The 54375-nt window shown below is 72.2% G+C and carries 54 protein-coding genes (2 of these 54 running past the window's edge); 27 read left to right on the top strand and 27 right to left on the bottom strand.

The window, feature by feature from the left end; translation table 11 throughout:
- A protein-coding gene (locus GT358_RS01055) for an FAD-dependent oxidoreductase (protein ID WP_166581055.1) crosses the window boundary here: on the top strand, positions 1-31 show its end. 1109 nt of this gene lie to the left of the window's left edge; only the last 31 of its 1140 coding nucleotides appear in the window; the start codon falls outside the window, past its left edge; its stop codon occupies positions 29-31.
- A gap of 4 nt (positions 32-35) precedes the next feature.
- Here GT358_RS01055 and GT358_RS01050 read toward each other — a convergent pair whose 3' ends face one another.
- The 3 genes from GT358_RS01050 to GT358_RS01040 all read right to left on the bottom strand — a co-directional run bounded on the left by GT358_RS01050 (position 36) and on the right by GT358_RS01040 (position 1639).
- On the bottom strand, positions 36-395 hold the full coding sequence (locus GT358_RS01050; RefSeq protein WP_166580715.1) for a hypothetical protein: 360 nt from the start codon (positions 393-395) through the stop codon (positions 36-38).
- Positions 396-497: 102 nt separating this feature from the next.
- Positions 498-1307, bottom strand: a complete 810-nt coding sequence (gene xth / locus GT358_RS01045; protein WP_166580714.1) for an exodeoxyribonuclease III — start codon at positions 1305-1307, stop codon at positions 498-500.
- A 5-nt stretch (positions 1308-1312) separates the two neighbouring features.
- Entirely contained in the window at positions 1313-1639 is a 327-nt protein-coding gene (locus GT358_RS01040) for an iron-sulfur cluster assembly accessory protein (RefSeq protein WP_166581054.1), read from the bottom strand.
- 135 nt (positions 1640-1774) lie between these two features.
- On the opposite strand from GT358_RS01040, the gene GT358_RS01035 reads away from it, so the two are divergent.
- From GT358_RS01035 to scpB, 6 genes are all read left to right on the top strand, one after another.
- Positions 1775-2953, top strand: coding sequence for a deoxyguanosinetriphosphate triphosphohydrolase (locus GT358_RS01035; RefSeq protein WP_166580713.1), 1179 nt, complete (start codon positions 1775-1777; stop codon positions 2951-2953).
- Between the two features lie 129 nt (positions 2954-3082).
- The gene (gene argS / locus GT358_RS01030) at positions 3083-4825 is read left to right on the top strand and encodes an arginine--tRNA ligase (RefSeq protein ID WP_166580712.1); all 1743 of its coding nucleotides are present in this window, start codon (positions 3083-3085) and stop codon (positions 4823-4825) included.
- 66 nt (positions 4826-4891) lie between these two features.
- A complete protein-coding gene (locus GT358_RS01025) occupies positions 4892-6151 on the top strand; it encodes an SPOR domain-containing protein (RefSeq protein ID WP_166580711.1) in 1260 nt (419 codons plus the stop codon).
- Complete coding sequence (locus GT358_RS01020) at positions 6148-7149, top strand: glycoside hydrolase family 3 protein (RefSeq protein ID WP_166580710.1); 1002 nt, start codon at positions 6148-6150, stop codon at positions 7147-7149. Before GT358_RS01025 ends, GT358_RS01020 begins: the two co-directional genes overlap by 4 nt.
- Complete coding sequence (locus GT358_RS01015) at positions 7149-7895, top strand: ScpA family protein (protein WP_166580709.1); 747 nt, start codon at positions 7149-7151, stop codon at positions 7893-7895. Before GT358_RS01020 ends, GT358_RS01015 begins: the two co-directional genes overlap by 1 nt.
- Positions 7896-7933: 38 nt before the next feature.
- Entirely contained in the window at positions 7934-8482 is a 549-nt protein-coding gene (gene scpB, locus GT358_RS01010; protein WP_166580708.1) for an SMC-Scp complex subunit ScpB, read from the top strand.
- Here scpB and GT358_RS01005 read toward each other — a convergent pair.
- The 3 genes from GT358_RS01005 to GT358_RS00995 are packed head-to-tail and all read right to left on the bottom strand — an operon-like array spanning position 8446 to position 11885.
- Positions 8446-9987 carry an FGGY-family carbohydrate kinase gene (locus GT358_RS01005; protein ID WP_166580707.1) on the bottom strand — a complete coding sequence of 514 codons (1542 nt, stop codon included), beginning with the start codon at positions 9985-9987 and terminating at the stop codon, positions 8446-8448. The genes scpB and GT358_RS01005 overlap by 37 nt on opposite strands.
- Complete coding sequence (locus GT358_RS01000) at positions 9984-11072, bottom strand: M20/M25/M40 family metallo-hydrolase (protein ID WP_166580706.1); 1089 nt, start codon at positions 11070-11072, stop codon at positions 9984-9986. Before GT358_RS01000 ends, GT358_RS01005 begins: the two co-directional genes overlap by 4 nt.
- A 6-nt stretch (positions 11073-11078) precedes the next feature.
- Positions 11079-11885, bottom strand: coding sequence for a BtpA/SgcQ family protein (locus GT358_RS00995; protein WP_166580705.1), 807 nt, complete (start codon positions 11883-11885; stop codon positions 11079-11081).
- A 69-nt stretch (positions 11886-11954) separates the two neighbouring features.
- Between GT358_RS00995 and GT358_RS00990 the strand changes: the two genes are divergently transcribed.
- Together GT358_RS00990 and recN are read left to right on the top strand one after the other, a co-directional pair.
- The gene (locus tag GT358_RS00990) at positions 11955-12953 is read left to right on the top strand and encodes an aldo/keto reductase (protein ID WP_166580704.1); all 999 of its coding nucleotides are present in this window, start codon (positions 11955-11957) and stop codon (positions 12951-12953) included.
- 55 nt (positions 12954-13008) lie between these two features.
- Positions 13009-14679, top strand: coding sequence for a DNA repair protein RecN (gene recN, locus GT358_RS00985; protein ID WP_166581053.1), 1671 nt, complete (start codon positions 13009-13011; stop codon positions 14677-14679).
- A 5-nt stretch (positions 14680-14684) separates the two neighbouring features.
- On the opposite strand, the gene GT358_RS00980 is transcribed toward recN, so the two are convergent.
- The 3 genes from GT358_RS00980 to cobT all read right to left on the bottom strand — a co-directional run bounded on the left by GT358_RS00980 (position 14685) and on the right by cobT (position 18783).
- Positions 14685-15026, bottom strand: coding sequence for a DUF427 domain-containing protein (locus GT358_RS00980; RefSeq protein WP_166580703.1), 342 nt, complete (start codon positions 15024-15026; stop codon positions 14685-14687).
- 86 nt (positions 15027-15112) lie between these two features.
- Positions 15113-16918, bottom strand: coding sequence for an aminopeptidase P family protein (locus tag GT358_RS00975; protein ID WP_166580702.1), 1806 nt, complete (start codon positions 16916-16918; stop codon positions 15113-15115).
- Complete coding sequence (gene cobT / locus GT358_RS00970; RefSeq protein WP_166580701.1) at positions 16915-18783, bottom strand: cobaltochelatase subunit CobT; 1869 nt, start codon at positions 18781-18783, stop codon at positions 16915-16917. The genes GT358_RS00975 and cobT overlap by 4 nt, the downstream gene beginning before the upstream one ends.
- Positions 18784-18885: 102 nt before the next feature.
- Here cobT and GT358_RS00965 point away from each other — a divergent pair, with 102 nt between their 5' ends.
- Together GT358_RS00965 and GT358_RS00960 are read left to right on the top strand one after the other, a co-directional pair.
- On the top strand, positions 18886-19200 hold the full coding sequence (locus tag GT358_RS00965; protein ID WP_166580700.1) for a hypothetical protein: 315 nt from the start codon (positions 18886-18888) through the stop codon (positions 19198-19200).
- A gap of 105 nt (positions 19201-19305) precedes the next feature.
- Positions 19306-19899: an NADPH-dependent FMN reductase gene (locus GT358_RS00960; protein WP_166580699.1), complete on the top strand. Its 594-nt coding sequence runs from the start codon at positions 19306-19308 to the stop codon at positions 19897-19899.
- 165 nt (positions 19900-20064) lie between these two features.
- Here GT358_RS00960 and GT358_RS00955 read toward each other — a convergent pair whose 3' ends face one another.
- The 3 genes from GT358_RS00955 to cobS form a co-directional block, all read right to left on the bottom strand.
- Complete coding sequence (locus tag GT358_RS00955) at positions 20065-20802, bottom strand: calcium-binding protein (protein WP_166580698.1); 738 nt, start codon at positions 20800-20802, stop codon at positions 20065-20067.
- A gap of 77 nt (positions 20803-20879) precedes the next feature.
- Positions 20880-21617: a calcium-binding protein gene (locus GT358_RS00950; RefSeq protein WP_166580697.1), complete on the bottom strand. Its 738-nt coding sequence runs from the start codon at positions 21615-21617 to the stop codon at positions 20880-20882.
- A gap of 168 nt (positions 21618-21785) precedes the next feature.
- Positions 21786-22766, bottom strand: a complete 981-nt coding sequence (gene cobS / locus GT358_RS00945; protein ID WP_166580696.1) for a cobaltochelatase subunit CobS — start codon at positions 22764-22766, stop codon at positions 21786-21788.
- A gap of 110 nt (positions 22767-22876) precedes the next feature.
- On the opposite strand from cobS, the gene GT358_RS00940 reads away from it, so the two are divergent.
- A complete protein-coding gene (locus tag GT358_RS00940; protein WP_166580695.1) occupies positions 22877-23422 on the top strand; it encodes a sigma-70 family RNA polymerase sigma factor in 546 nt (181 codons plus the stop codon).
- A 10-nt stretch (positions 23423-23432) separates the two neighbouring features.
- Positions 23433-24125 (top strand): anti-sigma factor domain-containing protein, encoded by a 693-nt coding sequence (locus GT358_RS00935; RefSeq protein WP_166580694.1) that lies wholly within the window; start codon positions 23433-23435, stop codon positions 24123-24125.
- A 10-nt stretch (positions 24126-24135) separates the two neighbouring features.
- Here GT358_RS00935 and GT358_RS00930 read toward each other — a convergent pair whose 3' ends face one another.
- Positions 24136-24768 (bottom strand): J domain-containing protein, encoded by a 633-nt coding sequence (locus GT358_RS00930; RefSeq protein WP_166580693.1) that lies wholly within the window; start codon positions 24766-24768, stop codon positions 24136-24138.
- Between the two features lie 104 nt (positions 24769-24872).
- Between GT358_RS00930 and GT358_RS00925 the strand changes: the two genes are divergently transcribed.
- Positions 24873-25112, top strand: a complete 240-nt coding sequence (locus GT358_RS00925; RefSeq protein ID WP_208103253.1) for a BolA family transcriptional regulator — start codon at positions 24873-24875, stop codon at positions 25110-25112.
- Here the strand turns inward: GT358_RS00925 and GT358_RS00920 are convergent.
- The gene (locus GT358_RS00920) at positions 25109-25633 is read right to left on the bottom strand and encodes a DUF4177 domain-containing protein (protein WP_208103252.1); all 525 of its coding nucleotides are present in this window, start codon (positions 25631-25633) and stop codon (positions 25109-25111) included. The two genes, GT358_RS00925 and GT358_RS00920, sit on opposite strands and share 4 nt — an antisense overlap.
- A gap of 67 nt (positions 25634-25700) precedes the next feature.
- Complete coding sequence (gene gatB, locus GT358_RS00915) at positions 25701-27209, bottom strand: Asp-tRNA(Asn)/Glu-tRNA(Gln) amidotransferase subunit GatB (RefSeq protein WP_166580691.1); 1509 nt, start codon at positions 27207-27209, stop codon at positions 25701-25703.
- 283 nt (positions 27210-27492) lie between these two features.
- Between gatB and GT358_RS00910 the strand changes: the two genes are divergently transcribed.
- Positions 27493-28029, top strand: coding sequence for a transglycosylase SLT domain-containing protein (locus GT358_RS00910; RefSeq protein WP_243730667.1), 537 nt, complete (start codon positions 27493-27495; stop codon positions 28027-28029).
- An 88-nt stretch (positions 28030-28117) separates the two neighbouring features.
- Complete coding sequence (locus tag GT358_RS00905; protein ID WP_305794518.1) at positions 28118-28981, top strand: transglycosylase SLT domain-containing protein; 864 nt, start codon at positions 28118-28120, stop codon at positions 28979-28981.
- 6 nt (positions 28982-28987) lie between these two features.
- On the opposite strand, the gene GT358_RS00900 is transcribed toward GT358_RS00905, so the two are convergent.
- Both GT358_RS00900 and pepN read right to left on the bottom strand, forming a co-directional pair.
- On the bottom strand, positions 28988-29848 hold the full coding sequence (locus GT358_RS00900; protein ID WP_166580689.1) for a lysophospholipid acyltransferase family protein: 861 nt from the start codon (positions 29846-29848) through the stop codon (positions 28988-28990).
- Between the two features lie 135 nt (positions 29849-29983).
- Positions 29984-32551, bottom strand: coding sequence for an aminopeptidase N (gene pepN, locus GT358_RS00895; RefSeq protein ID WP_166580688.1), 2568 nt, complete (start codon positions 32549-32551; stop codon positions 29984-29986).
- A gap of 96 nt (positions 32552-32647) precedes the next feature.
- On the opposite strand from pepN, the gene GT358_RS00890 reads away from it, so the two are divergent.
- Together GT358_RS00890 and GT358_RS16895 are read left to right on the top strand one after the other, a co-directional pair.
- Complete coding sequence (locus GT358_RS00890) at positions 32648-33112, top strand: hypothetical protein (RefSeq protein WP_166580525.1); 465 nt, start codon at positions 32648-32650, stop codon at positions 33110-33112.
- A 33-nt stretch (positions 33113-33145) separates the two neighbouring features.
- Positions 33146-33385: a DUF2256 domain-containing protein gene (locus GT358_RS16895; RefSeq protein ID WP_166580687.1), complete on the top strand. Its 240-nt coding sequence runs from the start codon at positions 33146-33148 to the stop codon at positions 33383-33385.
- Here the strand turns inward: GT358_RS16895 and GT358_RS00880 are convergent.
- Positions 33274-34191, bottom strand: a complete 918-nt coding sequence (locus GT358_RS00880; RefSeq protein ID WP_166580686.1) for an SRPBCC domain-containing protein — start codon at positions 34189-34191, stop codon at positions 33274-33276. The genes GT358_RS16895 and GT358_RS00880 overlap by 112 nt on opposite strands.
- A complete protein-coding gene (locus tag GT358_RS00875; RefSeq protein WP_166580685.1) occupies positions 34188-34529 on the bottom strand; it encodes a helix-turn-helix transcriptional regulator in 342 nt (113 codons plus the stop codon). The genes GT358_RS00880 and GT358_RS00875 overlap by 4 nt, the downstream gene beginning before the upstream one ends.
- A 137-nt stretch (positions 34530-34666) precedes the next feature.
- On the opposite strand from GT358_RS00875, the gene GT358_RS00870 reads away from it, so the two are divergent.
- A complete protein-coding gene (locus GT358_RS00870) occupies positions 34667-36832 on the top strand; it encodes a malate synthase G (protein WP_166580684.1) in 2166 nt (721 codons plus the stop codon).
- Between the two features lie 383 nt (positions 36833-37215).
- Positions 37216-38031: a gamma-glutamyl-gamma-aminobutyrate hydrolase family protein gene (locus GT358_RS00865; protein WP_166580683.1), complete on the top strand. Its 816-nt coding sequence runs from the start codon at positions 37216-37218 to the stop codon at positions 38029-38031.
- A gap of 25 nt (positions 38032-38056) precedes the next feature.
- Here GT358_RS00865 and GT358_RS00860 read toward each other — a convergent pair whose 3' ends face one another.
- Positions 38057-38566: a CAP domain-containing protein gene (locus GT358_RS00860; RefSeq protein WP_166580682.1), complete on the bottom strand. Its 510-nt coding sequence runs from the start codon at positions 38564-38566 to the stop codon at positions 38057-38059.
- A gap of 151 nt (positions 38567-38717) precedes the next feature.
- Between GT358_RS00860 and GT358_RS00855 the strand changes: the two genes are divergently transcribed.
- The gene (locus tag GT358_RS00855) at positions 38718-39404 is read left to right on the top strand and encodes a D-lyxose/D-mannose family sugar isomerase (RefSeq protein WP_166580681.1); all 687 of its coding nucleotides are present in this window, start codon (positions 38718-38720) and stop codon (positions 39402-39404) included.
- Here the strand turns inward: GT358_RS00855 and kynU are convergent.
- Complete coding sequence (kynU, locus tag GT358_RS00850) at positions 39401-40594, bottom strand: kynureninase (RefSeq protein WP_166580680.1); 1194 nt, start codon at positions 40592-40594, stop codon at positions 39401-39403. The two genes, GT358_RS00855 and kynU, sit on opposite strands and share 4 nt — an antisense overlap.
- 155 nt (positions 40595-40749) lie before the next feature.
- On the opposite strand from kynU, the gene GT358_RS00845 reads away from it, so the two are divergent.
- The 4 genes from GT358_RS00845 to GT358_RS00830 all read left to right on the top strand — a co-directional run bounded on the left by GT358_RS00845 (position 40750) and on the right by GT358_RS00830 (position 45670).
- Positions 40750-42081 (top strand): NAD(P)/FAD-dependent oxidoreductase, encoded by a 1332-nt coding sequence (locus GT358_RS00845; protein ID WP_166580679.1) that lies wholly within the window; start codon positions 40750-40752, stop codon positions 42079-42081.
- A gap of 10 nt (positions 42082-42091) precedes the next feature.
- Complete coding sequence (locus GT358_RS00840; protein ID WP_166580678.1) at positions 42092-42475, top strand: DUF5368 family protein; 384 nt, start codon at positions 42092-42094, stop codon at positions 42473-42475.
- Between the two features lie 140 nt (positions 42476-42615).
- Positions 42616-44187, top strand: a complete 1572-nt coding sequence (locus GT358_RS00835) for a Re/Si-specific NAD(P)(+) transhydrogenase subunit alpha (protein WP_166580677.1) — start codon at positions 42616-42618, stop codon at positions 44185-44187.
- Positions 44188-44203: 16 nt separating this feature from the next.
- Complete coding sequence (locus GT358_RS00830) at positions 44204-45670, top strand: NAD(P)(+) transhydrogenase (Re/Si-specific) subunit beta (RefSeq protein WP_208103277.1); 1467 nt, start codon at positions 44204-44206, stop codon at positions 45668-45670.
- Here GT358_RS00830 and GT358_RS00825 read toward each other — a convergent pair.
- Positions 45667-46242: a pseudouridine synthase gene (locus tag GT358_RS00825; RefSeq protein ID WP_166580675.1), complete on the bottom strand. Its 576-nt coding sequence runs from the start codon at positions 46240-46242 to the stop codon at positions 45667-45669. The two genes, GT358_RS00830 and GT358_RS00825, sit on opposite strands and share 4 nt — an antisense overlap.
- A 265-nt stretch (positions 46243-46507) precedes the next feature.
- On the opposite strand from GT358_RS00825, the gene GT358_RS00820 reads away from it, so the two are divergent.
- Together GT358_RS00820 and GT358_RS00815 are read left to right on the top strand one after the other, a co-directional pair.
- Positions 46508-47683 carry a type III PLP-dependent enzyme gene (locus tag GT358_RS00820; protein ID WP_166580674.1) on the top strand — a complete coding sequence of 392 codons (1176 nt, stop codon included), beginning with the start codon at positions 46508-46510 and terminating at the stop codon, positions 47681-47683.
- Between the two features lie 83 nt (positions 47684-47766).
- Complete coding sequence (locus GT358_RS00815) at positions 47767-49041, top strand: DUF3422 family protein (RefSeq protein ID WP_166580673.1); 1275 nt, start codon at positions 47767-47769, stop codon at positions 49039-49041.
- Between the two features lie 4 nt (positions 49042-49045).
- On the opposite strand, the gene GT358_RS00810 is transcribed toward GT358_RS00815, so the two are convergent.
- The 5 genes in view from GT358_RS00810 to GT358_RS00790 are tightly spaced (at most 59 nt apart) and all read right to left on the bottom strand, a layout consistent with a single transcriptional unit that may run on beyond the window.
- On the bottom strand, positions 49046-50089 hold the full coding sequence (locus GT358_RS00810; RefSeq protein ID WP_166580672.1) for an ABC transporter permease: 1044 nt from the start codon (positions 50087-50089) through the stop codon (positions 49046-49048).
- A complete protein-coding gene (locus GT358_RS00805; protein ID WP_166580671.1) occupies positions 50082-51089 on the bottom strand; it encodes an ABC transporter permease in 1008 nt (335 codons plus the stop codon). The genes GT358_RS00810 and GT358_RS00805 overlap by 8 nt, the downstream gene beginning before the upstream one ends.
- A 59-nt stretch (positions 51090-51148) precedes the next feature.
- The gene (locus GT358_RS00800) at positions 51149-52864 is read right to left on the bottom strand and encodes a peptide ABC transporter substrate-binding protein (protein WP_166580670.1); all 1716 of its coding nucleotides are present in this window, start codon (positions 52862-52864) and stop codon (positions 51149-51151) included.
- Positions 52861-53982, bottom strand: coding sequence for an ABC transporter ATP-binding protein (locus GT358_RS00795; protein WP_166580669.1), 1122 nt, complete (start codon positions 53980-53982; stop codon positions 52861-52863). The genes GT358_RS00800 and GT358_RS00795 overlap by 4 nt, the downstream gene beginning before the upstream one ends.
- Positions 53975-54375 carry the 3' end of an ABC transporter ATP-binding protein gene (locus tag GT358_RS00790; protein WP_166580668.1) on the bottom strand. The gene runs 628 nt beyond the window's last position, so only the last 401 of its 1029 coding nucleotides appear in the window; the start codon falls outside the window, past its right edge; it ends in the stop codon at positions 53975-53977. Before GT358_RS00790 ends, GT358_RS00795 begins: the two co-directional genes overlap by 8 nt.

The raw sequence follows: 54375 nt of genomic DNA, 5'->3' as shown, positions 1-54375 counted from the left end.
GCACGGCCACGACGTCACGGCCGCGGGCTGAGCGGTCAGAAGTTGGCCGCCACGCGGTCCGTCACCCGTTCCAGCACGGTATGGCTGCGCCAGTCCACGCGGAACGCATCCTGGCCCACGCGCATGTACACCCAGCCGTCCCGCACCGGGGGCAGGCCGTAATAATCGGCGTTCAGGATGATGTTGTAGCGCCCGCGGGGCAGAACCTCGCCCACATCCACGAGCGGCGTCGCCACGGAGGCCGAGCGCAGGACGGTCGGCTGGACCTCTGCCGCCGGCTGGGCGGCCACGGTGATGCAGCGCGCCCCCGTGTTGGCGGTGGAGCAGGCCAGGCCGAGCGTCGGCAACAGCGTCAGGGCCGCCGCCCCGAGGGCGGCGCGAAGCGGAAGAGGCATCGTGAAACCTCACGGTCCGAGGAGTTGCCCGTCCAACGGCAACAGCCCGCCACGGGTTCCAACCTGCCGGAGATTTCGCTTGACAGCCGCAGCGGACGCGACTCAGGCGTCCAGCTCGGCCCAGACCGGCACATGGTCCGAGGGCTTCTCCCCCGCCCGGGCCTCGCGCTCCACCCAGGCATCGCGCAACAGGTCCGCGGCCTGCGGCGACAGCAGGTGATGGTCGATGCGGATGCCGTCGTCGCGCTCCCACGCGCCGCGCTGATAGTCCCAGAAGGTGAACGGCCCCGCGGCGTCGAAGGGCCGCCGCAGGCGGATCGCGTCATAGAAGCCCATCGCCTCGACCCGCCGGAAGGCCGCCCGCGACTCCGGCAGAAACAGCGCGTCCCCGGCCCAGGCCTCGGGTCGGCGGGCGTCGCGCGGCTCGGGGATCACGTTCCAGTCGCCACCCAGCACGACCGGCTCCTCCGTCGCCAGCAGATCGGCCGCCCGCGCCCGCAGCCGGTCGAACCAGCGCAGCTTGTAGGCATATTTCGGCCCCGGCGCCGGGTTGCCGTTGGGCAGGTAGAGACAGCACAGCCGCACCGCCCCCTTCCCGCCCATCGCGGTCGCTTCCAGCCAGCGCGCCTGCGCGTCGTCCTCCCCGTCAGGTCCCGCCCCCTCCGCATCCGGCAGGCCGCGCACCACGTCCTCGAGCGCGAGCCGCGACAGGATGGCGACCCCGTTGAAGCTCTTCTGCCCGTGCGTCTCGACCCGATAGCCCAGCCGCTCGACCTCCTCGCGGGGGAAACCCTCGTCCGGGATTTTGATCTCCTGCAGGAGCGCCACGTCCGGCCCCCGCTCCTCCAGCCAAGCCAGCAGGACCGGCAGGCGCGCGCGCACGCCGTTGATGTTCCAGCTCGCGATCCGCACGCGCGTCAGACCGAGAAGGACGTGCCGCAGCCGCAGGACGCGGTCGCGTTGGGGTTGTCGATGGCGAACCGCGACCCGATCAGCTCCTCGGCAAAGTCGATCCGCGCTCCGGCAAGAAAGGGCAGGGAGACGGGGTCCACGACCACCGTTTCTGCCCCGTCCGTCAGCACCGTGTCGTCCGCCCGCACCTCGTCCAGAGCGATCTCGTACTGGAAGCCCGAGCAGCCGCCCCCCGCCACCGCCACGCGCAGCGCCTTGCCCTGCGCCGCCGCGCCGATCTCGCGCAGCCGCTCGAAGGCGCGGGGGGTAACGGTCGGCGGCACGACGGGCATCTGGAAGGACATGCGCGGGCTTCCTCGGGGGGTCCTCGGGCTGCCCCCCATATAGCCGCGCGGCGGGCCGCGCTCAACGGGCGGCCCTGTTCTTTCGCGGCGCACGCATTATGACGCCACCAGAGGAGGCTTCCGATGCGCGCCCGCTACGCCTGCCGCCCCGACCGCACCCGCGGCCGCCTCCACGTCGAGGCGGAATCGACCTTCCGCACCCCGTTCCAGCGCGACCGCGACCGCATCATCCATTCCTCCGCCTTCCGCCGCCTCAAGCACAAGACCCAGGTCTTCGTCGAGCACGAGGGCGACTACTTCCGCACCCGCCTGACCCACTCGATCGAGGTGGCGCAGGTCGCCCGCACCGTCGCCGGGGCGCTCGGCCTCGACACCGAACTGACCGAAGCCGTGGCGCTCGCCCACGACCTCGGCCATCCCCCCTTCGGCCATACCGGAGAGGAGGCCCTCGACGAGCTGATGCGTCCCCATGGCGGCTTCGACCACAACGCCCAGGCCATCCGCATCGTCACCTCGCTCGAACGCCACTATGCCCTCTGGGACGGGCTCAATCTCACCTGGGAGACGCTCGAGGGCATCGCCAAGCACAACGGCCCGGTCGCCCGCCCCGCCCACTGGGCGCTCGAGGAGTACAACGCCGTCCACGACCTCGCGCTCGAGACCCACGCCTCGGCCGAGGCGCAGGTCGCGGCGCTGGCCGACGATATCGCCTATTCGCACCACGACCTGCACGACGGGCTGCGCGCCGAGCTGTTCGGCACGGACGAGCTGGCCGAACTGCCGGTTCTGCACGACTGCTTCGCCGAGGTGGACCGCCTCCATCCCGGCCTCAACTACTACCGCCGCCGGCACGAGGCGCTGCGCCGCTTCTTCGGCGTGCTGGTCGAGGACGTGATCGGCCTCGCCCGCCGCACGCTGGCCGAGATGGACCCCCCCGACGCGGACGCGATCCGGGACGCGGGCCGCATGGTGATCCGCTTCTCGCCCGCGCTCTGGTCGGACCTCTCCCGGATCAGGGCCTTCCTGTTCCACCGGATGTATCGCGCGCCCTCGGTGGTGGAGATGCGCCGCACGGTGACGGGCGTCATCCGCGACCTCTTTCCCCTGTTTCTGGCGAATCCCGAGGAACTGCCCCGCCAGTGGCGCAAGGACGTGGCCGAGGCCGCGGACGAGACCGCGCTCGCGCGCATCGTCGCGGACTACATCGCCGGGATGACCGACCGCTTCGCGATCGAGACCCATGCCCGCCTTCTGGGCTCGGACATGGTGGATCGCACCCGCGCCCTGCGCGGCCATACCTGATTCGGCGCCGCGCCCCCCTGTCAAGGCGTTGCGCGGACGGGGCAGGGTGCGCGCGGTGGCCCAACCCTTTCTTAACCCTCTCGGGCCATGCTAGGGGCACGCACCACCGCAACCGCCCGGACCCCAGCCATGAACCTCTTTGCCGACATCCGTTCCCTCGTCCTCGACGCCGTCGCGGCGCTGGGGCGCGACGGGCGCCTGCCGGCCGACCTGCCGACCGAATCCGTCACGGTCGAGCCGCCGCGCGATCCCGGCCACGGGGACATGGCCACCAATGCCGCGATGGTGCTGGCCCGGCCGTCGGGCCTCGCCCCCCGCGACCTCGCCGCGCTTCTGGCCGAACGGCTCTCGGCCGATCCCCGCATCGCCTCGGCCGAGCCGGCGGGGCCGGGCTTTCTCAACCTCCGCCTCGCGCCGGCGGTCTGGCAGGACACGGTCCGCGCCGTGCTGACCGATCCCGATTACGGCCGCTCCGACCAGGGCGCGGGCCGGCGCGTCAATGTCGAGTTCGTCTCGGCCAACCCCACGGGACCCATGCATGTGGGCCATGCCCGCAACGCCGTGTTCGGCGACGCGCTGGCCTCGCTTCTGGCCTTCGCCGGCTGGGAGGTCACGCGCGAATACTACGTCAACGACGGCGGCGCCCAGGTGGACGTGCTCGCCCGCTCTGCCTACGAGCGCTACCGCGAGGCGCATGGCCACCGCCCCGACATCGCCGAGGGGCTCTATCCCGGCGACTACCTCGTGCCCGTGGGCGAGGCGCTCAAGGACCGCTTCGGCGACTCGCTCCTCGACCGGCCCGAATCGGAATGGCTGCCCCTCGTGCGGGACTTCGCCACCGAGGCCATGCTCGCCACCATCCGCGACGACCTTGCCGCCCTGGGCGTGCGCATGGACGTCTATTCCAGCGAGAAGGCCCTCTACGGCACCGGCCGGATCGAGGACGCGATCGAGCGGCTGCGCAGCCTCGGTCTCATCTACGAAGGCGTGCTCGAGCCGCCCAAGGGCAAGCTCCCCGAGGACTGGGAGCCGCGCGAGCAGACGCTGTTCCGCTCGACCGCGCATGGCGACGACGTGGACCGTCCCGTGAAGAAGAGCGACGGGAGCTGGACCTACTTCGCCCCCGACATCGCCTATCACTTCGACAAGACGCAGCGCGGCTACGACCTGCTCATCGACGTGTTCGGCGCCGATCACGGCGGCTACGTCAAGCGGATCAAGGCCATCGTCTCGGCCCTGACGGGGGGGCGCGTTCCCATCGAGATCAAGCTCATCCAGCTCGTCAAGCTCATGGAGAACGGCGAGGTGGTGAAGATGTCCAAGCGGCGCGGCACCTTCGTCACCCTGCGCGACGTGGTGGAGGAGGTGGGCGCGGACGTGGCGCGCTTCACCATGCTCACGCGCAAGAACGACGCACCGCTCGACTTCGACTTCGCCAAGGTGCGCGAGCAGAGCAAGGACAACCCCGTCTTCTATGTCCAGTATGCCCATGCCCGCGCCTCCTCGGTCCTGCGCCGCGCGGCCGAGGGGGGGATCGACACGGCCGCGCCCGCGCTGGCCGCGGCCGACCTGTCGCGCCTCGAGCACGAGGCCGAGCTGCGCGTCGCCCGCCGCCTGGCCGAGTGGCCCCGCCTCGTCGAGATTGCGGCCCGCGGGCTCGAGCCGCACCGGATCGCCTTCTTTCTCTACGACTTGGCGTCCGATTTTCATGCGCTGTGGAATCGCGGCAACGACGATCCCGCGCTGCGCTTCGTCCAGGACGGCGATCCGGCCACGACGCAGGCGAAAATCGCCCTCGTCCGGGCCGTCTCCGTTGTCATCGCATCCGGCCTCGGTATCCTTGGCGTGACCCCGGCGCAGGAGATGCGCTGAAGCGCGCGGACCGGGGCCGAGGCAGTGCCGGGCCCCGTGCCCGGGGACAGAGCAGCGAGGCAGTTCATGGCAGACGCAACCGTCGATCCCCCCGCCTTTGGGCCCGACCATCCCGCTCCCGCGGCCGCTCCGGGGGCGCCCGAGCCGGCCGCTGCGCGCCCCGCTGCGCCGTCTGCGTCGTCTGCGCCGCCCAGCGGCGCGCGCATCGTCGCCCAGCGTCTGGCCGCGTCGAGGGCCGTGCCCGGCGCGTTGCCCGGTCTGGGTGAATCGGGAGCCGCGGCGGCGCTGGCGCAGTTCAACGCCGCACAGCGCGGACCCATCGCCAAGGCGCGGCTGGCCGTCTGGGCGGTCGGCGGGGTGGCCTCGCTCGCGCTTCTCGCCGGAATCGGTGCCTGGGGCTACAAGGTCGTTCTGCGCGAGATGTTCGGACCCCCCGTCGTGGTGGCAGAGGCCGGTCCAATGCGGATGGCGCCGGCCGATCCGGGCGGCGCCGTGGCGCCGAATCAGGGGCTCGCCGTCAACGCCATTCCGGCCGCCGGCAACGCCGCCCCGCCCTCCGACGTGCTCCTGCTCGCCCCGCCCGGTCCGGGCCTCGCGCCGGAGGACATGGAGGTAGCCCAGACCATGGCCGAAGCCGGCGAGGTGGAACCCGTCGTGGCCGATCCCCTGGCCGTCACGGGGGTGACGCAGACGGCCGCCCTGCGCCCGGCCGGACCTTCGGTCGACCGGCCCATGACGGCCGAGGAGGTGATCGCCTTCGCCGACCGCATCGCGCGCGGCGCCGATCCCGTTCCGGCCGAGCCCGCAGCCCCGGTCGCCGTGCCCGAGGCAGCCGAAACGGTGGCCGATCTGCCGCCCATCGCCCCCGCTCCGCCGGTGGCCATCCCGGAGGGCACGCCCGTCGTCTCCCTCGTGACGGCTGCCGCGACGGTTCCCGCCAACGTGCCCGGCGTCGCCGCCGCCCTGCGCCCGCCGCCGCGCCCGGCCACGCTGGCCTCGGCCTCCGCTGCGGCCCCGGCGCCTGCCCCGACCGAACCCGTGGCGCAGGCGATCGCGCTCACCGGGGACCTGCCGCCGGGGACGAGCCTCGTGCAGCTCGGCGCCTTCGACTCGGCCGAGGTGGCCGCCGGAGAATGGGATCGCCTGATGAGCCGCTTCGGCACCTTCCTGCAGGGCCACGAGCGCGTGATCCAGCGCGCCGAGAGCGGCGGCAAGGTGTTCTACAGGCTCCGCGCGGCCGGGTTCTCGGAACTGGCCGATGCGCGCCGGCTCTGCGCCGCGCTGGTGGCCGAGAACGCGCAGTGCATCCCGGTGACGGTCCGGTGAGACCCTCGGCCGCCATCCTCGGGGTCGAGGGTGCGACCCTCAACCCGTGGGAGCGCGGATTCCTGCGCGAGGTGAACCCCTGGGGCTTCATCCTCTTTGCGCGCAACGTCGAGACGCCGGATCAGCTCCGGCGTCTCACCGGCGCCATGCGCGACCTTCTGGGCCGCGATGCGCCGATCCTGATCGACCAGGAGGGCGGACGCGTCCAGCGTCTGCGCCCGCCCTTCTGGCGGCGCTACCTCCCGGCGTTGGAGCAGATGGAGTCGGCCGCCGACCCGCTCAGGGCCCAGTGGGTGCGCAACCGCCTCATCGCCGCCGAGCTGCACGATGTCGGCGTGGACGTGAACTGCGCCCCGCTCGCCGATCTCGTGGAGCCCGAGACGCATCCCGTCCTGCGAAACCGGCTCTACGGCAGCGAGGTGGACGCGGTCGTGCAGGCCGCCAGGGCCTGCGCGGATGCCCTGCTGGCCGGGGGAGTCCTGCCGGTGCTCAAGCACATCCCCGGCTACGGCCGGGCCACGGTGGACAGCCACCTCGAACTGCCGCATGTCCGCGCCGATCGCGAGGCGCTCGCCGCCAGGGACTTCGCCCCGTTCCGTGCGCTGGCAGACCTGCCCCTCGGCATGACGGCGCACATCGTGTTCGACTCCGTGGACCCGGCGCGTCCCTGCACCACCTCGCCCGCGGCGATCCGCCTGATCCGCGAGGAGATCGGCTTCGAGGGCCTGCTGATGACGGATGACATCGGCATGGAGGCGCTGTCGGGCTCCATGGCCGACCGGACCCGCGAGTCGCTGGCGGCGGGGGTGGACGTGGTGCTGCACTGCAAGGGCGACCGCGAGGGCCTGGAGGACGTGGCCTCCGCCCTCCGGCCCCTCTCCGACGCGGCGATGGTCCGCGCCGACCGTGCGCTGGCGGCGCGACGTCCTCCCGATGCTGCCGACCTGGGCGCCCTGGTCGAGGAACTGGCCGACCTGGTGCCGGACGGGGCCGCCTGATGGACGGCGCGCCGGCTCCCTCCGGGGCGCTGATCGTCGAGGTGGGCGGCTTCGAGGGGCCACTCGATCTTCTCCTCGCGCTCGCGCGCCAGCAGAAGGTGGACCTGCGCGAGATCAGCGTCCTGGCACTGGCGCGGCAGTATCTGGCCTTCGTCGAGCGGGCCGCTCTGGCGCAGATCGACCTGGCCGCCGACTACCTCGTGATGGCGGCGTGGCTGGCCTACCTCAAGTCCCGGCTCCTTCTGCCCGACCCGGCAGAGGAGGCCCCGGAGGCCGAGGAGATGGCGCGCGACCTCACCTTCCGCCTCGCGCGCCTCGAGGCGATGCGCCGCGCGGCGGCAAGCCTGATGGAGCGGCCGCGCCTCGGCCGGGACGTCTTCGGCAGGGGCATGCCCGAACCGACCGAGGACCGCGCCGTGATCCGCTGGACCGCGGGGCTGCACGACCTGCTGTCGGCCTATGCGGCCGTTCGGACACGGGACGACTTCCGTCCCCTCGCCCTGGAGCGGCGCGACGTCCTGACCATGGAGGAGGCGATGGAGCGGCTCCGCCCCCTCCTGGGCGAGGCGGTCCGCTGGTCGCTGCTCGCGGAGTGGGTCCCGCCGGGCTGGGATGGCCCACGCCGACGCAGCGCCACCGCCGCGACCTTTGCCGCCGTGCTCGAACTCGTCCGGGAGGGCGTCGCGGAACTGCGCCAGGCCGGCCCCTTTGCCCCGCTTCAGGTCCGAGCCAGGCCGCCGCAATGATGGCGGCCGATCCGCCCCCACCGGCAGAGCAGGAACGCATGGTGGAGGCCATCCTGTTTGCCGCGGGCGAACCGCTGGATGCGGCGGCGATCGCCGAGCGCCTTCCGCCGGGCTGCGACGTGCGGGCGGCCCTCGACGCGCTGGGCCGACGCTATGCCGGGCGCGGGGTGGAACTGGTCCGGACGGGCGGGGCATGGGGCTTCCGCACGGCCGCCGACCTGTCCCACCTGCTGCGACGGGATGTCGTGGAGACCCGCCGCCTGTCCCGGGCCGCCACCGAGACGCTGGCGATCATCGCCTATCACGGACCCGTGACCCGTGCGGAGATCGAGGAGATCCGCGGCGTCACGGTCAGCCGGGGCACGCTCGACCAGCTCGTGGAGATCGGCTGGGTCCGGCTGGGGCGCCGGCGCGACAGCCCCGGTCGCCCCGTCACCTTTGTCACGACCGAGGCCTTCCTGCACCATTTCGGGCTGGCGAGCCTGTCCGATCTGCCGGATCTGCGGGAGCTTCGGGCGGCGGGGTTCCTCGCCGGCCCGGACGGCAGAGGTCAGGGCGAGGCAGAGCCGGGGGAGGAGCCGGGCTGATCGGACGGGTTCGCCCAGCGCGTCGTCTCGTGCATCAGATCGGCGGTGCGATCATAGAGCTGGCGGAACACGGCCCAGTGACGGTCGTAAACCGGCCGGTGGTGCGGCGCGACCTGCCTGACGGGCGGGTTCCAGGTGTCGATGTCGTCCTCGTGCGCGAGGTCCAGCGCGCGGGCTGCGAGAAAGGCATCGCCATAGGCGGCGCCGAAGGTGAGCCGGCGCAGCTCCTGCGGCAGCCCGATCATGTCCGCGGTGGCCTGAAGCCAGACCGGGTTCCGCGTCCCTCCCCCCACAGCCATGATCCGGCCGACGGGCGAGCCCGCCTCGGCAAAGGTCTCGGCGATGTGCCGTGTGGCCGCCGCGATTCCCTCCAGCGCCGCGCGCATGAGGTCGCCCCGCCCGTGCGTCAGGTCGAGTCCGAAGAACACCCCACGGGCGAGCGGATCATGGATCGGGGTCCGCTCGCCCGAGAAGTAGGGCAGGCAGACGAGGCCGCGGGCTCCCGGAGGCGAGGCCTCCGCCTCGGCCGAGAGGGCGGCAAAGGCCTCCTCGCGCGGGAGGTCGGGGGCGAGGAGGCCGCGCAGCCACTGGGTCAGCGTGCCCGAGGTGGCCAGCCCCGCCATGGCGGCATGACGGCCGGGGACCAGCCAGGGCGCGGCCCAGAGGCGGGGGTCGCGGACCGGCGCCCGGGCGATCTGGATGACAAAGACGGTCGAGCCCATCATCACCATCGTGTCGCCGGGCCGCCGCACCCCCACCGACACCGCTTCGGCCGCGGCGTCGATCGTGCCCGTGGTCACCGGCGTGCCGGGGGCGAGACCGGTGGCACGGGCGGCCGCTGCCGTCACCTCGCCCGCGATCTCGGCTGACCAGAGGAGACGCGGAAGCTGTTCGGGCGCGCAGAGGCCGTGGAGGTCGTCGGACCATTCGCCCCGGGTCTGGTCGAAAAGGGGGGCCCAGCTTCCGGCCGTGTAGCGGTCCATCGCGAAGGCGCCGGTGAGCCGCTCGAGCACAAAGCTGGTGGCGGTGTGGAGGCGCACGGTGCGGGCCCAGTTCCCGGGCTCTTGGCGGGCGATCCAGAGGATCTTGGGGCCCACCGCCTGGGAGTTGAGCGCCGTGCCTGCAAGCGACAGGATGCGCTCCTCGCCGAGGCGGGCGTTCAGCTCGGCGATCTCGGCGCCGGCGCGGGTGTCCACGCCGTAGAGGATGCCGGCGCGCAGAGGGTGTCCGTCCCGGTCCACGGGCAGGCAGCAGGGGCCGATTGCGCTGACCGCCAGAGCCTTCACGTCCCGTCCCCCGAGGCCCGATTGCGCCAGCAGCGCCTGCGACAGGTGGGTGACGGCGCCCCACCAGTCGGCCTCGGCGTCGTGCTCGGCCCAGCCGGGGCGGGGCACGCGCATCTCGTGCGGACGGCGCGCCTGGGCCAGAAGTCGGCCCGTGGAGGCGTCCACCAGGGCGCCCTTGGCCTCGAAGGTGCCGATGTCGATGCCCATGGTAACGGTCATGGTCCGCGCTCCAGCCGGAGGTCGGGGCCGATGCGGCCGAGAGCGGCCGCAAGAAGCCGCGTCAGCCCCTCGAGGTCGCGCAGGTCGCAGACCTCGAGCGGGGAATGAGAGTGTCGCATGGGAAAGCCCACGTCGATGGAGGCCACCCCTTCGCCCACGGTCTGGACATAGGAGAGGTCCGTGAGCACCCCGACCTGCGCGCTGCGCTGAAGCGGGATCCCCTCGGCCGCGGCGGCGTCCTCGAACAGGCGGACAAGGGCGGGGTGGGGGATCACGCCGTTGAGCGTGCCGCGCCCGTGAAAGGAATAGAGGCTCATCCCCGGCCCGGCGCCCAGCGCCATCTCGCCCCGGTCGGCGAGATCGGGCGTGTCGGTGGCCAGCATCAGGTCGATCTGGATCGCGATGTCGGGGCGCAGCGTCTGGGCCGCGACCACGGCGCCGCGCAGGTTGAACTCCTCCTGCACGGACCAGACGAGGTGGATCGTGGGGCCGCCCGGCCGCCGGGCCAGCCGCTCGGCCAGGGCAACGAGGACGGCGCAGCCCGCGCGGTCGTCCACCGCCGTTGCGGCGAAGCGGTCGCCCGCGAGCGGCAGGACGCGCGGGTGATAGACGACCGGCGTACCGATGCGGATGCCCGCCTGCTCAACCGCCGCGCGGGAGCCGTGGCCGGTGTCGATGCGGATGTCGGCCGCGGTGGGGACCACGTATTTCTCGGTGGCGGGGGTGGCATGGTGGGCCTTGACCATGACCACGCCCGGCACCGGCGCGCGTCCCGGCGGGCAGAGCAGGACGGCCTGCGCCAGCATCGCCTTTTCCGCCACGCCGCCCATGCGCTCCACCCGGATCAGCCCGTCCGATTCCACCCGACGCACGACGAATCCCAGCTGGTCCATATGCGCAAAGACCATCGCCGTCGGAGCCGCAGCATCGCCCGGAAAGGTTAAGATCAGGTTGCCGAGCCGGTCGGTTCTTGTGGACAAGCCTGTGGACAGGAGCCTGTCGCGCAGCCAGGCGGCCACGGGCTCCTCGTGGCCGGCAAGGCCGGGCAGGAGGCAGAGGGCGGAGAGGTCCTCGCGCAGGCCCATGGGCGCTCAGCGTGCCGCCCGCGCGCGGGCCATGAAGGCGATGGCGCGCTGGGGGTCCACGGGATTCCAGGTATGCCCGTCGGTCTTGAGCGCCGAGCCCACGATGCAGCCGTCGGCCACGCGCAGCACCTCGGCCACGGTGTCGTGGCGCACGCCCGTATTGGCGAGAACCGGCGTGTCGGGCAGGGCGCGCTTGACGGCCTCGAGATCCTCCATCCGCGCGGCCTCGCCCGTGATGGCGCCGGAGACGAGGACCGCGTCGGGAATGGAGGAAAAGACGACCGAGCGCGCGCGTTCGGGCAGGGGGCGGGGATCGAGGCTGCCCGCGAACTCGGCCGAGACGTTGAAGAGCATGGCGCAGTCGCGCGCGCCCAGCCGGTTGCGATAGCGCATGGCCGCGCCCGCGTCCGGCGTCCACAGCCCCATGTCCGAGGCATAGGCGCCGGTGAAGATCTCGCGCAGGAAGGAGGCGCCCGTGGCGGCGGCGAGCGCGACGGTCGCCTGCGGGTCCCAGAGCACGTTGACGCCGAAGGGCACCGCGATCTCGCCGCGCAGGCGGCCGATCACATAGGCCATCGTGGCGGTCGAGGCGGTGTCCACCTTGAGCTCGTAGGGGCGGTCGTTCTCGTTGCCGAACATCACGGCATCCACGCCCGCGCCCTGCAGCGCGCGCAGGTCGCGGCGCGCGCCCTCCACCAGCGCCTCGAGCCCGCCCGCCGGGTCGTGGAGCGGAGAGCCGGGCAGGGCGCCCAGATGGACCATGGCGATCACCGGCTTGCGGTCCCCGAAGACGCGCCGGAAGCGTTCGGTCATTCCCTTTCCCCGCCTGTCCTGCGATCACTGCCCCGTGACCTGCGGCATGTCAGCATGGGGGAGGAGCCGATGCAACCGGAGAGGCGGAACCACGCGCGGACGGGGCTGAGCTTTACCGTCCTGGGCCTGGGGACGGCGCCGCTCGCCAACCTGTACCGGGCGGTGCCCGATGCGGAGGCCGATGCGATCATGGAGGCGGCCTGGGAGGGAGGCGTGCGCCATTTCGACACGGCGCCGCTCTATGGCCACGGCCTGGGCGAGACGCGGCTGGGCCGGTTCCTGCGGGGGCGGCCGCGCGACGCCTACATCCTGGCCACCAAGGTGGGCCGCGTTCTGCGGGCGGTCCCCGAGGGGCAGGGGGACGGAGCGGGCAAGTGGTTCGACGTCCCCTCGCGGCGCGAGATCTACGACTATTCCTATGACGGCGTGATGCGCTCGTTCGAGGATTCGCTCGAACGGATGGGAGCGGACCGCGTGGACATCCTCCATGCCCACGACCTCGACGTGCGCAACCATGGCGGATCGCAGGAGGCGCTGGACGCGCGGCTGCGCGAGTTCGTGGAGGGCGGGCACCGCGCGCTGCACGACCTGCGGTCGCAGGGGGTGATCCGGGCCATCGGCCTCGGCGTGAACGAGTGGGAGCCCGCGCTGTGGCTGGCCGAGCGGGCGGACCTCGACGTGATCCTGCTCGCGGGGCGATGGACGCTGCTCGAGCAGGGGGCGGCGCCGCTGATGGAGGTCTGCCGGCAGAAGGGCATCGGGGTGATCGTCGGCGGGCCCTACAACAGCGGCGTGCTGGCGGGCGGCGAGCACTACGATTACGGGGGCGTCCCCGTGGCGGTGGCCGAGCGGGCCCGGCGGCTGAGGGCCGTCTGCGACCGGCACGGCGTGCCGCTCATCCACGCCGCCTTCCGCTTTCCGCTGCTGCATCCGGCGGTGGTCTCCGTGATCCCCGGCAGCCAGACCAGGGCGGAGATGGACAGCAACCTGCGCGCGGCCGAGGCCGAGATCCCCGCCGCGCTGTGGGAGGATCTGCGGGCGGAGGGGCTGCTGGACGGCGGGCCTTGACCCCTTCGGGGGCCCGGGCCACATCGTGACGGCACCGGCTGGCCGGGGGGCGGGGATGCTGCGCGCGCTCGAGATCCGGGACATGCTCATCATCGAGCGGCTGGATCTCGCCTTCCAGCCGGGGCTCAACGTGCTGACGGGCGAGACGGGGGCGGGCAAGTCGATCCTGCTCGACAGCCTTGGCTTCGTGCTGGGCTGGCGCGGGCGGGCCGAGCTGGTCCGTCAGGGGGCCGAGCGGGGCGAGGTCGTGGCGGTGTTCGATCTTCCCCCCAACCATCCGGCCCACGCCGTCCTGGCCGAAGCGGGAATCGAGCCGGGAGACGACCCCTCCGAGCTGATCCTGCGGCGCGTCAACCACCGCGACGGGCGCAAGACCGCCTGGATCAACGACCGCCGCGCCAGTGGCGAGACGCTGCGCGCGCTCTCCGAGACGCTGGTGGAGCTGCACGGGCAGGGCGACGACCGCGGCCTGCTGAACCCGCGCGTGCACCGGGCGCTGCTCGACGACTTCGCCGGGGCGGGGCCGCTTCTGGCGGAGATCCGCGCAGCCTGGGTCGCCCGGCGGCAGGCGCAGGTGGCGCTCGAGCGGGCGGCGGCCGAGCGCGAGGCGCTGCGGCGCGAGGAGGAGTTCCTGCGCCATGCCGCGGCCGAGCTCGCCGCCTTGGCGCCGAAGCCGGGGGAGGAGGCCGAACTCGATGCCGCGCGGCGGCTGATGCAGGCGGGCACGCGCCTGCGCGAGACGGTGGGCCGCGCGCTGGCTGCGATCGGGCCGCAGGGCGCCGACGGGATGGTGGGCGATGCCATGCGCCGCCTCGATGCGGCCGCGCCGGAGGTGGAGGGGCGGCTCGACTCCGCGCTCGAGGCGCTCGAGCGCGCGCGCGAGGCGCTGGGCGAGGCCGAGGGCGCGATCGAGGACTGCCTCGAGGCGCTGCGCCACGATCCCCGCGCGCTGGAGGAGACGGAGGAACGGCTGTTCGCCATCCGCGGCCTCGCGCGCAAGCACGGGGTGGCGGCCGACGACCTGTCGGGGCTGCTCGCCGATTTCGAGGGGCAGCTCGCGCGGCTCGACGACAGCGAGGCCGACGAGGGGCGGCTACGCGCCGCGCTGCGGGCGGCCGAGGGGGCCTATGACGCGCTCGCCGCGCGGCTGTCGGCCCTGCGGGCCGAAGGAGCCGCGCGCCTCGAGGCGGCGATGGCGGCCGAGCTGCCCCCGCTGCGGATGGAGCGCGCGCGCTTCTCGGTCGAGGTCTCGGCCGGCGAGGCGGGACCCGAGGGGCGCGACGAGGTGCGCTTTGTCGCCGCCACCAATCCCGGCGCGCCGCCCGGCCCGCTCGACCGCATCGCCTCGGGCGGGGAGCTGAGCCGGTTCCTCCTTGCGCTCAAGGTCTGCCTGATGCGCGAGGGAGAGCCCAAGACCATGATCTTCGACGAGATCGACCGCGGCGTGGGGGGTGCCACGGCCGACGCGGTGGGCCGCCGGCTGGCCGCGCTGGCGCGGGGCGGGCAGGTGCTGGTCGTGACCCACTCGCCGCAGGTCGCCGCGCTCGGCGCCCATCACTGGCGGGTGGAGAAGGCGGTGGATGGCGGCCTGACCACCTCGCGCGTGGTGCCGCTCGACCCTCAGGGCCGCGTGGACGAGATCGCGCGGATGCTGGCGGGCGACATTGTGACCGAGGCCGCGCGCGGCGCGGCGCGCGTGCTGCTGGAGGGCGCGCGGGCGGCCTGAGCCGGTCAGGACCGCTCGACCGCGACCTTGCTGGTGTAGAAGGCGAGGTGCCCGGCGATGGCGGCGACCTCCGCCTTGGGCGACTCATAGGACCAGGCGGCGTCGGGGATGCGACCTTCGGTGCCCGTGAAGGTGAAGTGGGCCGCCTCGCCCTTCCACGGGCAGGTGGTGCGCGTGGGGCTGCGGTCGAACAGTTCGATCGCCACGTCCTCGCGCGGGAAGTAGATGACGGGCGGACGGGACCCCTCGCGCAGCTCCTGCGCCCGGTCACTCTCGGCCAGGATGGCGCCGCCGGCGCGGGCGACCCAGCGGCCCTCGGCGGGTGTCACGGTGATCGTGGGCGGCATCGGATGTCCCCTCCCTCGGGTGCTGCGCGGGGAGCATGGCGCTGCCCCCCGCTCCCGTCCAGCGGCGAGAGCGTCGCCCCCCGGCCTCAGAGCGGCGCGCAGGCAGCCCCGAGCCAGGCGCGCACCTCCTCGGGGACCAGCGGGGCGATCCGCTCGAGCACGGCGCGGTGATAGGCGTCCACCCAGTCGCGCTCGGGTCCCGAGAGCAGGGCGGGGCGGATCAGCCTCCGGTCGAAGGGGGCCCAGGTCAGGGTGCGGAACCCCAGCCAGTCGCGCCCCTCGTCCCCGCCGGGCAGGGGGGATGCCTCCTCGACCACGACGAGGTTCTCGAGCCGGATGCCCCAGGCCCCCTCGCGGTAATGGCCCGGCTCGTTGGACAGGATCATCCCCGGCTCGAGCGGGACATCCGACAGCCGCGACAACCGCTGGGGCCCCTCGTGCACCGAGAGGTAGAGGCCCACGCCGTGGCCGGTGCCGTGGTCGTAATCCTGCCCCGCGAGCCACAGGGGATAACGCGCGAGCGCGTCGAGATGCTGGCCCGCCACCCCTCTGGGAAAGCGCGCGCGAGAGATCGCGACGAGGCCCTGCAGGACGCGGGTGAAGGCCTCGGGCGCGCCTGCGGGCGGCTCGCCCACGGCGACGGTGCGGGTGATGTCGGTGGTGCCGTCGAGATACTGGCCGCCCGAATCGACCAGCAGCAGCTCGCCGGGCCGGACGGGGGCGTCGGTCGCCTCGGTCACGCGGTAGTGGACGATGGCGCCGTGGGCCCCGGCGCCGGCGATGGTCTCGAAGCTGATGTCGCGCAGCGCGCCGGTGTCGCGGCGGAACCCCTCGAGCGCGCGGACCACCGCGATCTCGGTCAGTCCGCCCCCTGGTGCCTCCCGGTCGAGCCAGTGGAGAAAGCGCGCCATCGCGGCGCCGTCGCGGTGATGCGCTTCGGCCGTGGCGGCGATCTCGGCCGGGTTCTTGCGCGCCTTGGGCAGAAGGCAGGGGTCCGTTCCGCGCGCGACCGCCACCCCGGCCCCTTCGAGCGCCGAGAGGACGGCGAAGGGCGTCGCGCGGGGGTCGAGCCGGACGGGCCCCGCGAGCGCCCCGAGCGCGGGGGTGAAGGCGTCCTCGGGGTGGTGGCGGACGGCGGGGCCGAGCGCCTCGCGGACGGGATCGGCCTTGGGGGGCGCGGCGAAGAGGTCGCAGGTGCCGTCGTCGTGGAGGATGGCGAAGGCGTGGGGCACAGGGTTGCGCGGCACGTCGCCGCCGCGGATGTTCAGAAGCCAGGCGACCGAATCGGGCTGGGTCAGGATCGCCGCCTTCTCGCCCGCCTCGCGCAGGGCCGCGGCGAGGCGGTCGCGCTTGGAGCCCGACGCCTCGCCGGCGATGGCCTCGGGGAAGGGGAAGAAGGGGGCGGATGGCGGTGCGGGGCGATCCTGCCAGAGCGCGTCCACCGGGTTCGGTACGGCGAGCAGGCGGATGGAGCGGGCGGCGAGGCGGGTGCGCAGGCCCTCCACCTCCTCCACGGGGTGCAGCCAGGGGTCGAAGCCGACCACCCCCCCCTCGGGCAGGCGGGCGAGGAGCCAGTCGGCGGGGCGCGTCGCGGGCCAGTCCACCGGGGCGAAGTCGGGGGCGACCTGCGCGCGCGCCTGGAGGCGATAGCGCCCGTCCACGAAGAGCGCGGCCTCGGCGGCCGTCACCGCGCAGGAGCCGGCCGAGCCGGTGAAGCCCGTGAGCCAGGCGAGACGCTCGTCGCAGGGGGCGACGTATTCACCGCCGAAGCGGTCGGCGCGGGGGATCAGGACGGCATCGAGGCCATCGCTCGCCATGCGCTCGCGCAGGGCGGCGAGGCGGGCGGGCCCCCGCGAGGGGTCGGCGGTTTCCGCAAAGGATTGCAGGCTCATGCGCGCCTCCGCTCGCGCGCGCGGCGGCGGGGATCGGCCTCGAACAGGGCGGCGAGCTGCTCGGTCATCGCGCCGGCGAGCTGCTCGACATCGGTGATGGTCACGGCGCGGCCGTAGTAGCGCGTGACGTCGTGCCCGATGCCGATGGCGATCAGCTCGACCGCGCGGCGGCGCTCGATCATGGCGATGACGTCGCGCAGGTGCTTTTCCAGCGTGTTGGCCGGGTTGACCGAGAGGGTCGAGTCGTCCACGGGCGCGCCGTCGGAGATGACCATGAGGATGCGCCGCGCCTCGGGGCGCTGGACGAGGCGGCGATGGGCCCATTCCAGCGCCTCGCCGTCGATGTTCTCCTTGAGAAGGCCCTCCTTCATCATGAGGCCCAGATTGGCTCGGGCGCGCCGCCAGGGTGCGTCGGCGGACTTGTACACGATGTGGCGCAGGTCGTTGAGGCGGCCGGGCGAGGGGGGGCGCCCCTGGGCCAGCCACGCCTCGCGCGACTGGCCGCCCTTCCAGGCGCGGGTGGTGAAGCCCAGGATCTCCACCTTGACGTCGCAGCGCTCGAGCGTGCGGGCCAGCACGTCGGCGCAGATCGCGGCGATCGAGATGGGCCGGCCGCGCATGGAGCCGGAATTGTCCAGAAGCAGCGTCACCACCGTGTCGCGGAACTCGGTGTCCTTTTCCACCTTGAAGGAGAGCGGCGTCGTGGGGTTGGCGACCACGCGGGCGAGGCGGCCCGCATCGAGGATCCCCTCCTCGCGGTCGAAGTCCCATGAGCGGGATTGCTGCGCCTGAAGGCGGCGCTGGAGCTTGTTGGCGAGGCGTCCGACTGCGCCCTTGAGCGGCTCGAGCTGGGTGTCGAGATAGGCGCGCAGGCGGTCGAGCTCGGCCGGGTCGGCGAGGTCCGTGGCCTCCACCACCTCGTCGAAGCGGGTGGTGAAGACCCTGTAGCCGGGGTCGGCCTCCGAATGGGCGGGGGGCGGGGGCGGCTCGCGCGGGGCCTCGCCGTCGGGCAGGTCCTCGGCCTCGAGATCGTCGGCGTCGTCCTGCGCCTCGGTCGAGACCTGGGCCTGGGCGCTGTCCTGCTCCTCCTCCTGGCTGCGCTCGGGCGAGGCGTCGGCCTCCTCGCTGTCGGAGGGTTGTTCGGCACCAGCCTCCTCGTCCTCGTCCGGAGAGGCTTCGTCCTCGGCTTCGGCTTCGGGCTCGTCCGGGGTCTCGTCAGGGTCGTCGCCGAGCTGGTCGCCATAGCCGAGGTCCCGGATGACGTCGCGGGCGAACCGGGCAAAGGCGCGCTGGTCGCCGAGAAGGTTCGGGATCTCGGCCAGGCGGTCGCCGGCCATGTCCTCGATGAAGCCGCGCCAGAGCGCCATGACGTTGTCGGCGCCGGGAGGCAGGGGGCGCCCGGTGGCGAGGTGGCGGATCAGGTAGCCCGCCGCGATGGCCAGCGGCGCGTCCTGGGCCTGGCGGATCTGGTCGTAGCCCTTGCGCCGGGCCTCGGCCGCGATGCGCGCGTCGATGTTGCCCGCGGTGCCGGGCATGTGGCGGGCGCCCAGGGCCTCGATCCGGGCGGTCTCCATCGCGTCCATGAGGTCGCGGGCCATCTGCCCCTGGGGGCGGTAGCGCTCGGCCACCCGCGCATCGTGGTGGCGATGACGCAGCGCGAGGCTGTCGGCGGTGCCGCGCGCGAGCAGGATCTCGTCCCGGGTCAGGCGACGGGAGACCTGCGGCAGGCGCATCGTGTCGCCTGTCAGCCCCGGCGGGTCCACCGAATAGGCGACCGCGAGATCCGGGTCGTCGGCCATGACCCGCGTCGCATCGGCCAGGGCCTTCTTGAAGGGATCGGCGGGATTGTCGGGGGACTTGGGCATGACGGAGATAAAGCACCGGCCCGGGGGGGCGGCAAGGGCGCAGGGAACGCCGCCGGGGCGGAGCCGTTGACCCCGAAAGGGCCGAACCGTGAGGAGGGTGCCGTGCCGCCTCGTGCCATCCTGTGTCTCGCCATCCTCCCCTGGCTGGCCGGAGCGGCTGCCGCCCAAGACCCCGAAGGCAGCGACGAGGACGCTCCCCGCGACGGCGCGGAGCGGGCGGTGGCGGCGGAGGCGGACGGTCTGGGGCTGGTCATCCGCCTGACGGGCGTCTCGATCCGGATCGAGGAGGTGGTCGTCGAACTGGGCCTGGAGGATGCCGGGGCGCTGGAGGAGCTGGCCGGGGGGCTGGCCGACCTGGCCGGGGCGGTGGAGGAGGGTACGGAGGCGGTGGAGGGGACGGCCGGGGACAGGTCCTGACGCGCCCCGCCGCACAGGGGCCGTGCGGCAGGGCAGGTTGTCCGCCGCGGCGGGGTCGCCCAGCTTCTGCGCCAGTGCCTCAACCCCTTCGGGAGACCCGCAGCCATGGCCGACACGCCGCGCATCGCCCTCGTGATCTCGTCCACCCGTCCGACGCGCTGGGCCGACAAGCCCGCGCAATGGGCCCTGTCCAAGATGCGGGCCCGCGGCGACATGGAGGCGGAGATCCTGGACATCCGCGACTTCGACCTGCCGTTCTTCGACGCGCCCGCCTCCAACGCCTTCATGCCGACGCCCGATCCCAGGGCGCAGAAGTGGAACGAGGCGGTGAAGTCCTTCGACGGCTACGTGTTCCTTGTGGCGGAATACAACCGCTCGGTCACGGGGCCGCTCAAGAACGCGCTGGACTGGGACTATGTGAACTGGAACCGCAAGCCGATGGGGGCGATCGGCTACGGCAGCGTGGGGGCCGCGCGCGCGATCGAGCAGCTGCGCCTGATGGCGGTCGAGCTGCAGATGGTCCCCGTGCGCGCGGGCGTCCATATCGGGGGTTCCGACTTCTGGCGCGTCGGGCCCTACAACGAGGCGGCCGAGCCGATGGAGGCCTTGGACGGCCAGCTTGGCGGCTCGCTCAAGGACATGCTGGATCAGGTCGTGTGGTATGCCCGCATCCTGAAGGCCGCGCGCGCCGAGGGCTGAACGCGGTCCGGGCAGGCCGGAAGCCCCCGCCGGAGGGGCGGGGGCGGAAGGGACGGGAGGGGCGGTGCAGGCGGTCATGGCCGCAGCATCGCCCCGAACCCTTAACGATCCGTTACACCACCGCGCGCACCATGGGCGGTTCGCGCAACACCCCGACCCTTCGGGTCAGAACACGAAGTCGTCGCTGTCGAGACTCGACAGGCGTGTGTTCTGGAGCGTGAGCTGGCCTTCGGAGAAGTTGAACACCACGTCGCTGCCCTGCTGGCTGGCGCGGGCGATGGCCTGGCGGAAGTTGCTGACCGAATCGAGGTTGCTGAGGTCGATGACGTCGTCATCGTCGTCGTCGCCGCGCTGGAAGTCGGTGATAACGTCGCGGCCCGACCGGAACACGAAGCGGTCGTCGCCCTCCCCGCCGGTCAGCCGGTCGTTGCCTCGTCCGCCGTCGAGCAGATCGTCGTCGTCGCCGCCGAACAGGACGTCGTTGCCGGCACCGCCGAAGAGCCGGTCGTCGTCGTCCCCTCCGAAGAGCCGGTCGGCCCCGGCGCCGCCATAGAGCAGGTCGTCGCCGTCGCCGAGGCGGATCGTGTCGTTGCCGCCGCCCCCCCAGGCGCGGTCGTCGTTGTTGTCGTCGTCGTCCTCCTGATCGGTGATGACATCGTCGCCGGCCCCGCCGCGCAGGGTGTCGTTGCCGTCCCCGCCGAAGAGCCGGTCGTTGCCGCCGGCGCCCTGGAGGCGGTCGGCGCCATTGCCCCCGTAGAGCAGGTCGCGGCCGGGCCCGCCGAGCAGCAGGTCGCCGCCGTCGAGGCCGAACAGCGTGTCGTTGCCCTCGAAGCCGCGGATGGTGTCCGCGCGGGAGGTGCCGCGCAGGGTATCGTTGCCGGAAGTGCCGTTGATGACAGACATGGCGTCCTCGCTACTGGATGACGAGCCGGGCGCATCGGGGCGCGCGGCTCCGGGGCTGCTTCACCTAGAGCGGCTGCTCAGAAGATGAAGTCGTCGCTGTCGAGGTTCGCCAGTCGGGTGTTCTGGAGGATCAGCGTGCCTTCGTCGAAGCTGAAGGTGACGTTGTTGCCCGTCTGGGAAGCCCGGGCGATGGCTTCGCGGAAGCTGTTGACCGAGGAGAGGCCGCTCAGGTCGATATCGTCGTCGCCGTCCTCGAAGTCCGTGATGACATCGCGGCCGGCCGTGAACACGAAGCGGTCTGCGCCTTCGCCGCCCGTCATGCGGTCGTTGCCAAGCCCGCCATCGAGCACGTCGTTGCCCTCGCCGCCGAACATCACGTCGGCGCCTGCCCCGCCGAAGAGGTCGTCATTGCCCTCGTCGCCGCGCAGCGTGTCGGCGCCGCCGCCGCCGAACAGGCGGTCGTTGCCGGAGCCACCGATGAGGATATCGTTGCCGGCGCCGCCATCGAGCAGGTCGTTGCCCTCGCCGAGGTTGATCGTGTCGTTGCCGGCGCCCCCATAGGCGCTGTCATTGCCCGACTCGTCCGTGATGACGTCGTCGCCGGCGTCACCCCACATCGTGTCTTCGCCCTTGCCGCCCTGAATGCGATCGTTGCCGTTGCCGCCGAAGATGCGGTCGTTGTCGTCGCCGCCCTGCAGCAGGTCGTCGCCGTCGAGTCCGAAGATCGTGTCCTCGCCGTCGAAGCCCCGGATCGTGTCGGCATTCGGAGTCCCGCGGAGCAGGTCGGCTTCCCCGGTGCCGTTGATGATGGACATGGCTTTCTCCCTCTCTTGCATCCGCTCGGGATGCCGCGGGGCGTCTGTCGGTTGCGCCCCGCGCCGAGAAAGAGCCCGGGCCTCCCGGTCGGCCAGCCTCCCGGAGGCAGAGACGGTGACTCTCGGCTCAGGGGATTACGGCCGTAAACCGGAGGCCGAAGGCGGATTTCAGCGCATCGCCATGGCGACCGCGCTCTCGGGGAGCTCCTCGGCGAAACAGCGCTGGTAGAACTCGGCCACCGTCTGGCGCTCCAGCTCGTCGCACTTGTTGAGAAAGGTGAGGCGGAAGGCGTAGCCCACCGAGCGGAAGATCTCGGCGTTCTGGGCCCAGTTGATGACGGTGCGGGGCGACATCACGGTGCTGAGATCGCCCGCCATGAAGGCCGTCCGCGTCAGCTGCGCGACCGTCACCATCTGGTTGATGATCCGGCGACCCTTCTCGGTGTTGTAGTGGGGCACCTTGGCCAGCACGATCGCGGCCTCGGCGTCGTGGCTGAGGTAGTTGAGCGTGGCCACGAGGCTCCAGCGGTCCATCTGCGCCTGGTTGATCTGCTGGACGCCGTGATAAAGCCCCGTCGTGTCCCCGAGGCCCACCGTGTTGGCCGTGGCAAAGAGGCGGAAGGACGGGTGGGGGGTGATGATCTCGTTCTGGTCGAGCAGCGTGAGCTTGCCGTCCGATTCGAGGACGCGCTGGATCACGAACATCACGTCGGGGCGGCCCGCGTCGTATTCGTCGAACACGATGGCGCAGGGGTTGCGCAGCGCCCAGGGGAGGATGCCCTCCTGGAACTCGGTCACCTGCTTGCCGTCGCGCAGCTTGATCGCGTCCTTGCCGATGAGGTCGATGCGGCTGATGTGGCTGTCGAGGTTGACCCGCACCATGGGCCAGTTGAGGCGCGCGGCGACCTGCTCGATATGGGTGGACTTGCCGGTGCCGTGATAGCCCTGGATCATCACCCGGCGGTTGTAGGCGAAGCCCGCCAGGATCGCGAGCGTCGTGTCCGGGTCGAACTTGTAGGTCGGGTCGAGGGCGGGGACGCGCTCGGTCGGCTCGGCGAAGGCCTTCACCTTCATGTCGCTGTCGAAGCCGAAGACCTCGCGGACGTCGATCTCCTCGGTCGGGCGGGCCTTGTCGTCCCTGGCGTGCATCGGGGCCTCCGTGTGCTCGCCCGGTCATGGATCATCGGCCGGGCGGGTTCAAGGCCGCCAGCGGGCTGGACAAGTCCCCCGGCCGGCGCAAAGTGGTGGTCGGAGGGACCATGACCAGCCTGGCCGAGATCGAGGGACTGATCGCCCGCATGGCGATGGGCGACCGCAAGGCGCTGTCGGCCCTCTACGCCGCCACGGCCCCCAAGCTCTACGGGATCGCGCTGCGGGTTCTCGGTGACCGGGGCGAGGCCGAGGACGCGCTGCAGGAGATCTTCGTCAAGCTCTGGCACAACGCGGACCGCTACCGGCAGAACGGCCTGTCGCCCATGACCTGGCTCATCACCGTGGCGCGCAACCACAGCATCGACCGGCTGCGCGCCCGCCGCTCCGCCCCCGTCACGCAGATCGAGGCTGCGGCCGATCTGGCCGACCTGTCCCCGACGCCCGAGGATGCCGCGGCGGCGGCGCAGCTGCGCGGGCGGATCGCCGAATGCCTCGGCACGCTCGACCCCGACCGGGCCGATGCGGTGCGCCGGGCCTATCTGCACGGCGACACCTATGCGGACCTCGCGCGGCATTACGGCATCCCGCTCAACACCGTGCGAACCTGGCTCAGGCGGTCGCTGATCCGTCTGCGCGAGTGTCTGGGCACATGAGGGTCCCGCGATGAGCCGCTGGAGCGAGGACGAACAGGACGACATCGCCGTGACGGCGGAATACGTCCTCGGCCTGCTTACCCCCGAGGAGGAGCGGGCCTTCGAGGCCCGGATGGCGGTCGATCCCCCCTTCTGCGCGCTGGTGACCCTCTGGACCGAGGACATGGCCCGGATGGCGGCGGACCTGCCGGCCCTGCCGCCCCCGCCCGGCGTCGAGGCGGCGCTGCATCGCCGCCTCTTTCCCGAGGAGGAACAGAGCCTGTGGCGGCGGCTGGGGGTGCTGCCGGCGATTCTCGGCGGGCTCGCGGCGGCGCTGATCGTCCTGTGGGTGACCAGCATGGGCTGGGTGGGGCGGCCCGACGAGCCCGTCACGCTCTACGAGGCGCAGATCGCCGCGCAGGATTCCTCGCTCGTGGTCCTGGCGCATTTCGATCCCGCGACGGGCGAGCTGCGGCTGCACCGGCAGGCCGGGGGGGTGGTGCCCGGCCGGTCCCAGGAATTGTGGCTCGTCCCGCCGGGTGCCGAGCCCGTCTCCCTCGGGGTGCTGCCGGAGGCGCCCGAAAGCCTGCTGAGCGTGGCCGAGGACCTGCGACCGCGAATGGCGGGCGCGATCCTTGCCATCAGCGACGAGCCGCCCGGCGGCTCGCCCACGGGCCGGCCGACCGGCGCGACGCTCGCGATGGGGCCGCTGACGGTTCTCTGACCGCGGAGGCTCAGCCGTCGGGAAAGTTGCGGCTGTCCTTGAGCTGGTCCCAGGCCCAGACCACCTCGGAGAGCTGCTCCTCCTGGCTGCGGTCGCCGCCGTTCATGTCCGGGTGAAGAACCTTCACCAGAGCCTTGTAGGCCTTGCGGATTTCCGACTTGGTGGCGGTGTCCCGCAGGTCCAGGATCTCGATGGCCCGCCGCTCGGTGGGCGGCAGGCGGCGCGTGCCGGCGCGCGGTCCGGGATTGCGCGTCGCGTTCTCGCCCAGGACCTGATGAGGATCGTCCACGCCGAGCCGGGCCCAGGCCCGCTGCTCCTCCGACCGGCGGCCGAAGGGTTTGGTCGGCCGGCCCCAGAAGCGGTCGTTCTCCACCTGGCGCAGGAAGTCCTGTTCGGTCGCGCCCTGGAAGAAGTTCCACTTCAGGTTGTACTCGCGGACATGCTCCTTGCAGAACCACCAGTAATCGTCGAGCGAATCCGGCGATTTCGGCGCCCGGAAGGCGCCGCGTTCCTGACAGTCCGGATGATCGCAGACGCGGTTCGAGGTCTCCGAGGCGCCGGTCATGCCGCGCCGGCCGCGCGTGCTGCGCTTCTTGGCCGAGGAGACGGACATGTCGAAGCCGAAAGGGTCGGGTTTAACCATGGGAACCGCTCTCCTGCCGCTCTTTCCGTCCCGGACGCGCGAGTTTAATCATCGGGGCGAGGACGGAAAGGGGGCGGCCGAAAAAAGTGGATCTTGAGGAGATCATGCGCCAGCGGCTGGCGGCGGCTCTGGCGCCGACCCGCCTGGAGGTCATCGACGAGAGCGAGGCGCATCGCGGCCATGCCGGCTGGCGGGACGGCGGCGGAACGCACTGGCGCATCCGCATCGATGCGCCGGCGCTCGCCCCCCTGAGCCGGATCGAGCGGCATCGGGCCATCCATGCCGCGCTGGGGCCCGACGTGATCGGCCGCCTCCATGCGCTGGCGATCGAGGCGTCGGGCTAGTTCGCGGCGGGGCGACCTTCCTCGTCCGATCGCGGCTCGGGAGCGGGCTCGTCGCCTCGTGCGGAGCGGCCCTCCACGACCGTGAGGGGCGGCATGGTCGGCTCGGTCGCGTTGGCGGGGGAAGCGGCCGGCGGCGGCGGCGTGAAGCGCCGGGCGGCAGGGCGCGGCGCGAGAGGCGCAGGGAAGGCGGGTGCCGGGCGCGGCGGCGCAGGCTCCGCCCGCAGCCCGCGGATCGCCGCGAGCGTCGCCGCGCGCTCCGGATCGGCCCGGTCGGCCGCGCCGCCCGCCGCCTCGCGGCGGAAGACCAGAAGGGTCTGGGGGTGCGATTCGGTGCCGCCGAACCAGCCGCGCCGCCGTTCGCAGGGCAGCGTCTCGGACCGGACGAATTCCCAGCCTTCGGCGGCCAGGCGGTTCAGCTCGGCCTCGACCGCGCGGGCAAAGCGCTCCTCGGGCGACCTGGCGCCCTTGATGCGGGTCGCCCTGCGGGGGGCGGGCAGGACGCGGTATTCGTGATCGGGCATCGCGGCGGCTCTCCCCTCGGGGTTCGCGGGACGGTAGCGCATGGCGGCGGCGAGGCGAAGCCCCCTGTCAGAGGCCCAGCTTGCGCGCGACCAGTTCGTTGACAGCCGCCGGATTGGCCTTGCCGCCCGTGGCCTTCATGACCTGACCCACGAACCAGCCCGCGAGCTTGGGCTGGGCGCGCGCCTTCTCGGCCTGGGCGGGGTTGTCGCGGATCACCGCATCCACGGCCGCCTCGATGGCGGCGGTGTCGGTGACCTGCCGCATGCCGCGCGCCTCGACGATGGCGCGGGGGTCGCCGCCCTCGGTCCAGACGATCTCGAACAGGTCCTTGGCGATCTTGCCCGAAATGTCGCCCGAGGCGATCAGGTCGAGGATGGCGCCCAGCTGGTCGGGCGACACGGGGCTGTCGGAGAGTGCGAGGCCGTCCTTCCTGAGCCGGCCGAACAGGTCGTTGATGACCCAGTTCGCCGCCATCTTGCCGTCACGCCCCGCCGCCACCTGCTCGAAGAAGGCCGCGTCCGAGGCTTCGGCAGTCAGCACGGCGGCGTCGTAGTCCGAAAGCCCGTACTGCGCGACGAAACGGGCGCGCTTGTCGTCGGGCAGTTCCGGCAGGCTCGCGGCGAGCGCATCGACCCACGCCTGATCGAGCTCGAGCGGCAGGAGATCGGGGTCGGGGAAGTAGCGGTAGTCGTGCGCCTCCTCCTTGGAGCGCATGGACCGCGTCTCGCCCCGGTCGGGGTCGTAGAGGCGCGTCTCCTGCACGACCGTGCCGCCGTCCTCGAGAATGGCGATCTGGCGGCGCGCCTCATAGTCGATGGCCTGCTGGATGAAGCGCAGCGAGTTCATGTTCTTGATCTCGCAGCGGGTGCCGAGGCCAGAGGGGTCGCCCGCCATGAACCGCTCCCACGCGCCGGGGCGGCAGACCGACACGTTGACGTCGGCGCGCAGGTTGCCGTGCTGCATGTCGCCGTCGCAGGTGCCGAGATAGCGCATGATCTGGCGCAGCTTGGCGACATAGGCGGCCGCCTCCTCGGGGCTGCGGATGTCGGGGCGGCTCACGATCTCCATGAGCGCGACGCCGGTGCGGTTGAGGTCCACGAAGGAGAGCGCGGGGTCCATGTCGTGGATCGACTTGCCGGCGTCCTGCTCGACATGGATGCGTTCGATGCGGACGCGCCGGCGGCTGGGTCCGGGCATGTCCACCCAGACCTCGCCCTCGCCCACGAGGGGGTGAAAGAGCTGGCTGATCTGGTAGCCCTGCGGCAGGTCGGGGTAGAAGTAGTTCTTGCGGTCGAAGGCCGAGCGCAGGTTGATCCGCGCCCGGAGACCCAGCCCGGTGCGCACGGCCTGGGCGATGCAGCCCTCGTTGGGGACGGGCAGCATGCCCGGCATGCCGGCATCGACGAAGCTCACCTGGCTGTTGGGCTCGGCGCCCACGGCGGTGGAGGCGCCGGAGAACAGCTTGGCGCGCGAGGCGATCTGCGCGTGCACCTCGAGCCCGATCACCATCTCCCACGGGCCGGTCAGCCCGTCGATGACCTTGGGCGCCGGGGCGGGAAGGGGAGAATCGAGCATCGGACGGCACCTCCGGAAGCGGCCCGAGCGGCTTAGGAAGTTCGGCCTCCGGGCGCAAGCGTCGCGTTATCCACAGGAAATCGGCCGGACTCCGCCGATCACGGTGCCGTGAATCCGCCAGAACCTGCCGAAACCCGCCCTCCGGCGGAGGGGGGAGATTGCGTGCCCGCGGGTGCAGGCGGCTTGTCGTGCACCAATGGAAACAACCGACCGGCCTGCCGTGTTCCGCAAGATCGTCCTGTCCGCCTGCCTGCCCGCCCTGCTCGCGGCCTGCGCCGCCGAAATGCCGCCGGAGGAAACCCCGCCAGAGCCCGAGGCGCTGCCGGTGATGGCGTGGGATCATCAGGGGCCGCATACCAACGAGTGGACGGAGGCGACGCTGGCGGCCCTGCACGAGGAGGGGGCCGTCCTGCTGTCGCAGATCCCGCGGGATATCGGGACGTGGTGCCCCGCCTATGTCCAGGCCGAGCCTTCCCAGCGGGCTGCCTTCTGGGCGGGCCTCCTTTCTGCCCTCGCGCGGTTCGAGAGCACATGGAATCCCAGGGCGGTCGGGGGTGGCGGGCAGTGGTTCGGCCTCGTGCAGATCGCGCCGTCCACGGCCCGCGGCTATGGCTGCGAGGCGCGGTCGGGAGCGGCGCTCACCGACGCGCTCGCCAATCTGGAATGTGCCGTGCGGATTGCGGCCCGGACGGTCACGCGCGACGGCGTGGTGGCGGCCGGCGGCGGCGGATTCGCCGCGGACTGGGGCCCCTTCGCGAGCGCGTCCAAGCGTCAGGAGATGGCCCGCTGGGTGTCGAGCCAGGAGTATTGCCGGGCCTGAGCCCCTCATGCGGCGGCTGAGGCACAGGAGCCAAACGACTGATCGGCGGGGCGAAAGAGTCCCGTTGCAGAATCGGAGGGGGAGCGCGATGGCTTGGGCACGGACGGCAGCTCGCCTGACCCTGGGGGGGTTCCTGGCTGCGACGACCGCGGGGCTGGCGGCCCTTGCCGAGCCGCTGGCCCCGCCCTTGCCCACGGATTGGCATGCCCTGGCCGCCGGACCGGAGGCGCTGCGGGTCTCCGTCGCGTCGTCTGCGCCGCCCCTGCGGCCGGCCGGGCGTCCGCTGGCCATGGTGCGAACAGGTCCGCCGGTTGTGCAGAGCGGAGCCGCGGTGCGGCCGGTCGCCCGGGGTGTGTTCGTGCCGCCGGCCCGCTGGGACGGCCACCGCGAGGGCGAGGACTGGACGATCGCCGCCATGGAGGCGATGGACCGCACGCGTCACGACCTGCGCGACATCGTCCCGGCCGACATCGACGCCTGGTGCCCCGGCTACGAGGACCAGCCGCCCCACTGGCGGGCGGCCTTCTGGGTGGCGACCATCTCGGCCCTGGCCCGCTACGAGAGCACCTGGAACCCCCGTGCCGTGGGCGGAGGGGGCGCCTGGCACGGTCTGCTCCAGATCGCGCCCGCGACGGCGAGGGCCTATGGCTGCGAGGCCAGCACCGGCGCGGCGTTGCAGGACGGCCCGGCCAACGTCGCCTGCGCGGTGCGGATCATGTCGCGGACCGTCGCCCGCGACGGCGTGATCGCCGCGGGCGGGCGCGGCATCGCGGCCGATTGGGGGCCGATGGCCCGGAGCGGTCCGCGCGACGCGATCCGCGCCTGGGTCCGGGAGCAGCCCTTCTGCGAGCGCATCACCGCCGTGGCCGAGGCGCTGCGCCCCTTGGCCCGTCCGCACGGAACGTCCCCCGCGCTCGTCCTTGCGGCGCTGGAGCCGCGTGGCCGCCGCTGAGGGCGGTCAGAACCGCAGCGCGGGCTTGCGCGTCGCGGAGATCATGCTGACCGTGTGATCGGCCCGGCCGCCGAGAGCGAGCGTGGCGCGCCGCAGCATCGCGATTCCCTCGTCCGAGGAGGCAGGCAGCGAGGCGGGACTGATCTCCTCTCCCACCGTGACGACATAGGGTTGGCGGTCCTTGTTCAGCATCTCGTGGAACAGGGTGATGTCCCGCAGCGTCGGGTGGATGAGGTCGAACAGGTAGAACAGCACCGAGTTGCGGGCCCGGATGTTGACCGGGATCACCGGCAGCTCGAACTTGCGGGCCAGCATGGCGGCCGAGGCCATCCAGGGCCGCTCGTGCAGGCGCAGGCCGACCCGCTTGGCCAGCCGGCCGGAGGGGAAGATGATCCCGAGGCGGCCCGCCTCCACCGCGCCCTTGGTGAAAGCCATCGTCTCGCGCGTCTTGGCATGGGTGCGCTTGTCCACGCGCCATTCCACCGGGGCGATGACATCGGCCATCTGCGGCAGGACGCGCAGAATGTCGCGATTGGCGTAGAAGTAGAGGTCGGGCCGCAGCGGCGCGAGCAGGTGCCACAGCACGATGCCGTCGGCGATGCCGGTAGGGTGGTTGGCCACGATCAGGGCCGGTCCGTGGCGCGGGATGTTGTGCAGCCCGCTGGCCGTGACGTCGCGGGCCAGCATCTGGCCGAGTTCGGCCATGAAGTCGTGCGTGGCCATGTCGCGGTAGCGCTCGCCGAGTTCGAGCGTGCGCCGGTAGGACAGCGCCCGGTCCAGCGCCGCCCGCACCGGGCGCACCAGGGGCGATCCGCTCGCCAGCCAGGGGGCGCGTTCCTCGATCAGGGGGTCAATCCGGTCTCGCATATCCGTCACCGGTGGGGTTGCGACTCGCCGGTGGCAGGTGGCGCGCACCCGATCACCAAAATGAGAGGTATTGTCCCCTGCGGGGGACGACAAGCCCTTGCCCGTAAAAGCGGCAGACGACCGCCGGGGTTCCCGTCATGCGAGCATCCGTGCCGTCATCTCGCCCAGATCGCGGGACAGGCCCTCCGCCGCGGCGATCCGTCGCAGCGTGCGCTCGGCCAGGGTGCGGCGCCCGGGCTCCAGCCGACGCCAGGTGTCGAAGGCCGTCGACATGCGCGCCGCCGTCTGCGGGTTCACCCGGTCGAGCCGCAGCAGCCAGTCGGCGAGCAGCGCGTAACCGGCGCCTGTGGGGTTGTGAAAGCCTGCCGGATTGCCCGCCAGAGCACCGAACACGGCCCGGAACCGGTTCGGGTTCTTCCAGTCGAAGAGCGGGTGCCGCGTCAGCCGCTCGGCCGTCGGGACGGCCGCCTCGGGCCGGGCCTGGGCGATCTGGAGCGCGAACCACTTGTCGAGAACCAGCCGCTCGCCCTTCCAGCGCTCGAAGAAGGCGGCCGCCTCCGCCTCCCCGGCTCCGACGGACAGGAGGGTGGAGAGGGCCGCGACGGACTGGGTCATGTTGTCGGCCGAGGCGAAATGCGCGGCGGCGCGCTCGGGACCCTCCACCCGCACCAGAAGGCCGAGAGCGGCATGGGCGAGGGCCCTGCGGCCCGCCTGCTCGGGCGACGGGTCGTAGGGAACGTCGATCCGGGCCTCGTCCCACAGCGCCTGCAGACGGCTGGCGAGGGCATGGGCCAGACGGTCGCGCACGGATTCGTGCGCCGCATGGATCGCGCCGGGGTCCACGGGCTCGCCCCGCTCGTGGACGGCCTGTGCCGTCTCCTCCTCGGACGGCAGGCGCAGCAGGAAGGCGCGATAGCCGGGCGCGAGCCGGCGATCGCCGAGGGCTGCATCAAGGGCCCCCGTCCAGGACGGGGCGGGTTCCTCTCCGGCAAGCGCGCCCAGGAGCGCGGCCCGCGCCAGGGTCTGGCCCGCCTCCCAGCGGTTGAACTCGTCGGTGTCGTGGGCGAGCAGAAAGGCTGCCTCCTCGGCCAGCCGCTCGGGCGGGGCGTCGCGCTCGAGGATCACCGGGGCGGAGAAGCCGCGCAGGATGGACGGGACGGGACGCGCCCCCAGACCCTCCCACCGGAAGGTCTGGCGCGCCTCGGTGAGTTCCAGCACGCGGGTCGGCGCCACCTCCTGGCCATTGGGGCCAAGAAGACCGACAGCGACGGGGATGACCATGGGGGCCTTGTCGGGCTGGCCGGGCGTTGGCGGCACGGTCTGGGACAAGGTGAGGGAGTAGGTGCCGTCCTCCCACGCCTCCTCGGCGCGCAGGCGCGGGGTGCCGGCCTGCGAGTACCAGAGCCCGAACTGTCCGAGGTCGCGGCCCGTCGCGTCCTCGAAGGCCTTGAGCCAGTCCTCGACCGTGGCGGCCTCTCCGTCGTGGCGGCGCAGGTAGAGGTCCACGGCGCGGCGATAGCCCTCCTCGCCCACGAGGCGGCGGAGCATGCCGATGACCTCGGCCCCCTTCTCGTAGACGGTGACGGTGTAGAAGTTGTTGATCTCCTCGAACTCCTCGGGCCGGACGGGGTGGGCCAGCGGGCCCGCATCCTCGCGGAACTGCCGCGCGCGCAGGAGGATGGCATCCCCGATCCGCTTGAGCCCCCGGCCGCGCCGGTCGCCCATGAACTGCTGGTCGCGGAAGACCGTCAGCCCCTCCTTGAGCGAGAGCTGGAACCAGTCGCGGCAGGTGACGCGGTTGCCGGTCCAGTTGTGGAAGTATTCGTGCGCGACGACGCGCTCGATGGATTCGTAGTCGCCGTCCGTCGCCGTCTCGGGCGAGGCGAGGACGAGGGCCGAGTTGAAGATGTTGAGGCCCTTGTTCTCCATCGCACCCATGTTGAAGTCGTCCACGGCGACGATGTTGAACTCGGACAGGTCGTATTCGAGGCCGTATTCCTCCTCGTCCCAGCGCATGGCCGCCTTGAGCGCCTCCATCGCCCAGGCGCAGCGCCCCTCGTCGCCGGGCCGCACCCAGACGGCGAGCGCGACCTCGCGGCCCGAGCGGGTGGTGAAGCGGTCGCGGTGCGCCACAAGCTCGCCCGCGACCAGCGCGAAGAGGTAGGAGGGCTTGGGGAAGGGATCGTCCCATTCGGCCCAGCCCTCGCCGCGCGCCACGGGGTTGCCGTTGGACAGCAGCACCGGCAGGTCGCTCTCGATGCGGACGCGGAAGGGGGCCAGCACGTCGGGGCGGTCGGGGTAGAAGGTGATGCGGCGGAAGCCCTCGGCCTCGCACTGGGTGCAGAAGATCCCGTTGGAGAGATAGAGCCCCTCGAGCCGGGTATTGGCGGCCGGGTCGATCTCGACCGTCGCCTCCCAGGTGAAGGGGCCCGGGGGCACGTCGCAGGTCAGCCCTTCGGGCGTGAGGACGGGCGAGACGGGGCGGCCGTCGATGCGCGCCTCGAGAAGGCGCAGGTCCTCGCCGTGAAGGACGAAGGGGCCTGGCGGGGCGCCCTCGCGCGGGGCAAGGCGCAGGCGGGCCCGGACGCGGGTGGCGCGGGGGGCCAGCACGAAGGCGAGGTCGGTGCGTTCGATCCGCCAGGGAAAGGGACGATAGTCCGACAGGCGCACCGTAGGGCGCGCTGCCTTGGCTTCTGCGCTCATGGAACCTCTGGGGCTTCGTGAACCAAATCCGAGGCCGCGACGTTAGACCCCCGTGGGGGGGGCCGCAAGGCGCCCCCGAACCGCAAGGAGAAGGCCATGTCTGCGCACCGCACGAACATCGACAAGGAGACCCGCCGCCATCGTCCGGCCCTGACGGCCATGCTCGTGGCCGTGGTGTTCGCGTTCGTGCTGTTGGCGGGATTTCTGATCTACCTGTTTGCAGGCGGCAACACGCCCCAGGGCGCGGACACCCAGATCCGCACCGGTGTGGACACGGTGACATCGAGCGGGGCGCCGGACACGGCCGCGTCGGGGACCGGCGCGCCTGCGGGGATCGAGGCCGATACCGGCGTGGCCGGGACAGGCGGCGAGGCCGACCCGGCAGCCGTCACGGTGGCACCCACGACCACCACCGCGCCCGAGACCCCCGCGGGGATCACCGCCGACACCAATCCGGGGCAGAGCCGGGCCTCGATTCCCGTCAATCCCGAAACGGGGGCGCCGGCCGCGCAGGCCGGGCAGGCCGGGGACGACGCCGCTCCGGCCGCGGCCGGGCAGTAGCGGCATCGGCCCGCAGGGGCGGCAGCGCGCGCGATGCGTCGCAAGGGCGATCTGCCTTCCAAGCCTTGCGCGACCTGCGGCCGTCCGATGGTCTGGAGACGGGCCTGGGCCAAGGTCTGGGACGAGGTGCGGCACTGCTCGGAGCGGTGCCGCCGCTCGCTTCACTCTCCGAGCGCACGAGCGAGCTTGTCCAGCGTCTCCGCGCCCCGCGCCTCGAACCCGTGCGAGCGGGCGGCCTCGAGCGAGGCCGCGTCCGGGAAGGTGAGGGTCTGACGCAGGAGCGTGCCGCCCTCGGGGGTGGGTTCGAGCACCACCTCGACCCGCATCGGCGGACCGGACCCCTCGCCGCCGTCCATCAGGAAGACGATGCGCCGGAACGGCTCGAGCGCAATCCAGCGATGGCGGTTGGGAAAGGCCATCCCGTGGCCGCGCATGGTGAAGCGCCACTCGCCCCCCTCGCGGATCCCGATCGCCTCCGTCTCGCATGTCCAGCCCTCGGGTCCGAACCAGCGGGGCAGGGCATCGGGGTCCGTCCAAGCCTGCCAGACCCGCTCGGGCGAGGCCCGGAGGCGGCGAGAGAGGGTAGCGGAGAGGTCCGGTGCCCCGGCCGGGGAAAGCGCGGCGGCGCGGGCGCCGAGCTGATCGGTCATGATGCCCCAGCCGGTGCCGAAGCCCATCGCCTCGTGCGCGGCGGCGGCATCCGCATCCCTGTGCAGGACGGTCACGCGATAGTCGGTCCCGCCGTCCGGGTGACCGGCCATCTCCACGATCGCCGTGAAGACGAACGGCGCATCCCCGGTCGCGGCCGGCCTGAAGCCCGGACCGAGGGCCGAGGTCCAGACCAGGCGCCTTTCCGGGACCACCTCGAGAAAGCAGCCCGGTTCAGACCCGTGCGATTGGCCGTCCACGATCATCTCGACCTGGAAGGCGCCGCCGGGGCGCGGGTCGAGCGCGTGCACGATCGTGGTGACGGGCCGGGGTGCAAACCAGTGCGGCAGCTGTGCGGGGTCAGTCCAGCAGGCCCAGACAGCCGCGGGCGGTGCGGGCAGGACGCGGTGCAGATGCAGGTCGGCGCTCATGGATCGGGGTCCTCGGGAGGGGTGGCGAGATAGGCTTCGAGACGGTCGGTCCGGTCTTCCCACAGCGCCTGCTGGGCTGCGAGCCAGGCATGGGCCGGAGCCAGGGCCCCGGGCCGGAGGGAGCAGAGGCGTTCGCGGCCGCGCTTCTCGGTGCGGATGAGGCCCGATTCCTCCAGACGGCGCAGGTGCTGGAGAAAGGACGGCAGCGCCATCGGGGGGGCCAGCGCGGCCAGGTCGGTCGCGCGGGCAGGTCCCCGGGCCAGCCGGACGAGGACGGCACGCCGGGTCGGGTCGGAGAGGGCGCGGAAGAGGGCGTCAAGCTCCTGTTGGTGAGGCATGTGCCTTTGTATCGCGGACCGGCCCCGGATGCCAGCGAAAAGTGAGGCAGCCGCCTCAGTGATGGAAGGATCTGCCGCTGTGGACAGGCTGGGGGCCTTGCACTACCCCTTGGCCGCGTGAGCAGGGGAGGGGTCGGATGCCGGACAGGGTCGAGCGCGCGGGCCTGCAGGTGGCGCGGGTCATGGCGGAGTTCGTCGAGCAGCAGGCGATCCCCGGCAGCGGCGTGGAGGCAGAGGCCTTCTGGACCGGGCTCTCCGCCCTGGTCCACGAGATGGGGCCGCGCAACCGCGAGCTTCTGGCGGTGCGGGAGCGGCTGCAGAGCCAGATCGACGACTGGCATATCGCGCAGGGCCGCGGCGCCGAGCACGACCCCGAGGATTACGAGGTCTTTCTGCGGGAGATCGGCTATCTGGTTCCCGAAGGTCCCGATTTCCGCATCGAGACGCCGCCCACCGACCCCGAATTCGCCGAGCTGGCCGGCCCGCAGCTCGTGGTGCCCGTGACCAATGCGCGCTTCGCGCTCAACGCAGCCAATGCGCGGTGGGGCTCTCTCTACGATGCGCTCTACGGCACCGACGCGCTGGGCGATCCGCCGCCCCCCGGCCCCTTCGATCCCGAGCGCGGCCGCCGCGTGGTGGGCTGGGTGCGCGACCATCTGGACCGGGTGGCGCCGCTGGCGGGGGCGTCGTGGCGCGACCTGCGCGGTCTGCGGGTCGAGGACGACCGGCTGGTGGCGGAGGTGGCCGGGGACGGGGCCGGGATGCGGCGCACGGGGCTGGCCGATCCGGGGCGGCTGGCGGGCTGGCGCGAGGGGCGGGTGCTGCTGCGCGTCCATGGGCTGCTGCTGGAGATCGTCCTCGACCCGCAGGCGCCCATCGGGCGGGACGATCCCGCGGGCATCGCCGACGTGCGTGCCGAGGCCGCGCTGACCGCGATTATGGATTGCGAGGATTCGGTCGCCTGCGTCGATGCTGAGGACAAGGTGCTGGCCTGGGGCAACTGGCTGGGCCTGATGCGCGGCGATCTGGAGGACACGTTCGAGAAGGGCGGCCGCAGCGTGACGCGCCGCATGAACCCCGATTCCGAGCCCTACCGGACGCCGGGGGGCGGCACCCTCGTGCCGCGGTCGCGCGCGCTGATGCTGGTGCGCAACGTGGGCCACCTGATGACCTCTCCGGCGGTGCTGGACCGCGACGGGCAGGAGGCGTTCGAGGGGCTGCTGGATGCGATGGTGACGGTGCTGTGCGCCTGTCACGACCTGCGGCGCGAGGGGGGCGCGCGCAACACCGCCACGGGCAGCGTCTATGTGGTCAAGCCCAAGATGCACGGGCCCGAGGAGGTCGCCTTTGCCTGCGAGACGTTCGACCGGGTGGAGGCGGCGCTGGGCCTGCCGCGCCTGACCGTCAAGCTGGGCATCATGGACGAGGAGCGGCGCACCTCGGCCAACCTGCGCGAGTGCATCCGGGCGGCGCGCGAGCGGGTCTGCTTCATCAACACGGGATTCCTGGACCGCACGGGGGACGAGATCCACACGTCCATGGAGGCGGGGCCGATGGTCCCCAAGGGGGACATGAAGCGCGAGCCCTGGATCCGTGCCTATGAGGCGCGCAACGTGGAGATCGGCCTGGCCTGCGGGCTGCGGGGCCGGGCGCAGATCGGCAAGGGGATGTGGGCCGCGCCCGACCTCATGGGCGCGATGCTGCGCGAGAAGATCGCCCATCCCGAAGCGGGCGCCAGCACGGCCTGGGTTCCCTCGCCCACCGCGGCCGTGCTTCATGCGACGCATTACCACCTGGTCGATGTCGCCGCCCGGCAGGAGGCCATCGCGGCCAACGGCACGCAGGCCAGCCTGCGCGACCTGCTGACGATCCCGCTGCTGGGCGGGCGCAACCTGTCCGACGAGGAGGTGGCGCGCGAGGTGGACAACAACTGTCAGGGCATCCTGGGCTACGTGGTCCGCTGGATCGATCAGGGGATCGGCTGTTCCAAGGTTCCCGACATCCACGATGTGGGCCTGATGGAGGACCGCGCGACCTGTCGCATCTCCTCGCAGGCGCTGGCCAACTGGCTCCATCACGGGGTGGTGGACGAGGAGCGCGTCATGGCCGCCTTGCGGCGCATGGCCGAGGTGGTGGACCGGCAGAACGCGGGCGATCCCCTCTACCGGCCCATGGCACCGGGCTTCGACGGCATCGCCTTCCAGGCCGCCTGCGACCTCGTGTTCAAGGGCCGTCTCCAGCCCTCGGGCTACACCGAGCCGGTGCTGCACCGGCGCCGGCTGGAGCGCAAGGCCGCGGCCTGAGCCGCCCGCGGCGGGTGCGGACCCGTCGGCGCGGCGGGGCGGTGCGCTCCGCCAGCGCGGAGGCGGAAGGCCGGCGGCGCGGGCGGCGCGGGCGCGCTGGGCGAAGGTGGCGAGCGGCATGGCGGAATCCGTGGATCTGATGGGCGCGTGGTGTCCGTCAGCCTGCCGGGGAAAGGTTAACAAATCCTTGAGGCACCGCGCGCACCAGGGCCGATTCGCGCAACACCCCCGTCCGCGGGACGCCGCGGGGCCGGTCGGGGCGGCGGCGGGGTGCCCGATCGCAAGGCGGTTGCGCGCCGGTGCGCAGCCGCTCGCGGCTCCGTGCCCTTCCGGCCGCCCGGGCCGTGCCCTAGATTGCGGGAATCGAAAGGAGCCCCTGTCCGATGCGCCCCGTCCCGCGCCCGTCCGACCGTCCGGCCACCCGTCGCCCCGTGGTCGGGATCGTGTCCAACAGCCATCTCATCAACGACGAGTATCCCGCGCATGCGGGCGGGACGATGAATTCCTGCGCGGTGGCGCATGTGGCGGGCTGCCTGCCTCTCCTGATCCCGTCGGACCCGTCGCTGGTGACGGTGGAGGAGCTGCTGGAGGTCTGCGACGGCTTCCTGCTGACGGGGGGGCGGCCCAACGTCCATCCCGAGGAATACGGCGAGGTGGAGACCCCGGCGCATGGCAGCTTCGACCGGCTGCGCGATGCGGTGACGCTGCCGCTGATCCGGGCCTGCGTGGAGAGGGGCCAGCCGTTCCTGGGCGTCTGCCGGGGGTTCCAGGAGGTCAACGTGGCCCTGGGCGGCACGCTCTGGCCCGAGATCCGCGACCTGCCGGGGCGCGACAACCACCGGATGCCGCCAGAGGGGACGCTGGAGGAGAAGTTCGCGCTGCGCCACAAGGTGACCTTCACCGAAGGCGGACCCTTCCACCGCCTGCTCGGCACGCGCGAGGTGATGACCAACACGCTGCACGGGCAGGGGATCAAGGCGCCGGGGCCGCGCATCGTCATCGACGGCGTGGCGCCCGACGGCACGGCTGAGGCGCTCTATGTGCGGGACGCGCCGGGCTTCACGCTCTCGGTGCAGTGGCATCCCGAATGGAATGCGGCCACCGATCCCGTCTCGCGCCCGCTCTTCGAGGCCTTCGGGGAGGCCGTTCATGCCTGGGCCGCGGGCGAGCGGCCGGTGGCCGGCCGGCTGAGCGCCTGATCGCCCGGGAGCGCGCGGGGGCGGGCTACTTCTCGGCGCCGAGCATGAGCACCCAGCTCCGTCCCTCGCGGCCGAGGCCGAAATCCTCGGCCCGGGGGTCGAGCATGTTGGCGCGGTGGCTGGGCGAGCGCATCCAGGCCTCGGCCACCTGGGCGTTCGAGCGGTGCCCCCAGGCGAGGTTCTCGGCCACCCAGCGGTAATCGTAGCCCGCGGCGCGGGCGCGCTCGCCCACGGTGCGGCCGTCGGCGCGGTGACCGAGGCGGCCGGGCGTGCGCTCGAGCACCGTGGCGTAGTCCTGCGCGGCGCGGTTCAGGCGGCCATCCATCGCGAGCGCGCCCTGCCCGTTGTCGCGTCGCAGACCGGTCAGGATGTCCCCGAAGGCGGCGCGGTCGAGCGGTTCGAGGTCGCGGGCCGGTCGGCGCGGATCGGGACCGGAATCGCCGCCGATGCCGGCGCCGGACGAGCAGGCCGCGAGCGCGAGGCAGAGGCCGGCCGCGAGCGCAAGCCTCCGGGGCGGGGAGAAGGCGGGGGACATGGCGACTCCTCGGCTGCGGGTGAATACAACCTGCGGTAGAATCGGCTGCGTGGCAACCGCCAAACGGCGCGGACCGGCCCGGGGGGCCGGATGCGGTGGATTCCGGCCGGCGGGACGCCTAAAGCTCGGGCAGGCAGAGGGAGGGAGTGCCATGCAGCGCAGCCGGGTCAACGCGATCATCCGCGAGGCGGAGGGGATCATCCGCCATCACGGCTTTACCCTGCCGCCCTTCGCGAACTGGACGCCGGACGAGTTCCGCCGGCGCGCGCCCGAGGCGCGGGCGATCATCGATGCGCGACTGGGCTGGGACATCACGGATTTCGGGGGTGGCGACTACGACCGGATGGGCCTGTTCCTGTTCACGCTGCGCAACGGGCGGCTGGAGGACCTGCGCGCGGGGCGGGGGATGTGCTATGCCGAGAAGCTGCTGATCTGCCATGACGGGCAGCTGTCGCCCCACCACACGCACGTCATCAAGGCCGAGGACATCATCAACCGCGGCGGGGCCGACCTGATCGTGGAGCTGCACGGGTCGGACGAGGAGGGGCGGTTCTCGGAGAGCGCGGGCGGCACGGTGATGTGCGACGGGATCGCGCGGCCCTATCGCGCGGGCGAGCGGCTGCGGCTGCGCCCGGGCGAGAGCGTGACGCTGCTGCCGGGCGATTGGCACGCCTTCTGGGGCGAAGGAGGCACGGTGCTGGTGGGCGAGGTCAGCACCGTCAACGACGACGAGACCGACAACGTGTTCCGCGATCCGATCGGGCGGTTCAGCGCGATCGAGGAGGACGAGCCGCCCCTGCGCCTGCTGGTCAGCGACTATGCGGCTTGGCTGCGCTAGGTGACGGCGGCGCGGCGCCGGAAGGCGGGGTCCTCCCACAGGCGGCGGCCCATCACCTCGGCGAGCGCCTCCACGGCGCGGTCGATCTCGGCCTCGCCCAGGTAGAGGGGGGTGATGCCGAAGCGCATGATGTCGGGGGCGCGGAAGTCGCCCACGACGCCGCGCGCGATGAGCGCCTGCATGGCCGCATAGCCCTCGGGGTGGCGGAAGCTGACCTGGCTGCCGCGCAGCGCGGGCTCGGGCGGGGTGGCGAGGGAGAGGTCCGGGCAGGCCGCGAGCGCGCCGCGGATCAGCCGGTCGCCCAGCTCGAGCGAGCGGGCGCGCAGGTCGTGGAGATCCACGCCGTCCCAGACGTCGAGCGCGGCGTCGAGCGCGGCCATGGCGAGGACGGGCGGCGTGCCGACGCGGAAGCGTCCGACCCCCGCGGCGGGGGCATAGGCGAGGTCGAAGGCAAAGGGGGCGCGGTGGCCCAGCCAGCCCTGGAGCGCGGCCGGCGCGGCCTCGGCATGGCGGGGCGCGACGGAAAGGAAGGCGGGTGCACCGGGGCCGCCGTTGAGGAACTTGTAGGTGCAGCCCACGGCGAAGTCGGCGCCCCCGCTGGCCGTCTCCACGGGAAAGGCGCCGGCCGAATGGGCGAGGTCCCAGACGGCGAGAGCCCCCATCGCATGCGCCCGCGCGGTCAGGCGGGGCAGGTCGTGGCGGCGGCCGGTGCGGTAATCCACCTCGGTCACGAGGAGCACGGCCACCTCCTCGGTGATCGCGTCCTCGAGCGCCTCGGGCTCGGCGAGGCGGAGCGCGTAGCCCTCGCCCAGGGTGCGCAGGAGGCCCTCGGCCATGTAGAGGTCGGACGGGAAGTTGCCGGTGTCGGACAGGACGATCCTGCGGGTCGGGTTGAGGGCGAGGGCGGCGGCGAGCGCCTGATAGACCTTGATCGACAGCGTGTCGCCGACGACCGTGTGGCCGGGCGCGGCGCCGATCAGCCGGCCGATGCGATCGCCCAGGGAGAGGGGCAGGTCCATCCAGCCGCACCGGTTCCAGCCCCCGATCAGCTCGTGCCCCCATTCCCGGAGAACCCGGTCCATGCGCGCGCGCGCCGCCCGCGGCAGGGGGCCGAGCGAGTTGCCGTCGAGATAGGCGAGACCGGGCGGCAGGTCGAAGAGCGCGCGGGTCCGGGCAAAATCGGTGGGCATGGGGCGGAGTCCTTTCTCACCGGCGGCTCTAGCGCAATCGTGCACGGCTGCCCAGCGGAAGCGGGGTTGCAGCGGGAACGCCGCTGTTGCATACAGAAGTATGAAAATGTGAATATTACGGGCGCGCCGGATGGCAGCGCGCGAGGGAGGATGGCATGGAGGACGCAGACGGACACGGGCGGGTCCGGCTGGACCGGCGGGCCGTTCTGGGGCTGGGGCTGGGCCTTGGCGCGGCGGGACTGGCGGGATGGGGACGGCCGGCGGCGGCGCAGGTGCGCACGCAGGCCCGCATCGTGATCGCGGGCGCGGGGGCCGCGGGCCTGTCGATGGCCAGCCGCCTGGCGGCCGGGCTGGAGGGCGCCGCGATCACGCTGGTGGACGGGCGGGCGGAGCATCACTACCAGCCCGGCTACACGCTGGTGGGGGCGGGGGTGCGGCCGCCCTCCTATGTGCTGTCGCGGACGCGCGACTACGTCCCGCGGGGGGTCACGCTGATCGAGGAAGCGGCCGCCGAGATCGATCCGGAGGCGAACACCGTCGTCACCGCCTCGGGCCAGCGGCTTCCTTACGACTATCTTGTGGTCGCCACGGGGCTCGAGCTGAACTACGCCGGCATCGAGGGGATGGATGTCGGGCTGATCGGCACGAACGGGATCGGGTCGGTCTATGCCGGGGCGCAGGCGGCGCGCGCCACCTACGAGGCGATGTCGGCCTTTGCCGATCGGGGAGGCGTGGCGCTGTTCGGCCGCCCGCCGGGCGAGATGAAATGCGCGGGCGCGCCGCTGAAATACGCCTTCATCGTGGAGGACATCCTGACGCGGCGGGGCACGCGCGCGGGGTCGGAGCTGATCTATCACGCCCACAACACGGTGCTGTTCGGCGTGCCCATCGTCTCGGAGCGGGTGCGGATGCTCTACGACCAGCGCGGGATCGGGGTGCGCTACGAGCATGTGCTGAAGGCCGTCGATCCGGGGCGGCGGATCGCCACCTATGCGACGCCCCAGGGCGACGTGGAGCAGGGCTGGGACTTCATCCATGTGGTGCCGCCGATGCGGGCCGTGCCGGCCGTGCGCAACAGCCCGCTGCCCTGGCGGGAGGGCAACTGGGCGGCGGACGGCTATCTGGAGGTGGACCGCGCCACCCTGCGCCATGTCCGCTATCCCAACGTCTTCGCCGTGGGCGACACGGCCGGGGTGCCCAAGGGCAAGACGGCCGCGAGCGTCAAGTGGCAGGTGCCGGTCGTCACCGACCACCTGGTCGCCGATCTGGCCGGGCGGCAGAGCGGGGCGGCCTATGACGGCTACACCTCGTGCCCGCTGATCACGCGGATCGGGCGGGCCATGCTGATCGAGTTCGACTACAACGACAACCTCGTGCCGTCCTTTCCCGGCCTGATCGCGCCGCTGGAGGAGCTGTGGATCCCCTGGGTGATGAAGGAGACCGCGCTGAAGGCCACCTATGTCGCCATGCTGCGCGGCCGCGCCTGAGGAGGAGCCCATGAGCGAGATCACACCCGGCGTCCTGTGGGCCGTGTTCTGGGAGATGCTGGGCCTGTGGCTGCCCGTGCTGATCGCGGCCGCCGTGCTGGTGACGGTGCTGTTCGTCCTGGTGCTGCGGCGCGACGGACTGCGCTTCCGCCGGCTGGTGGGAAGCCAGGTGGCGGGGCTGGCCGGCGGGCTGGCGGCGCTCGTCTTCATGTGGGCGGTCACCAATTCGTCGCCGCGCGACGTGGGCGGGCCCGTGGACGTGCTGCTGCTGCTGGGCATCTACCTTCTGGGCTGGGGCGGGGGCACGATGCTGTTCTATGCGCTGGCGGGTCTTGCGGCTCGGCGGCGCGCGCGACAGCCCGCCGCGCGGCCGGTGCCGCGGCAGGCGGCCTGAGCGGCGCCGTGGTCGGCCTGCGACAGCGGCCGGCCGCCGGTGCGGCGGCGCAGCCATCGCGCGCTTGTGAAGCCGCGGGGCAGCGGGGTAAGCATCCGGGGCCGGGGCACGGCGCCGGCTGAACGGGGCGGGGGCAGGTCATGAAGGTCGGCGCGCTGCGGGAGACCGCGCCGGGCGAGGCGCGGGTGGCGATGACGCCGGCCTCGGCCCGGGAGATCGCGAAGCTGGGGCATCTGTGCCTGATCGAGTCCGGCGCGGGCGAAGCGGCGGGATTTTCCGACGACCTCTACCGCGAGGCGGGGGTGGAGGTCGTGCCGGACGCGGCCGCGCTGCTGACCTTTGCCGATGTGGTGGTCAAGGTGCGTCCGCCCGAACCCGGGACGGTGGAGCGGCTGCGCGAGGGGCAGACGCTGATCTCGTTCATCTATCCGGCGCAGAACGCGGAGCTTCTGGACATCGCCCGCGAACGGGGGGCGACGCTGATCGCGATGGACATGGTGCCGCGCATCAGCCGGGCGCAGAAGATGGACGCGCTCTCCTCGATGGCCAACATCGCGGGCTATCGCGCCGTGGTGGAGGCGGCCGGAGCCTTTCCGCGGTTCCTGGCCGGGCAGGTGACGGCGGCGGGCAAGGTGCCGCCCGCGCGCGTCCTGGTGATCGGGGCAGGGGTTGCGGGGCTCGCGGCCATCGGCACGGCGGTGTCGCTGGGCGCGGTGGTGCAGGCCTTCGACGTGCGGCCCGAAGTGGCCGAGCAGATCGAGTCGATGGGCGCGTCCTTCGTGTTCCTCGACTTCGACGAGGCGCAGGACGGGGCCGCGACGGGGGGCTATGCCGCGCCCTCCTCGCCCGAGTTCCGCGAGAAGCAGCTGGCCAAGTTCCGCGAGCTGGCGCCCGAGGTGGACATCGTCATCACCACGGCGCTGATCCCCGGCCGGCCCGCGCCGGTCCTGTGGACGCGGGACATGGTGGAGGCGATGAAGCCCGGATCGGTGATCGTGGACCTGGCGGCCGAGCGCGGCGGCAATTGCGAGCTGACCGTGCCGGACGAGCGCTTCACGACCGAGAACGGCGTGACGGTGATCGGCTATACCGACTTTCCGTCGCGCATGGCGGCGCAGGCCTCGAGCCTTTATGCGACGAACATCCGGCACCTTCTGGCCGATCTCACGCCCGCGCGCGACGGGACCATCGTCCACGACATGGAGGACGACGTGATCCGCGGCGCCACGGTGGTGCATGCGGGCGTTGTGACCTATCCGCCGCCGCCGCCCAAGGTCCCCGCGATCGCGCCGCGCAAGCCGGTACCCAAGCCGCGGGAGCCCAGCCCGGAGGAGCGGCGGGCGGCGGAGCTGGCGCGATTCCGCGGCGAGACGCGGCGGCAGGTCGCGCTGATCGCGGCGGGGGCGGCGGTGCTGTTCCTGCTGGGCCTGGTCGCGCCGGCGAGCTTCATGGCGCATGTGATCGTCTTCGCGCTGGCCTGCTTTGTGGGCTTTCAGGTCATCTGGGGCGTGAGCCACGCGCTGCACACGCCGCTGATGGCGGTGACCAACGCCATCTCGGGCATCATCATCCTGGGCGCGCTGTTGCAGGTGGGGTCCGGCAACGGGCTGGTCGTGGTCCTGTCGGCGATCGCGATCCTGATCGCCTCGGTCAACATCGTGGGGGGGTTCCTCGTGACGCGGCGCATGCTGTCGATGTTCCAGCGGTCCTGAGATGACGACGGGATTCCTGGGAAGCGGCGTGGTCGGCGCCGCCTATGTCGTCGCGGCGATCCTGTTCATCCTGTCGCTGGGCGGGCTGAGCAATCAGGAGAGCGCCAAGCGAGCGGTCTGGTACGGGATCGCCGGCATGGCGGTCGCGGTGCTGGCCACGATACTGGCGCCGGGCGTGGCAAACCTCTGGGTCGTGCTGCTGACGGTGGCGCTGGGGGCGGTGGCCGGAATCGTCGTTGCGGCGCGGGTGCGCATGACCGAGATGCCGCAGCTGGTGGCGGCGCTGCACAGCTTCGTGGGTCTGGCGGCGGTGTTCATCGGCTGGAACGCCGATTTCGAGCTGAGCCGGGTCGCGCGGCTGCAGGCGCAGGCGGCGGCCGGGATCGAGGGCGCGGCGGCGCAGATCGCGGCGCTTGGAGGCTTTGCCGCCGTGATCGCGCAGAAGACCGCGGCCGAGGTCAACATCCTCCTGGGTGAGGTGGGCCTGGGCGTCTGGATCGGGGCGGTGACGTTCACGGGCTCGGTCGTCGCCTTCGGCAAGCTGGCGGGGCGGATCGATTCGCGGGCGCGGCAGCTGCCCGGCGGGCACTGGCTGAACCTGGGCGCGGCCGTGGGGTCGGCGGCGCTGTTCGTCCTCTATCTGGCGACGGGCTGGTTCCTGTGGCTGTTCCTGCTCGCGGCGCTGGGCTTCTTCATCGGCTGGCACCTGATCATGGGGATCGGGGGGGCGGACATGCCGGTGGTCGTCTCCATGCTCAACAGCTATTCGGGCTGGGCAGCGGCGGCGATCGGCTTTACGCTGGGCAACGACCTGCTGATCGTGACGGGGGCTCTGGTCGGCGCGTCGGGCGCGATCCTGAGCTACATCATGTGCCGCGCGATGAACCGGTCCTTTGTCAGCGTGATCCTGGGGGGCTTCGGCAACGCCCCGCAGAGCGCGCAGGCCATCGATGGCGAGATGGTCGCCATCGATCCGGACGGCGCGGCCGCCCTGCTGGAGGAGGCGCAGTCCGTCGTGATCGTGCCGGGCTACGGCATGGCGGTGGCGCAGGCGCAGGCGGCGGTGGCGGAACTCACCCGGCGGCTGCGGGCGCGGGGCAAGACGGTGCGCTTCGGCATCCATCCCGTCGCGGGGCGCCTGCCCGGGCACATGAACGTGCTGCTGGCCGAGGCCAAGGTGCCCTACGACATCGTCCTCGAGATGGACGAGATCAATGACGACTTCCCCTCGACCGACGTGGCGGTGGTGATCGGGTCCAACGACATCGTCAACCCGGCCGCGCAGGAGGACCCCGGATCGCCCATCGCGGGCATGCCCGTGCTGGAGGTCTGGAAGGCGCGGCACGTGATCGTGCTCAAGCGCGGGCAGGGGACGGGCTATTCGGGCATCGAGAACCCGCTGTTCTTCCGCGAGAACACGCGGATGCTCTATGGCGACGCCAAGTCCTCGCTCGAGGCGCTCCTGGGGCGGATCGCGGCCTAGCGGTGGCGGGGGGCGAGGGCGGGAGGGACTGGCTCCTCGCGCCACTGGCCCGGTGCGAGGCCGTCCAGCGCCCACGGCCCGATGCGCACGCGCACGAGGCGCAGCGTGGGCAGGCCGACATGCGCCGTCATGCGGCGGACCTGGCGGTTGCGCCCCTCGGCGATCGTGATCTCGAGCCACGAATCGGGCACGGTGAGGCGCACGCGGATCGGGGGGTCGCGCGGGGGAAGGTCCGGGGGCGGGATGCGCCGGACGCGGGCCGGGCGCGTGGGGCCGTCCGCGAGGACCACGCCGCGGCGGAGGGGTTCGAGATCGGCCTCGGACGGGTCGCCCTCCACTTGGGCCCAGTAGGTCTTGGGCATCCTGGTGCGGGGATCGGCGATGCGCGCCTGAAGCCGGCCGTCGTCGGTGAGCGCGAGCAGCCCCTCGCTGTCGCGGTCGAGGCGGCCTGCGGGGTAGAAGCCGGGCGGCAGGCCGAGCGCCGAGAGGGTGGCGCGCGGGGCGGGGCTGCGCGCGTCGGTGAATTGCGACAGCATCCCCCAAGGCTTGTGGACGAGCAGGAGGCGGGCCATGCGGCGGGGGTGGCACAGGCCCGCGGCGGCGTCAAACGGGCTCCGGCGGATCAGCGGGTTATCCGGCTGCGCGGCGACGCGGCGGAAAAACGCGGCGGTGCGGCAAGAAGGGGCTTGATCGGTTCGCCGAATGGCCCCATGTGGGCGCCACAGACGCCAACGCACGCGCCTCTGGCCACACGCTCTCGGGTTCATGCAGCGACGGTAACGTCTCCCTTGGAATGAACCGGGCCCTTCGGGGTCCTTCGTCTGTCGGAGATGACCGATGACCGTGCTGCATGCGGGGGCCGCGGCCCCGTCGCACACCTTTGACGTCCCCTCGCGGCTTGAAGCCTTCTGCCGGAACGCGGCGTTCGACCGCCCGACGCTGGTGCTCGACACCGACCGGGTCGAGGCGCAGTATCGCGCGCTGAAGGCGGGGCTGGGGGCGGCCGACATCCATTATGCCGTCAAGGCCAACCCGCACCCGGCGATCCTGCGCCGGCTGGTCTCGCTCGGGTCGCATTTCGACGCGGCCTCCGTGGGCGAGATCGCGCTCTGCCTCGAGGCGGGGGCGCGGCCGGATCAGATCAGCTTCGGCAACACGATCAAGCGGCTGCGGGACATCGCTTGGGCCCACGAGCGGGGCATCGCGCTGTTTGCGGCCGATGCCGAGGAGGAGCTCGAGAAGATCGCCGAGGCTGCGCCGGGGGCGGAGGTGTATATCCGCCTCGTCGTCGAGCTGTCGATGGCGGACTGGCCGCTCACGCGCAAGTTCGGCTGCGACGGGCCCACCGCGCTGCGCCTGATGGCGCGGGCGCGGGAGCTGGGACTGCGCCCCGTGGGCCTGTCGTTCCATGTGGGCAGCCAGACGCGCCGGTCGGAGATGTGGGCGCCGACGCTGGACGCGGTGGCGGCGGTCTGGGCCGAGGCGCAGGCGCGCGGCTTCGGCCTGACGCTGCTCAACATCGGCGGAGGCTTTCCGGCCTTCTACGGCGAGACGATCGAGGCGCCGACCGAGTATGCCGCGGGCGTCATGGCCATGGTGCGCGAACGCATGGGCGAGGTGCCGCGCGTGATGGCTGAGCCGGGCCGCGGCCTCGTGGCCGAGGCGGGGATGATCGCGGCGGAGGTGGTGCTGGTGTCGCGCAAGTCGGACCGGGACCTGCACCGCTGGGTCTATCTGTCGATCGGGCGCTTCTCGGGTCTGGCGGAGACGGAGGGCGAGGCGATCCGCTACCAGTTCGCGACCGAGCGGGACGGAGACCCGGTCGGGCCCTGCATCGTTGCGGGACCGAGCTGCGATTCGGCGGACGTGCTCTACGAGAAGCGGCCCGTGAACCTGCCCCTGACGCTCCGGGCGGGCGACCGGGTGCTGATCCGCAACACGGGCGCCTATACGAGCACCTATTCGTCCGTCTGCTTCAACGGCTTTCCGCCGCTCGAGGTGGTGGCGATCTGAGGGCGTGGCGGCGCCGCACCTGGGCCGCATCGCTGCTGCCGGGCTGCATTGCGGCGGCCCGGCCTGCCCAGCAGAGTGCCCCCATGCCCGGTCTTGCCGATCATCCGCTTCGCCTTCATCTGGCCAACGAGCTGCACGCGCGGCCCTTTCCGGCCGTGCAGGCACCCGGCTGGGCGGTGCTGCTGGCGCTGATGCCGCCGCAGGAGGCCGCGAGCCGGGACCGCGAGGCGGAGCGGGCGCATCTTCTGGACCTTCTCGACCGATTCGGGGCCCCGCACCCTCCGCCGGGGGCGACGCACTGGTACGGCCGGCTGGGGCGGCACGCCCTGAAATGGGAGAGCCATACGGAGTTCGTCACCTACACGCTGCTGGGCGAGGACAGCCGGCGCCCCTTTGATCCGGCCCTCTTCGAGGGCTTCCCGCCCGACTGGCTGGCCGCCGCGCCCGCCCCGCGGCTGACCTCGGCCCTGCTGCATCTGGAGCGGGCCGAGACCGACGAGGGGATCGCCGCCGCGGCCGAGGGGTGGTTCGTGCCCGAATCGCTTGTCCTGTCGCGGATGCTCGACGACGAGATCGTGGCGGCGACCGATTTCCGGATCGATCCGGCCGGCCATGTCCGCTTCGCCATCTGGGCGCGGCCGGGCGCCGGTCCGCTGCGGATCGGGCGGGTCGTGCAGCGGCTGTGCGAGATCGAGACCTACAAGGCGGTCTCCATGCTGGGCTTTGCCTGCGCGCGCGGCATGGGAGCGGAACTGACGGGGATCGAGGGGCGCCTGTCGGCGCTGGTGGCCGGGATGGCAGGCTCGGAACAGGCGGAGGAATCGCTGCATGCCCTGCTCGACGTCTCCGCGCTGCTCGAGGCGCTGATCGCGCGCTCCTCGTTCCGGATGGGGGCGACGGAAGCCTACGAGGCGCTCGTGCATCAGCGGGTTGCGGCGCTGCGCGAGACGCGGTTCGAGGGACGCCAGACTCTGGCCGAGTTCATGGCGCGGCGCTTCGATCCGGCGATGCGGACGGCGGCCTCCACCCGCCGGCGCCTCGAGGCCATGGCCCAGCGGGCGGTGCGGGCGGGCGACCTGCTGCGCACGCGGGTGGACGTGGAGCGCAGCCGCCAGAATCAGGCCCTGCTGGAGAGCATGGACCGCCGCGCCGACCTGCAGCTGCGGCTGCAGCACACGGTGGAGGGCCTGTCGGTGGTAGCGATCAGCTATTACGCCGTGGGGCTGCTCCTGTATCTGCTGGGGCCCGCTGCCGAGGTGCTCGGCAAGACCTGGACGGCGGCGGTGGTCACGCCGCTGGTCGTGGTCGCCGCCTGGGCCGGCCTGCGGCGGGTGCGCCGCCGGATCGGCCCGCACTGAGCGCTCAGCGCCCCCGGATGCGCGGGTCGAGCGCGTCGCGCAGCCCGTCGCCGATGTAGTTCACCGACAGCACCGTGAGGGAGATGGCGAGGCCGGGCCAGAGCACGCGCTCGGGGAAGTCGGCCATGCGGTCGGTGGCGTCGAACAGGAGCTTGCCCCAGGTGGGGAAGTCCGAAGGGAAGCCGAGGCCGAGAAACGACAGCGCCGATTCGGTGATGATCGCCGAGGCGAGGCCGAGCGTCGCCGAGACCATGATGGGCGAGAGCACGTTGGGCAGGATGTGGCGCGGGATCATGCGGCGCGCGGGCGTGCCGATCGAGCGGGCGGCGAGCACGAACTCGCGCTCCTTGAGCGCCATGACGTCGCCGCGCACGATCCGGGCCGTCTGCATCCAGGAGGTGACGCCGATCACCGAGACGATGAGGATGAAGATGCCGGTCTGCGGGCCGAAGGCGGCGCGGAGGGGGTCGCGGAACAGGAGCATCACGACGAGCAGCAGCGGCAGGATCGGCAGCGCGAGAACGAGGTCCGTGAAGCGCATGAGCAGCCCGTCCAGGCGGCGGAAGTAGCCCGCGAGCACGCCCACCAGCGTGCCGATCAGCATGGCGAGCAGCATCGCCGTCCAGCCCACGGCGAGGCTGACGCGCCCCCCCGCGATGAGCTGGGCCAAGAGGTCGCGGCCGAGCTGGTCGGTGCCGAGCGGGTGGCTCCAGGAGGCGCGGGCGTCTCCGTTCCAGAGCCAGGAATAGACGGGGCGCAGGTCCTTGTTGCGCACGTCGAGCGCGTTGGGCGCGACCTGCCAGAGCCAGGGGCCGAAGATGCAGAACAGCGTGACGAAGAGGAGGAAGAACAGGCCCAAGAGCGCGCCGCGATGGGTGCGGAACTGGCGCCACACGTCGCGCCACTGGCTCGAGCCTGCGAGTTCGAGGCGGGCGTCGGATGAGGCCGAGAGGGCGGGGGCCGGGGCGATCGTGGCGGCGGCGGGGCCGGCGGGGGGCGCGGCCTCGCGCGCGCCGGGGGCGGGCGGGTCGGAGGCAGCGTCAGTCATAGCGGATCCGGGGGTCGAGCCAGCCGTAGAGCACGTCGGCCACGAGGTTGAAGAGCACGATCAGCACGGCGAACATGAAGGTCAGCGTCTGGACCATGGGCAGGTCGTTGGCCTGGATCGCGGTGATCAGAAGCTGGCCCAGGCCGTTCACCTTGAACACCTGCTCGGTGATGATGGCGCCGCCGAACACGGCCGGCACGCCCAGCGCGATCACGGTGACGACGGGGATCATCGAGTTGCGCAGGACGTGGCGCAGGATGACGCTGCGCTCGGGCTCGCCCTTGGCGCGGGCGGTGCGGACGTAGTCCTGCCCGAGATTGTCGAGCATGGAGGCGCGCATGTAGCGGCTGATCTGGGCGGCGTTGTAGAGCGCGAGCACGAAGACGGGCATGGCCATCTGGCGCAGTTGCTGGAGGAAGCTCTGCCAGTCCGTCACCCGCAGGCGCGTGTCGTAGATGGAGGGAAACCAGCCCAGCTTGACCGAGAAGATCATGATGAGCAGCACCCCGGTGAAGAAGGTGGGCACCGAGAAGCCGACCATGGCGACAAAGGTGCCGATCTGGTCGAACACCGAGTATTGCCGGGTGGCCGACAGGATGCCGATAGGAATGGCGATCAGCACGCCCACCACATAGGCCATGCCCACGACCCACAGCGTCTGGGGCAGGCGCTGGACGATCACGTCCATGACGGGCGAGCGGAACTGCCAGGACAGGATGCGCGCCTGCCCCTCGGCCAGGGTGGTGCCGAAGAGGTGGTCGACGAGCACGGCCGGCTCGACCACGAAGAACTGCCACAGCCACAGGCCGAAGCGGACATGCGTGGGCTCGTCGAGGCCGAGGGCGCGGCGCATCTCGGCGCGGACTTCGGGCGGGATGGTCAGCGGCTGGTTCGCCATCGGGTCGCCGGGGGCGAGGTCCAGCAGGAGAAAGATCACCGCCGCGATGAAGAGCAGCGTCGGCACGGCCATGAGCAGGCGGCGAAGGGTGTAGGCGAGCATGGGGCTGTTCCCCCGGCGGGGGAGGGGGCCGCGGGCGGCCCCCTCCGGTGGCGGTCAGGTCACTCGCTGATGCGGTGCCAGTCGGCGATGTTCCAAAGCTCGGAATCCCAGGTGTTGAGGAGCACGCCGCCCAGCGTGTTCGACTTGCCCGAGACGCGGCCGCGGTCGACGATGGCGATGATGATGTGGTTGTCGAGCGTGAGATACTCGTTCATCGCACGCGCCAGCCGCGAGCGCTCCTCCTGGTCGCCGGTGGCCTGGAACTGGGCGAGCAGTTCCTCGTAGGCGGGGTCGCAGACGCGGTTGATGTTCTGGCCCTGCCACTGGGTCTCGGGCGAGGGGATCTTGTCGCAGGTATAGGCGGCCAGGTAGCTGGTGGGGTCGGTGCCCTCGAAGTTGTTGGCGTACATCTGCACGTCGGCGTAGAACTTCTCGATCGTGTCGGGCGAGCCCGCGTCGCCGCCGAAGAACACGGCCGCGTCGATGTTGCGCAGTTCCACCTCGAAGCCGATCTCCTCCCACCAGGACTTGATGAGCGCCTGGAAGTCCTGGCGGACCGCATTGGTCGAGGTCTGGTAGAGGATGGACAGCCGCACGCCGTCGGCATTCTCGCGCACGCCGTCGCCGTCCGTGTCGGTGAAGCCCGCCTGCTCCAGCAGCTCCTTGGCGCGTTCGGGGTCGTAGGTGGTGGCACATTCGCTATCGTCGGAGGCGTAGTAGTCCGGCGCCGGGACGAGGTTGCAGGTCGGCCGCCCGGCCTCGCCATAGCCCACGTCCACCAGCGTCTGGCGGTCGATGGCGAGCGACATCGCCTCGCGCACCTCGGGGATGGTCAGGAAGGGGTGGGGGTGGGCGACGGTGCTGCGCTCGCCTTCGGGCAGCGAGGGGGAGGGATCGGTGAGGTTGACCTCGATCCGTTCGACGAGGGTGCCGAAGGCCGAGATCACCTCGCCGCGGCCGGCGGCCTGCATGGACCGGAGGACGTCAGGGGCGAGTTGGAGGTTCCAGGCATAGTCGAACTCGCCCGTCTCGAGCACGGCGCGGGCGGCCGCCGCCGCGTCGCCGCCGCCCTTGAAGGTGACGGTGGAGAAATGGGGCTTAGCGGGGTCGCGGTAGTTGGGATTGGCCTCGAAGGCGACCACGTCGTTGGGCAGGAACTCGGTCACGACGAAGGGGCCGGTGCCGACGGGGCGCGTGTTCGCCTCGGTGCAGGTGGCGGCGGCCGCGCCGAGGCAGTTCTCGAACTGGGCCTTCTGGATGATGGGCGACTGGGCGCCGACAAAGGCGACCCAGGGGAAGAAGGTGGGCTGCTCGAAGGTGACGCGGACGGTGCGCTCGTCCACCGCCTCGACGGAGGCGATGCCCTGGAACTTGCCCTCCTGCGCGCAGCCGGTGCCGTCGGCGGTGCAGTATTCGTAGGTGAACACCACGTCCTCGGCCGTCACGGGCGTGCCGTCGGACCATTCCATGCCTTCGGCGATGGTCCAGGTGATGGAGGTGTAGTCCTCGGCCACGCCGCCGTTCTCGACGGTCGGGATCTCGGCCGCGAGCCAGGGGACGAGGTTGGCGTCCTGGTCGTAGCGTGCGAGCGGCTCGAGCACGAGGCTCGAGGCCTCGATGTCCTTGGTGCCCCCGGAGAGGTAGGGGTTCAGGATGGAGACCGCCTGCCAGTAGAGGATGTTGAGATGCCCGCTCTCGCCGCGCTCCTGCGCGGCGAGCGGGGCGGCGACGGCGAGCGTCGCGGCGGCGCCCAGAAGGGCCGTCCTGATCGTCATGGAACACTCCTTGTCGGGGTTTGGCCGGGGGTTTCGTCCCCCGGGATGCCTGCGGGGATGCTCGGGGCCTCGGGGGCGCGGGTTGTCTCCCGCACCGGGTTCGGGGTTCGCGCGGCGAGCGGGCCGTGGAGGTGGCAGGCCACGGTGCGGCCCGGCGCCACCTCCTGCGAGAGGGGGTCCACCTCGCGGCAGATCGGCATCACGGCCGGGCAGCGGGTGGAGAAGTTGCAGCCCCTGGGCGGGTTGGCCGGCGAGGGCACGTCGCCCCGGAGCACGATCCGCCGGCGCGAGCGGGCGAGCGCGGGGTCGGGCTCGGGCACGGCCGAGAGCAGCGCCTGCGTGTAGGGGTGGAGGGGATCGGCATAGAGCGCCTCGCGCGGGGCGCTCTCGACGATGCGGCCCAGATACATGACCGCCACGCGGCCCGCGATGTGGCGGACCATGGACAGGTCGTGGCTGATGAACAGGTAGGTGAGCCCGAACCGCTCCTGGAGATCCTCGAGAAGATTGACGACCTGGGCCTGGATGGAGACGTCGAGCGCGGCGATGGGCTCGTCGCAGACGACGAAGCGCGGGTTGAGGGCCAGAGCGCGCGCGATGCCGATGCGCTGGCGCTGGCCGCCGGAAAAGGCATGGGGATAGCGCGCGGCGAAGCGGCGGTTGAGGCCCACCGCGTCCATGAGTTCGGCGACGCGCTCGCGCTTCTCCCGCGCCGACAGGCCAGTGTGCTCGTCCAGCGGCTCGCGGATGATCGACTCCACCGTCATGCGGGGGTCGAGCGAGGCCATCGGGTCCTGGAACACCATCTGCATGCGCGGGCGCAGGCGGCGCAGGCGGGACTGGGACATGCGCCCGATCTCAGTCCCTTCGAGGCGGATCGAGCCCGAGGTGATGTCGTAGAGCCGCAGGACCGACCGGCCGACCGTGCTCTTGCCGCAGCCCGACTCGCCCACGAGGCCCAGCGTCTCGCCGGGCAGGATGTCGAAGCTCACGCCATCCACGGCGCGCACGGCGCCGACCCGCCGGCGCAGCAGGCCGCGACGGATGGGGAAGTGCATGACGAGGTCGCGCACGGACAGAACCGGCTCGCCCGGAGGAAGGCCCGCGCCGTCAGCCATGGGCCACCCTCGGCTCGGGCCGGCCCCAGGGGGCGAGGCCGGGATCCGCCAGCAGGCAGGCGGCATCGTGACCCTCGCCCAGCGGGTAGCGCTGGGGATTGAGGCGGAAGCAGGTCTCGAACGCGTGGGGACAGCGATCGCGGAACGTGCAGGCCTCGGGTGGGGCGGACAGGATGGGGGGCTGGCCCTCGATGGCCTGGAGGCGGCGGCTGCGCTCGCCCGAGACCTTGGGCACGGTGGCGAGCAGCGCGCGGGTATAGGGATGGGTCGGGCGAGCGAACACGGCCTCGACGGGCCCGTGCTCGATCACCTGTCCGCCATACATGACCATGACGCGGTCGGCGATGCCCGCGATCACGCCGAGGTCGTGGGTGATCCAGATCACGGCCATGC

This window comes from Rubellimicrobium sp. CFH 75288 (assembly GCF_009904055.1).
Classification (GTDB): domain Bacteria; phylum Pseudomonadota; class Alphaproteobacteria; order Rhodobacterales; family Rhodobacteraceae; genus Rubellimicrobium.
This window is presented reverse-complemented; position numbering and strand designations above follow the sequence as displayed.

Coding starts and splice junctions, on each gene's coding strand:
- GT358_RS01050 (WP_166580715.1), bottom strand. CDS start 395: ATGCCTCTTCCGCTTCGCGCCGCCCTCGGGGCGGCGGCCCTGACGCTG.
- GT358_RS01040 (WP_166581054.1), bottom strand. CDS start 1,639: ATGCCCGTCGTGCCGCCGACCGTTACCCCCCGCGCCTTCGAGCGGCTG.
- GT358_RS01035 (WP_166580713.1), top strand. CDS start 1,775: ATGCGCGCCCGCTACGCCTGCCGCCCCGACCGCACCCGCGGCCGCCTC.
- argS (WP_166580712.1), top strand. CDS start 3,083: ATGAACCTCTTTGCCGACATCCGTTCCCTCGTCCTCGACGCCGTCGCG.
- GT358_RS01025 (WP_166580711.1), top strand. CDS start 4,892: ATGGCAGACGCAACCGTCGATCCCCCCGCCTTTGGGCCCGACCATCCC.
- GT358_RS01015 (WP_166580709.1), top strand. CDS start 7,149: ATGGACGGCGCGCCGGCTCCCTCCGGGGCGCTGATCGTCGAGGTGGGC.
- scpB (WP_166580708.1), top strand. CDS start 7,934: ATGGTGGAGGCCATCCTGTTTGCCGCGGGCGAACCGCTGGATGCGGCG.
- GT358_RS01005 (WP_166580707.1), bottom strand. CDS start 9,987: ATGACCGTTACCATGGGCATCGACATCGGCACCTTCGAGGCCAAGGGC.
- GT358_RS01000 (WP_166580706.1), bottom strand. CDS start 11,072: ATGGGCCTGCGCGAGGACCTCTCCGCCCTCTGCCTCCTGCCCGGCCTT.
- GT358_RS00995 (WP_166580705.1), bottom strand. CDS start 11,885: ATGACCGAACGCTTCCGGCGCGTCTTCGGGGACCGCAAGCCGGTGATC.
- GT358_RS00990 (WP_166580704.1), top strand. CDS start 11,955: ATGCAACCGGAGAGGCGGAACCACGCGCGGACGGGGCTGAGCTTTACC.
- recN (WP_166581053.1), top strand. CDS start 13,009: ATGCTGCGCGCGCTCGAGATCCGGGACATGCTCATCATCGAGCGGCTG.
- GT358_RS00980 (WP_166580703.1), bottom strand. CDS start 15,026: ATGCCGCCCACGATCACCGTGACACCCGCCGAGGGCCGCTGGGTCGCC.
- GT358_RS00975 (WP_166580702.1), bottom strand. CDS start 16,918: ATGAGCCTGCAATCCTTTGCGGAAACCGCCGACCCCTCGCGGGGGCCC.
- cobT (WP_166580701.1), bottom strand. CDS start 18,783: ATGCCCAAGTCCCCCGACAATCCCGCCGATCCCTTCAAGAAGGCCCTG.
- GT358_RS00960 (WP_166580699.1), top strand. CDS start 19,306: ATGGCCGACACGCCGCGCATCGCCCTCGTGATCTCGTCCACCCGTCCG.
- GT358_RS00955 (WP_166580698.1), bottom strand. CDS start 20,802: ATGTCTGTCATCAACGGCACTTCCGGCAACGATACCCTGCGCGGCACC.
- GT358_RS00950 (WP_166580697.1), bottom strand. CDS start 21,617: ATGTCCATCATCAACGGCACCGGGGAAGCCGACCTGCTCCGCGGGACT.
- cobS (WP_166580696.1), bottom strand. CDS start 22,766: ATGCACGCCAGGGACGACAAGGCCCGCCCGACCGAGGAGATCGACGTC.
- GT358_RS00940 (WP_166580695.1), top strand. CDS start 22,877: ATGACCAGCCTGGCCGAGATCGAGGGACTGATCGCCCGCATGGCGATG.
- GT358_RS00935 (WP_166580694.1), top strand. CDS start 23,433: ATGAGCCGCTGGAGCGAGGACGAACAGGACGACATCGCCGTGACGGCG.
- GT358_RS00930 (WP_166580693.1), bottom strand. CDS start 24,768: ATGGTTAAACCCGACCCTTTCGGCTTCGACATGTCCGTCTCCTCGGCC.
- GT358_RS00925 (WP_208103253.1), top strand. CDS start 24,873: ATGCGCCAGCGGCTGGCGGCGGCTCTGGCGCCGACCCGCCTGGAGGTC.
- GT358_RS00920 (WP_208103252.1), bottom strand. CDS start 25,633: ATGCCCGATCACGAATACCGCGTCCTGCCCGCCCCCCGCAGGGCGACC.
- gatB (WP_166580691.1), bottom strand. CDS start 27,209: ATGCTCGATTCTCCCCTTCCCGCCCCGGCGCCCAAGGTCATCGACGGG.
- GT358_RS00910 (WP_243730667.1), top strand. CDS start 27,493: ATGCCGCCGGAGGAAACCCCGCCAGAGCCCGAGGCGCTGCCGGTGATG.
- GT358_RS00905 (WP_305794518.1), top strand. CDS start 28,118: ATGGCTTGGGCACGGACGGCAGCTCGCCTGACCCTGGGGGGGTTCCTG.
- GT358_RS00900 (WP_166580689.1), bottom strand. CDS start 29,848: ATGCGAGACCGGATTGACCCCCTGATCGAGGAACGCGCCCCCTGGCTG.
- pepN (WP_166580688.1), bottom strand. CDS start 32,551: ATGAGCGCAGAAGCCAAGGCAGCGCGCCCTACGGTGCGCCTGTCGGAC.
- GT358_RS00890 (WP_166580525.1), top strand. CDS start 32,648: ATGTCTGCGCACCGCACGAACATCGACAAGGAGACCCGCCGCCATCGT.
- GT358_RS16895 (WP_166580687.1), top strand. CDS start 33,146: ATGCGTCGCAAGGGCGATCTGCCTTCCAAGCCTTGCGCGACCTGCGGC.
- GT358_RS00880 (WP_166580686.1), bottom strand. CDS start 34,191: ATGAGCGCCGACCTGCATCTGCACCGCGTCCTGCCCGCACCGCCCGCG.
- GT358_RS00875 (WP_166580685.1), bottom strand. CDS start 34,529: ATGCCTCACCAACAGGAGCTTGACGCCCTCTTCCGCGCCCTCTCCGAC.
- GT358_RS00870 (WP_166580684.1), top strand. CDS start 34,667: ATGCCGGACAGGGTCGAGCGCGCGGGCCTGCAGGTGGCGCGGGTCATG.
- GT358_RS00865 (WP_166580683.1), top strand. CDS start 37,216: ATGCGCCCCGTCCCGCGCCCGTCCGACCGTCCGGCCACCCGTCGCCCC.
- GT358_RS00860 (WP_166580682.1), bottom strand. CDS start 38,566: ATGTCCCCCGCCTTCTCCCCGCCCCGGAGGCTTGCGCTCGCGGCCGGC.
- GT358_RS00855 (WP_166580681.1), top strand. CDS start 38,718: ATGCAGCGCAGCCGGGTCAACGCGATCATCCGCGAGGCGGAGGGGATC.
- kynU (WP_166580680.1), bottom strand. CDS start 40,594: ATGCCCACCGATTTTGCCCGGACCCGCGCGCTCTTCGACCTGCCGCCC.
- GT358_RS00845 (WP_166580679.1), top strand. CDS start 40,750: ATGGAGGACGCAGACGGACACGGGCGGGTCCGGCTGGACCGGCGGGCC.
- GT358_RS00840 (WP_166580678.1), top strand. CDS start 42,092: ATGAGCGAGATCACACCCGGCGTCCTGTGGGCCGTGTTCTGGGAGATG.
- GT358_RS00835 (WP_166580677.1), top strand. CDS start 42,616: ATGAAGGTCGGCGCGCTGCGGGAGACCGCGCCGGGCGAGGCGCGGGTG.
- GT358_RS00825 (WP_166580675.1), bottom strand. CDS start 46,242: ATGGCCCGCCTCCTGCTCGTCCACAAGCCTTGGGGGATGCTGTCGCAA.
- GT358_RS00820 (WP_166580674.1), top strand. CDS start 46,508: ATGACCGTGCTGCATGCGGGGGCCGCGGCCCCGTCGCACACCTTTGAC.
- GT358_RS00815 (WP_166580673.1), top strand. CDS start 47,767: ATGCCCGGTCTTGCCGATCATCCGCTTCGCCTTCATCTGGCCAACGAG.
- GT358_RS00810 (WP_166580672.1), bottom strand. CDS start 50,089: ATGACTGACGCTGCCTCCGACCCGCCCGCCCCCGGCGCGCGCGAGGCC.
- GT358_RS00805 (WP_166580671.1), bottom strand. CDS start 51,089: ATGCTCGCCTACACCCTTCGCCGCCTGCTCATGGCCGTGCCGACGCTG.
- GT358_RS00800 (WP_166580670.1), bottom strand. CDS start 52,864: ATGACGATCAGGACGGCCCTTCTGGGCGCCGCCGCGACGCTCGCCGTC.
- GT358_RS00795 (WP_166580669.1), bottom strand. CDS start 53,982: ATGGCTGACGGCGCGGGCCTTCCTCCGGGCGAGCCGGTTCTGTCCGTG.